The sequence below is a fragment of the Sphaerisporangium corydalis genome, assembly GCF_025506355.1.
In the GTDB taxonomy this organism is placed as follows: Bacteria; Actinomycetota; Actinomycetes; order Streptosporangiales; family Streptosporangiaceae; genus Sphaerisporangium; species Sphaerisporangium corydalis.
Genome location: NZ_JANZYP010000058.1, coordinates 1 through 57,671 on the forward strand (window position 1 = coordinate 1; position 57,671 = coordinate 57,671).

At 71.3% G+C, this 57,671-nt stretch carries 39 protein-coding genes (1 of these 39 running past the window's edge); 27 read left to right on the forward strand and 12 right to left on the reverse strand.

The features are described 5' to 3' along the window. Window positions 1-124: 124 nt before the first annotated feature. The gene (locus tag NYZ98_RS30930) at window positions 125-853 is read right to left on the reverse strand and encodes a 4'-phosphopantetheinyl transferase family protein (RefSeq protein ID WP_262847119.1); all 729 of its coding nucleotides are present in this window, start codon (window positions 851-853) and stop codon (window positions 125-127) included. A 521-nt stretch (window positions 854-1,374) separates the two neighbouring features. Further along, entirely contained in the window at window positions 1,375-4,368 is a 2,994-nt protein-coding gene (locus NYZ98_RS30935) for an AfsR/SARP family transcriptional regulator (RefSeq protein WP_262847120.1), read from the reverse strand. Window positions 4,369-5,451: 1,083 nt separating this feature from the next. On the opposite strand from NYZ98_RS30935, the gene metK reads away from it, so the two are divergent. Both metK and metH read left to right on the forward strand, forming a co-directional pair. Next, window positions 5,452-6,633 (forward strand): methionine adenosyltransferase, encoded by a 1,182-nt coding sequence (gene metK / locus NYZ98_RS30940; RefSeq protein ID WP_262847121.1) that lies wholly within the window; start codon window positions 5,452-5,454, stop codon window positions 6,631-6,633. 50 nt (window positions 6,634-6,683) lie between these two features. Beyond that, complete coding sequence (gene metH, locus NYZ98_RS30945) at window positions 6,684-10,139, forward strand: methionine synthase (protein ID WP_262847122.1); 3,456 nt, start codon at window positions 6,684-6,686, stop codon at window positions 10,137-10,139. Here the strand turns inward: metH and NYZ98_RS30950 are convergent. Continuing rightward, complete coding sequence (locus tag NYZ98_RS30950) at window positions 10,124-10,606, reverse strand: anthrone oxygenase family protein (RefSeq protein WP_262847123.1); 483 nt, start codon at window positions 10,604-10,606, stop codon at window positions 10,124-10,126. The genes metH and NYZ98_RS30950 overlap by 16 nt on opposite strands. Window positions 10,607-10,723: 117 nt before the next feature. Here NYZ98_RS30950 and NYZ98_RS30955 point away from each other — a divergent pair, with 117 nt between their 5' ends. Next, a complete protein-coding gene (locus tag NYZ98_RS30955) occupies window positions 10,724-11,650 on the forward strand; it encodes an AraC family transcriptional regulator (RefSeq protein ID WP_262847124.1) in 927 nt (308 codons plus the stop codon). Between the two features lie 53 nt (window positions 11,651-11,703). Here NYZ98_RS30955 and NYZ98_RS30960 read toward each other — a convergent pair whose 3' ends face one another. The 4 genes from NYZ98_RS30960 to NYZ98_RS30975 all read right to left on the reverse strand — a co-directional run bounded on the left by NYZ98_RS30960 (window position 11,704) and on the right by NYZ98_RS30975 (window position 17,864). Then, window positions 11,704-12,678: a hypothetical protein gene (locus NYZ98_RS30960; RefSeq protein ID WP_262847125.1), complete on the reverse strand. Its 975-nt coding sequence runs from the start codon at window positions 12,676-12,678 to the stop codon at window positions 11,704-11,706. A gap of 278 nt (window positions 12,679-12,956) precedes the next feature. After that, window positions 12,957-14,297: a lipase family protein gene (locus NYZ98_RS30965; RefSeq protein ID WP_262847126.1), complete on the reverse strand. Its 1,341-nt coding sequence runs from the start codon at window positions 14,295-14,297 to the stop codon at window positions 12,957-12,959. A gap of 189 nt (window positions 14,298-14,486) precedes the next feature. Further along, window positions 14,487-15,956, reverse strand: coding sequence for a sensor histidine kinase (locus NYZ98_RS30970; RefSeq protein WP_262847127.1), 1,470 nt, complete (start codon window positions 15,954-15,956; stop codon window positions 14,487-14,489). A 396-nt stretch (window positions 15,957-16,352) separates the two neighbouring features. Next, window positions 16,353-17,864 (reverse strand): galactose-binding domain-containing protein, encoded by a 1,512-nt coding sequence (locus tag NYZ98_RS30975; protein ID WP_262847128.1) that lies wholly within the window; start codon window positions 17,862-17,864, stop codon window positions 16,353-16,355. Between the two features lie 528 nt (window positions 17,865-18,392). Between NYZ98_RS30975 and NYZ98_RS30980 the strand changes: the two genes are divergently transcribed. The 19 genes from NYZ98_RS30980 (at window position 18,393) to NYZ98_RS31070 (ending at window position 48,188) form a co-directional block, all read left to right on the forward strand. After that, complete coding sequence (locus tag NYZ98_RS30980) at window positions 18,393-19,691, forward strand: ROK family transcriptional regulator (protein ID WP_262847129.1); 1,299 nt, start codon at window positions 18,393-18,395, stop codon at window positions 19,689-19,691. 203 nt (window positions 19,692-19,894) lie between these two features. Beyond that, window positions 19,895-22,726 carry a carbohydrate-binding protein gene (locus NYZ98_RS30985; RefSeq protein ID WP_262847130.1) on the forward strand — a complete coding sequence of 944 codons (2,832 nt, stop codon included), beginning with the start codon at window positions 19,895-19,897 and terminating at the stop codon, window positions 22,724-22,726. Between the two features lie 108 nt (window positions 22,727-22,834). Beyond that, a complete protein-coding gene (locus tag NYZ98_RS30990) occupies window positions 22,835-24,397 on the forward strand; it encodes a ThuA domain-containing protein (RefSeq protein WP_262847131.1) in 1,563 nt (520 codons plus the stop codon). Between the two features lie 167 nt (window positions 24,398-24,564). Further along, the gene (locus tag NYZ98_RS30995; RefSeq protein ID WP_316249621.1) at window positions 24,565-25,713 is read left to right on the forward strand and encodes an inositol-3-phosphate synthase; all 1,149 of its coding nucleotides are present in this window, start codon (window positions 24,565-24,567) and stop codon (window positions 25,711-25,713) included. Window positions 25,714-25,715: 2 nt separating this feature from the next. Continuing rightward, entirely contained in the window at window positions 25,716-26,663 is a 948-nt protein-coding gene (locus tag NYZ98_RS31000; RefSeq protein WP_380707179.1) for an SCO3242 family prenyltransferase, read from the forward strand. A gap of 55 nt (window positions 26,664-26,718) precedes the next feature. After that, on the forward strand, window positions 26,719-27,576 hold the full coding sequence (locus NYZ98_RS31005; protein WP_262847132.1) for a sugar phosphate isomerase/epimerase family protein: 858 nt from the start codon (window positions 26,719-26,721) through the stop codon (window positions 27,574-27,576). Between the two features lie 79 nt (window positions 27,577-27,655). Beyond that, the gene (locus tag NYZ98_RS31010) at window positions 27,656-28,345 is read left to right on the forward strand and encodes an EboA domain-containing protein (RefSeq protein WP_262847133.1); all 690 of its coding nucleotides are present in this window, start codon (window positions 27,656-27,658) and stop codon (window positions 28,343-28,345) included. A gap of 17 nt (window positions 28,346-28,362) precedes the next feature. Next, window positions 28,363-29,214: a TatD family hydrolase gene (locus NYZ98_RS31015; protein WP_262847134.1), complete on the forward strand. Its 852-nt coding sequence runs from the start codon at window positions 28,363-28,365 to the stop codon at window positions 29,212-29,214. After that, complete coding sequence (locus NYZ98_RS31020; RefSeq protein ID WP_262847135.1) at window positions 29,211-35,195, forward strand: ThuA domain-containing protein; 5,985 nt, start codon at window positions 29,211-29,213, stop codon at window positions 35,193-35,195. The genes NYZ98_RS31015 and NYZ98_RS31020 overlap by 4 nt, the downstream gene beginning before the upstream one ends. After that, window positions 35,192-36,445, forward strand: a complete 1,254-nt coding sequence (eboE, locus tag NYZ98_RS31025; protein ID WP_262847136.1) for a metabolite traffic protein EboE — start codon at window positions 35,192-35,194, stop codon at window positions 36,443-36,445. Before NYZ98_RS31020 ends, eboE begins: the two co-directional genes overlap by 4 nt. Next, on the forward strand, window positions 36,442-37,815 hold the full coding sequence (locus tag NYZ98_RS31030; RefSeq protein ID WP_262847137.1) for an alkaline phosphatase family protein: 1,374 nt from the start codon (window positions 36,442-36,444) through the stop codon (window positions 37,813-37,815). The genes eboE and NYZ98_RS31030 overlap by 4 nt, the downstream gene beginning before the upstream one ends. Before the next feature lie 566 nt (window positions 37,816-38,381). After that, window positions 38,382-39,134: an ArsR/SmtB family transcription factor gene (locus tag NYZ98_RS31035; RefSeq protein WP_262847138.1), complete on the forward strand. Its 753-nt coding sequence runs from the start codon at window positions 38,382-38,384 to the stop codon at window positions 39,132-39,134. Beyond that, on the forward strand, window positions 39,131-40,021 hold the full coding sequence (locus tag NYZ98_RS31040) for an SRPBCC family protein (RefSeq protein ID WP_262847139.1): 891 nt from the start codon (window positions 39,131-39,133) through the stop codon (window positions 40,019-40,021). Before NYZ98_RS31035 ends, NYZ98_RS31040 begins: the two co-directional genes overlap by 4 nt. Window positions 40,022-40,500: 479 nt before the next feature. Beyond that, on the forward strand, window positions 40,501-41,391 hold the full coding sequence (locus NYZ98_RS31045; protein WP_262847140.1) for an ABC transporter ATP-binding protein: 891 nt from the start codon (window positions 40,501-40,503) through the stop codon (window positions 41,389-41,391). Continuing rightward, window positions 41,388-42,467 (forward strand): ABC transporter permease, encoded by a 1,080-nt coding sequence (locus NYZ98_RS31050; protein WP_262847141.1) that lies wholly within the window; start codon window positions 41,388-41,390, stop codon window positions 42,465-42,467. The genes NYZ98_RS31045 and NYZ98_RS31050 overlap by 4 nt, the downstream gene beginning before the upstream one ends. Then, on the forward strand, window positions 42,464-43,882 hold the full coding sequence (locus NYZ98_RS31055; protein ID WP_262847142.1) for a S41 family peptidase: 1,419 nt from the start codon (window positions 42,464-42,466) through the stop codon (window positions 43,880-43,882). Before NYZ98_RS31050 ends, NYZ98_RS31055 begins: the two co-directional genes overlap by 4 nt. 12 nt (window positions 43,883-43,894) lie before the next feature. Continuing rightward, window positions 43,895-45,052, forward strand: a complete 1,158-nt coding sequence (locus tag NYZ98_RS31060; protein ID WP_262847143.1) for an alpha/beta hydrolase family protein — start codon at window positions 43,895-43,897, stop codon at window positions 45,050-45,052. 271 nt (window positions 45,053-45,323) lie between these two features. Next, window positions 45,324-46,679, forward strand: coding sequence for a helix-turn-helix domain-containing protein (locus tag NYZ98_RS31065; protein ID WP_262847167.1), 1,356 nt, complete (start codon window positions 45,324-45,326; stop codon window positions 46,677-46,679). A 363-nt stretch (window positions 46,680-47,042) separates the two neighbouring features. Next, the gene (locus NYZ98_RS31070) at window positions 47,043-48,188 is read left to right on the forward strand and encodes an RICIN domain-containing protein (RefSeq protein ID WP_262847144.1); all 1,146 of its coding nucleotides are present in this window, start codon (window positions 47,043-47,045) and stop codon (window positions 48,186-48,188) included. A 63-nt stretch (window positions 48,189-48,251) separates the two neighbouring features. On the opposite strand, the gene NYZ98_RS31075 is transcribed toward NYZ98_RS31070, so the two are convergent. Further along, the gene (locus NYZ98_RS31075) at window positions 48,252-48,872 is read right to left on the reverse strand and encodes an MBL fold metallo-hydrolase (RefSeq protein WP_262847145.1); all 621 of its coding nucleotides are present in this window, start codon (window positions 48,870-48,872) and stop codon (window positions 48,252-48,254) included. Window positions 48,873-48,876: 4 nt separating this feature from the next. Beyond that, window positions 48,877-49,440, reverse strand: coding sequence for an ATP-binding protein (locus NYZ98_RS31080; RefSeq protein WP_262847146.1), 564 nt, complete (start codon window positions 49,438-49,440; stop codon window positions 48,877-48,879). 309 nt (window positions 49,441-49,749) lie between these two features. Here NYZ98_RS31080 and NYZ98_RS31085 point away from each other — a divergent pair, with 309 nt between their 5' ends. The 4 genes from NYZ98_RS31085 (at window position 49,750) to NYZ98_RS31100 (ending at window position 52,972) form a co-directional block, all read left to right on the forward strand. Continuing rightward, window positions 49,750-50,487: a VOC family protein gene (locus NYZ98_RS31085; protein WP_262847147.1), complete on the forward strand. Its 738-nt coding sequence runs from the start codon at window positions 49,750-49,752 to the stop codon at window positions 50,485-50,487. Window positions 50,488-50,678: 191 nt separating this feature from the next. Beyond that, window positions 50,679-51,185: a pyridoxamine 5'-phosphate oxidase family protein gene (locus NYZ98_RS31090; RefSeq protein WP_262847148.1), complete on the forward strand. Its 507-nt coding sequence runs from the start codon at window positions 50,679-50,681 to the stop codon at window positions 51,183-51,185. Window positions 51,186-51,297: 112 nt separating this feature from the next. Then, window positions 51,298-51,870: a TetR/AcrR family transcriptional regulator gene (locus NYZ98_RS31095; protein ID WP_262847149.1), complete on the forward strand. Its 573-nt coding sequence runs from the start codon at window positions 51,298-51,300 to the stop codon at window positions 51,868-51,870. Further along, complete coding sequence (locus NYZ98_RS31100) at window positions 51,854-52,972, forward strand: alpha/beta hydrolase family protein (RefSeq protein WP_262847150.1); 1,119 nt, start codon at window positions 51,854-51,856, stop codon at window positions 52,970-52,972. The genes NYZ98_RS31095 and NYZ98_RS31100 overlap by 17 nt, the downstream gene beginning before the upstream one ends. A gap of 160 nt (window positions 52,973-53,132) precedes the next feature. Here the strand turns inward: NYZ98_RS31100 and NYZ98_RS31105 are convergent, their stop codons facing one another. Beyond that, on the reverse strand, window positions 53,133-54,125 hold the full coding sequence (locus NYZ98_RS31105) for an alpha/beta fold hydrolase (protein ID WP_262847151.1): 993 nt from the start codon (window positions 54,123-54,125) through the stop codon (window positions 53,133-53,135). Between the two features lie 491 nt (window positions 54,126-54,616). Between NYZ98_RS31105 and NYZ98_RS31110 the strand changes: the two genes are divergently transcribed. Next, window positions 54,617-55,609 carry a hypothetical protein gene (locus NYZ98_RS31110; RefSeq protein ID WP_262847152.1) on the forward strand — a complete coding sequence of 331 codons (993 nt, stop codon included), beginning with the start codon at window positions 54,617-54,619 and terminating at the stop codon, window positions 55,607-55,609. 131 nt (window positions 55,610-55,740) lie between these two features. On the opposite strand, the gene NYZ98_RS31115 is transcribed toward NYZ98_RS31110, so the two are convergent. Both NYZ98_RS31115 and NYZ98_RS31120 read right to left on the reverse strand, forming a co-directional pair. After that, window positions 55,741-56,112 (reverse strand): STAS domain-containing protein, encoded by a 372-nt coding sequence (locus tag NYZ98_RS31115; RefSeq protein WP_262847153.1) that lies wholly within the window; start codon window positions 56,110-56,112, stop codon window positions 55,741-55,743. A gap of 399 nt (window positions 56,113-56,511) precedes the next feature. After that, on the reverse strand, window positions 56,512-57,671 hold the 3' portion of the coding sequence (locus NYZ98_RS31120) for a sensor histidine kinase (protein WP_262847154.1). It continues 139 nt past the right edge of the window; the window shows 1,160 of its 1,299 coding nt (coding positions 140-1,299); its start codon lies off the right edge, out of view — the gene reads right to left on this strand; it ends in the stop codon at window positions 56,512-56,514.

The following is a 57,671-nucleotide window of genomic DNA, read 5'->3' on the forward strand; positions in this document are numbered from 1 at the left end:
AGTCTGGCTCGGGGCCGTATATGGCGCCGACTTCGCCGTACTGCGTCCCGCCGCCTCGGCGCCCGGTACATGAGCACAGCAGCGGCCGAGGGTACCGTCCGCCCCGCCTGGCAACGTGTGCGGGTCAGCGGGTGGGGGCGGGGCGGCGGGTGTGGGGGGTGGGGTGGGTGGACTGGCGGCTGAGGCCGGAACGGCCGGGGGCCGGGACGATGACGGCGGTGAGGATGAGGCCGGCGTCGACCATCCAGCGCCCGCCGAACGCCGAGATCCGCTGCCCGCGCACGCGCGGCCCGGTCACCCGCAGCCAGGCGGAGAAACTGCCGTTCGCCGGGTCGACGCTGATCATGACGTCCTCGAAGTCGAGCCACCGCTTGGTCAGCGGGAACCACGCCTTGTACACCGACTCCTTGGCGCTGAACAGCATCCGGTCCCAGTGCACGCGGGGGTGGCGCGCCGCGAGCCTGCGCAGGCTCTCGCGCTCCTCGGGCAGGGAGACGGCGTCCAGGACGCCGTGCACCAGCGGCTCGTTGGGCTCGGCGTCGATGCCGATCGTGGTCACCTTGGAGGAGACGCCGACGACCGCGCCACGGTAGCCCGCGCAGTGGGTGATGCTGCCGACGACGCCCGGCGGCCACTGGGGCTCGCCGCGGAGCCCGGGCAGGACCGGGCTCGGGCGCATCCCGAGCTTGCGGAGCGCGTCGTGGGCGCAGACCCGCGCCGTGCTGAACTCCTTGCGCCGCTTGTCGTCGGCGTGGATGATCGCCAGTTCCTCTTCGGGGAACAGGGCGGCGTCCGGCGGGTCGGTGAGCAGGTCGGCCGCCACCACGAAGTCCGGCAGGATCGACTTGATCATGGTGCCTCGCGGCGGGGGAGGGACCGCCTGGGCGCGTCGCCGTCTCGCGCTCGCCCGCCGGCCCCCGGCCGGGGCGGGCCGTGCCCGAGGGCACCGCGGGTCGCGGAAACGGCGAAATGGAGAACGCCGGCCCCCGGGGACCTTTCGTTGCTCACTCGCGTAGCGGTCACCACCCAAGCGTATCGATGCCGAGGTACCACGAGTAATCAACGCAAATCTTTCTCGGGACGGGCCTCCAGCGGGCTAGGGCAGGGGCGTGGGGAAGTAAGGGTTCACGCAGGGGACGCCCGCGCGACCGCCGCCACGGGGCGTGTGCGGCCGTCGCCGCAGGTCAGCACGGTATCGCGGCCTTATCGGATTAACGCCGGGAAGCCCGGAGAAACGCCTCCGGCGCGGGAGGGCTGTTTGCGAGATGCGAACACGGAGATTCGGGTGTTCCATGGCGCGAAAGGACCGTAAGACATTCGGCGCGGTGAATGTTCCTTTGATGCCTGAAAAGCATTCAGTGGTGTCGTAAGGGGTCAGCCGACCAGTTCCCCCGACTCGCCCATCCGCCCCTCCGAGCCGCGCATGGTCCGCGCCTCGGTCAGCATCGCCAGGGCCCGCGCCTCGTAGGCCGGGGTGCGGATCGACTGGAACAGGCTCAGCGCCTGCTCGAAGTGGATGACGGCGTGCTCGGCGTCCTCGCAGGCCAGGGCCAGTTCGCCTAGGCCCAGCAGGGAGCGCGCCTCGGCCAGCCGGTCGCCGGTCGTCCTGGCCAGCCGGACGGCGTGCCGCAGCGCGTCCTCGGCGACGGCGGTCTCGCCCAGCCGCAGGCGCGCGATGCCGAGCCCGTTGAGGATGTACGCCTCGCCGGCCGGGTCGCCGATCTCCCGCACCATCGCGAGCGCCGTGTCGAAGATCTCCGCCGCGAGGGCCGGTTCGTCCCACCCGAGGTAGGTGTCGCCCATCCGGTGGAGCACCTGGGTCTCCACCCGCCTGCTGCCGCCCTGGCGGCTGAGTTCCAGCGCCTCCGACAGCAGGTTGCTGGCCCCCTCGGGGTCGCCGGTCTCCAGCCTGAGCTGCGCCAGGTTGTGCAGCACGTACGCCGAGGCCACCTGGTCGCCGGTGCTGGTGAACATCGACAGGGCCCGCTCGTAGTGCGCCGTGGCCTGTTCGTAGTCGCCGCTCATCCGGTCGAGGAAGGCGATGTTGCGCAGCACCAGGGCGGTGCCCGTGTCGTCGCCGATGTCGTCGAACAGCCGGGTCGCCGCCTCGAAGTCGCGGCGCGCCTCGGGGAACCGCTTCTCGGTGATGTGCAGGGAGCCCCGCGAGTACAGCATCGCGGCCTCGCCCCGGACGTTGGAGGTGTGGCGGACGGCCGCCAGCGCGACCTCGTGGGTCTCCCGCCAGTCGTCGAGGTACACGCGCGACTCGAAGAGCGTCACCGCGCTGATCGCGAGGTCCCAGGACAGGTCGACGAAACCCGCCTGCGCCGCCAGCCGGATGCCGGAGACCAGCAGCGGGCGCTCGCGCTCGTACCAGGGCAGCGGCTCGGCGACGATCTGGGCGGTCAGCCGCTCGGGCAGCGGCCAGCGCGGGGCGTCGCTGTGGATCTGGACGTAGTCCCCGCCGTACGCGCGGCGGTTGGCGGCCTCGGCGAGGAAGAGCAGGGCGCCGAGCATCCTTTCGAGCGCCGCCCTGCGGTCGGCGGGGGTCTCCTCGCCGGCCAGGCACTCGCGGGCGAACACGCGGATGAGGTCGTGGAAGCGGTACAGGCCGTGCACGCCGTAGCCGCCCGCCGACTCGATGAGCTGGGCGTCGGCCAGTTCGTCGAACAGGTCCTCGGCGTCGGTGAACGGCAGGCCGAGCAGCGCCGCGCCGGTCCAGACCGAGAAGTGCCCGGTGTCCAGGATCGCCAGCCGCCGGAACAGCCGCCGCGCGTCCGCGCCGACGCTCTCGTAGGTCAGGGAGATGCTCGCCCGGATGCCCATATCGCCATGATTGAGCTCGTCGAGCCGCCGCGTCTCGTCTTCGAGGCGATTGACGAGTTGTTCGATGCTCCAGTGCGGGCGGGCCGACAGGCGGGCGCCGGCGATGCGCAGCGCCAGGGGGAGCTGCCCGCACAGCTCGGCCAGCGCCTTGGCGGACTCCACCTCCGAGCGGACGCGCGCGGGCCCGGCGATGCGCCCGAGCAGCTCCATCGACTGGTCGGCGTCGAAGATGTCCATGTCGACGTGGATGGCCCCGGCCAGCCCGGCCAGCCGGCTGCGGCTGGTGATGAGGACGGCCGACATGCGGGTGCCGGGCAGCAGCGGCAGGACCTGGCTCTCGGTGGCGGCGTCGTCCAGGACGATCAGGGTCCTGCGGTCGGCGAGCAGGTCGCGGTACATCTCCGCGCGCTCCTCCAGCCCTTCGGGCATCGAGCTGCCGGGCACGCCGAGGGCGCGCAGGAAGCGTTCCAGGACGTGCATCGGGCTGACCTGCCGGGAGGCCCCGCCGTGCAGGTCGGCGAACAGCTGGCCGTCGGGGAACCGCTCGGCCACCATGTGGGCGGTGTGCACGGCGACGGTGGTCTTGCCGATGCCGCCCTTCCCGGCGACGATGATGATCGGCACGGCGAAGCGGGCCGGGTCCTCGCCGGCCAGCGCCAGCTCACGTTCGATGGCGTCGATCTGCTTGGTGCGGCCGGTGAAGTCGGCGATCGCGCTCGGCAGCAGGAACGGCACCGCGACGGTGGGGGCGGGCGGCGGCTCGGCCGGGATGGTGGTGGCCTTGGCCGGGGTGTCCAGGCTCTCGTCGGCGGTGAGGATCGCGTGTTCCAGGCGCTGGAGCTGGTCGTTGGGCTCGATGCCCAGCTCCTCGATCATGGTCTCCCTGGCCAGCCGGTACACCTGCAGCGCCTCGGCCCTGCGGCCCGACCGGTAGAGCGCCAGCATGAGCTGCCCGCGCAGCCGCTCGCGCAGGGGGTACTCGTCGATGAGCCGGGTCAGCTCGCCGACCAGCTCCTGGTGGCGGCCGAGCTCCAGTTCGAGCTGGATGCAGTCCTCGTTGGTCGTCATCCGCTCCTCGGTCAGCCGGCTCGCCGCCGACTGGACCGGCCTGCTCTCGATGCCCTGCAGGGCCTCCTCGCCGCGCCACAGCCCGAGCGCCTCGCGGTAGGTCCTCACGGCCCCGTCGAGGTCGCCGGCGTTGCGCGCGCGGCGCGCCTGGGCGCTGAGCGCCTCGAACCGCTGCGCGTCGAGGTCGCCCTCCTCGACGCGGATGATGTAGCCCCGGGAGTGGGTGGAGATGATGTCGGCGCCGGTGTGCGCGGCGAACAGCCGCCGCAGCGAGGAGATGCAGATCTGGACCTGGGCGCGCGCCGTCGAGGGCAGGTCCTCGCCGTAGATGGCCTCGGCGAGGCGGTCCACGGTGACCAGCCGGTTGGCGTCCAGCAGGAGGTGGGCCAGTGTGATGCGCTGGCGGGTCCCCCCGATGTCCAGTCGTTCAGTGTCTGCGATCACCTCAAGTGGCCCCAGGATCCGGAACTCCACCTGTTGACTCCTTGCCAGAAAACCCGCGGACCCATCCGGAAGTCTTCACGCTCTCAGCCCTGCTGAGACAAGTATCAGGTACGTCGCCTCAGGCGGGACGGGCTTTGCTGCCGGTGGCGGCGGATCGCCTGGCGGGACGTGCGGCCATGCGCGACGATGCTGGTCGTCCCTCCCCAGAGCCTCTTACCACTAATGCCCCGTATAGTACAACCAACCAGCCACGGGAACCAGCCGGATATTTACCTGCCGAAAACTTTTGTACTGAAGACCGTTATCTTCTGGAAAAATACCACCTTATAGAACGAAATGACTCATTTGTGTGCGGTGCGCGTGGGGTGTTTCACCAAGGGTGACCACTAGGTCGATATGACAGTATGTCCGGTCCCATCGGGGGCCGGGACGCGGACCGGGCCACGAGGGCGCCGGGTCCCGCGCGGGACGGGCCCGCGCCCCGGACCCCCGGCCGCCGCGGCGGTCCCGCGCCGGTGGCGGGGCGGTGGGCGGGGCGGAAGAATTCCCAGAATGGCGGGGCCGGCCGGTATTCACGGCGCTATTCCGGCCACTGTTCGCCGATACGCGCGGTGCCGCCGGAAACGGGGCGGAGCACGGTGGGATAAGGCGGTTATCTCCCCCGGGTAACGGTAGGGGGAGTGCAGGGGTGTCAGCGTGCTTCGGTCCCGGCCTAGCATCTAATCAATCGAGTTTGACGGAATTTTATCAGCACGGTGAGGTGGTGTCTCTGGTCGGTGGCTTCCTATGTAGCAAGTCCCCACGCGGGCAAGGGCCGTCGCGCGAGCGTCACTCGCACGATGGCCCTTGCTTTTCACGCGAGCGTGCATCCATAGCATCGTTGAATTGATAATAAAAAAGGATATCCGGACGAATGCGGTCATCGTCGGGGGTCCCGGGGACACGGCCACGCCCCGGCGCCCGCGCGGCGGTGAGGGGGACGCCTCCGTCATCGCCGGGCGGCTCCTGTCGCGCCGTCGAGCGATCCTTGAGCGTGGCCGCCGACAATCGCTTCCGAGATGAAGCTCCCCACGCGCGGAGCAGAGCTCGCGCCCATGAATCCGAGGAGTGAAGATGTCCCGCCGCCTGTTCACCTCCGAGTCGGTCACCGAAGGCCACCCGGACAAGATCGCCGACCAGATCAGTGACGCGATCCTCGACTCGATGCTCAAGGGGGACCCCAAGAGCCGTGTCGCCGTCGAGACGATGATCACGACCGGTCAGGTCCACGTCGCCGGTGAGGTGACCACGGAGACCTACGTCGACATCCCCGGCCTGATCCGGGAGAAGATCCTCGAGATCGGGTACGACGCCTCCCACAAGGGCTTCGACGGCGCCTCGTGCGGCGTGTCGGTGTCCATCGGGGCGCAGTCGCCCGACATCGCCCAGGGCGTCGACGACGCCTACGAGCACCGCGAGGAGGAGGGCGACGACGAGCTCGACCGTCAGGGCGCCGGCGACCAGGGCCTGATGTTCGGCTACGCGACCAGCGAGACCCCCGAGCTGATGCCGCTGCCGATCACCCTGGCCCACCGCCTGGCGTACCGGCTGTCGCAGGTGCGCAAGGACGGCACCATTCCCTACCTGCGCCCCGACGGCAAGACCCAGGTCACCATCGAGTACGACGGCGACCGGCCCGTCCGCCTGGACACCGTCGTCCTGTCCACCCAGCACGCCGCCGGCATCGACCTCGCCGACATGCTGGCCCCCGACATCAAGGAGCAGGTCGTCGACGTGATCCTCGACGGCCTCCAGCTCGACACCGAGGGCTACCGCCTGCTGGTGAACCCGACCGGCCGGTTCGAGATCGGCGGCCCGATGGGCGACGCGGGGCTGACCGGGCGGAAGATCATCGTGGACACCTACGGCGGCATGGCCCGGCACGGTGGCGGCGCGTTCTCCGGCAAGGACCCCTCCAAGGTGGACCGCTCGGCCGCCTACGCCATGCGGTGGGTCGCCAAGAACGTGGTGGCCGCCGGGCTGGCCGACCGCGCCGAGGTGCAGGTGGCGTACGCCATCGGCAAGGCGCAGCCGGTCGGGGTGTTCGTGGAGACCTTCGGCACCGAGAAGGTGGCGGCGGAGAAGATCCAGGACGCGATCCTGCGGGTGTTCGACCTGCGGCCCGCCGCGATCATCCGCGACCTGGACCTGCTCCGCCCGATCTACTCGGCCACCGCCGCCTACGGCCACTTCGGCCGCGAGGAGTTCCCCTGGGAGTCGGTGGACCGGGCCGACGCGCTCCGCCAGGCGATCTAGGAAAATGAGTTCGATCCCGCTCAGCCCGACCCGTCTATAGGAGGCACACCATGACGACCTTCCGCGAGCTCCTGGCCCGGCGAGTCCTGGTCGCGGACGGGGCCATGGGGACGATGTTGCAGGCCCACGACCCGACCCTCGACGACTTCGAGGGGTACGAGGGCTGCAACGAGGTGCTCAACGTCACCCGTCCCGACATCGTCCAGGGCGTCCACGACGCCTACTTCGAGGTCGGTGTCGACTGCGTCGAGACCAACACCTTCGGTGCCAATCTGGCCGCGCTCGGGGAGTACGACATCCCCGAGCGCGTCTTCGAGTACTCCGAGGCGGGCGCGCGGCTGGCGCGGGAGCGGGCCGACCACTGGTCGACCCCTGATCACCCGAGGTTCGTGCTGGGGTCGATGGGCCCGGGCACCAAGCTTCCGACGCTGGGTCACATGCCGTTCGCGACGTTGCGCGACGCCTACCGGGACAACGCGGCCGGGCTGATCGCGGGCGGCGCCGACGCGCTGATCATCGAGACGTGCCAGGACCTGTTGCAGGTGAAGGCGGCGGTGATCGGGGCGCGGCGGGCGATCGAGGCGGCGGGGCGTGACGTGCCGGTGATCGCGCAGGTGACGATCGAGACCAACGGCGCGATGCTGCTGGGCTCGGAGATCGGCGCCGCGCTCACCGCCATCGAGCCGCTGGGCGTCGACGTGATCGGGCTCAACTGCGCCACCGGCCCGGCCGAGATGAGCGAGCACCTCCGCTACCTGGCCCGCCACTGCGACGCCCGGCTGTCGGTCATGCCCAACGCGGGCCTGCCGGTGCTCACCTCGGACGGCGCGTACTACCCGCTGTCGCCCGAGGAGCTGGCCGGCGCGCACGAGGGCTTCATGCGCGAGTACGGGGTGTCGCTCGTGGGCGGGTGCTGCGGCACCACCCCCGAGCACCTGCGCAAGGTGGTGGAGCAGGTGCGCGGCCAGGCGCCCGGCGCACGCGACCCGCGTCCCGAGGCCGGCGCGGCCTCGCTGTACGCGCACGTGCCGTTCCGCCAGGACACCTCCTACCTGGCCATCGGCGAACGGTGCAACACCAACGGCTCCAAGGCGTTCCGCGACGCCATGCTCGCCGGTGAGTGGGACGAGTGCGTCGAGATGGCGCGCGCCCAGTCGCGGGGCGGCGCGCACATGCTGGACCTGTGCGTGGACTACGTGGGCCGCGACGGCGTGGCCGACATGAAGGAGCTGGCGTTCCGCTTCGCCACCGCCTCCACGCTGCCGATCGTGCTGGACTCCACCGAGCCGGCGGTGCTCGCGGCCGGGCTGGAGATGCTGGGCGGGCGCGCGGTGGTCAACTCGGTGAACTACGAGGACGGCGACGGCCCCGACTCCCGGTTCCAGAAGATCATGGGCCTGGTGCGGGAGCACGGCGCGGGCGTGGTGGCGCTGACCATCGACGAGGAGGGCCAGGCGCGCACCGCCGAGTGGAAGGTGCGGGTCGCCAAGCGGCTGATCGAGGACCTGACCGTCAACTGGGGGATGCGCGTCGGGGACATCCTGGTCGACGTGCTGACGTTCCCGATCGCCACCGGCCAGGAGGAGACCCGGCGCGACGCGCTGGAGTCGATCAACGCCATCCGCGAGCTGAAGCGCCTCTACCCCGGCGTGCAGACGACGTCCGGGTTGTCGAACGTGTCGTTCGGCCTGAACCCGGCGGCGCGCATCGTGCTGAACTCGGTGTTCCTGAACGAGTGCGTGGACGCGGGCCTGGACTCGGCCATCGTGCACGCTTCCAAGATCCTCCCCATGGCACGGATCCCTGATGAGCAGCGTCAGGTGGCGCTGGACATGGTCTACGACCGGCGTCGTGAGGGATACGACCCGTTGCAGCGGTTCATGGAGCTGTTCGACGGCGTGGACGCGGCCTCGATGCGCCAGGACCGGGCCGCGGAGCTGCTGGGCCTGCCGTTGTGGGAGCGGCTCCAGCGGCGCATCGTGGACGGGGAGAAGAAGGGCCTGGAGGCCGACCTGGACGAGGGTCTGGGGCAGCGGCCGGCGCTGGAGATCATCAACGAGGTGCTGCTGGAGGGGATGAAGACCGTCGGCGAGCTGTTCGGCTCGGGGCAGATGCAGCTCCCGTTCGTGCTGCAGTCCGCCGAGGTCATGAAGACCGCCGTCGCCTACCTGGAACCCCACATGGAGCGCCTCGAAGGGGTGACCAAGGGGCGCATCGTGCTGGCGACCGTCAAGGGCGACGTGCACGACATCGGCAAGAACCTGGTGGACATCATCCTGTCCAACAACGGCTACGAAGTGATCAACCTGGGCATCAAGCAGCCGGTGTCGACGATCCTCGAGGCGGCCGTCGAGAAGGACGCCGACGTGATCGGCATGTCGGGCCTGCTGGTGAAGTCCACGGTGATCATGAAGGAGAACCTCCAGGAGATGAACGCCCGGGGGATCGCCGACCGCTTCCCCGTGCTGCTCGGCGGAGCGGCGCTGACCCGCGCCTACGTCGAACAGGACCTGGCGGACATCTTCGGCGGCCACGTCCGGTACGCCAGGGACGCCTTCGAGGGACTGCGCCTCATGGACTCCTTCATGGCGGTCAAGCGCGGGGTGGCCGGGGCGAGCCTGCCGCCGCTGCGCGAACGCCGCGTCAAGGCGGGCGCCACCCTGGTGCGCACCGCTGTCGAGGAGCTCCCCGCCCGCTCGGACGTGGCGACCGGCAACGCGGTCCCGGTGGCACCGTTCATCGGTGAACGGATCGTGAAGGGCGTCTCACTGGCGGAGTACGCGGCGTTCCTGGACGAGCGGGCCACGTTCATGGGGCAGTGGGGGCTGAAGGCCGCGCGCGGCGGCGAGGGGCCCTCCTACGAGGAGCTGGTGGAGACCGAGGGCCGGCCCCGGCTGCGCATGTGGCTGGAGCGGATGCAGACCGAGAACCTCCTGGAGGCCGCGGTCGTGTACGGGTATTTCCCGTGCGTCAGCGACGGCGACGATCTCATCATCCTCAATGAGGCGGGAAATGAGCGCACCCGGTTCACCTTCCCCCGGCAGCGCCGCGACCGGCATTTGTGTTTGTCGGACTTTTTCCGCTCGCGCGAGTCGGGAGAGGTCGACGTCGTGGAGTTCCAGGTGGTGACGATGGGCGGCCGGGTGTCGGACGCGACGGCGGAGTTGTTCGCCAAGGACGCCTACCGGGATTATCTGGAGCTGCACGGGTTGTCGGTGCAGCTGACCGAGGCGCTGGCGGAGTATTGGCACGCGCGGGTGCGGTCCGAGCTCGGGATCGGGGGTGACGAGACGCTGGCGGATATGTTGAAGGTGAATGTTCAGGGCTGCCGTTATTCATTCGGGTATCCGGCGTGCCCGAACCTGGAGGACCAGACGCAGTTGTTCGAACTGCTCGACCCCTCCCGCATCGGCGTGAGCCTGTCGGAGGAGTTCCAGCTCCACCCCGAGCAGGCCACCTCCGCCATGATCGTCCACCACCCCGAGGCCAGCTACTTCAACGTCTGAGACCCGACCACCAGCGCCCAGGCCAGGAAGCCGAGGGCGGCGGTGGAGAACACGGTGCGGGCCAGGTTCCACCGCACCCACCTCTCCTCGAAGTTCCCGCGCACGGCGGCGAGGTCCGTGCCGGCCTTCGCCGCCGCCTCCAGCGCGTCGTTCATGGGCACGTTCACCACGAACGTGACGGCCAGCATCACCAGGTAGCAGACGAGCGCCGCCACGATCCACGGCACGGCGGGGCGCCCGGCACCGCGCAGGTGCAGCACCCCGGAGACCGCGATCAGCACCGGCGCGCCGAGGAAGGCGAGCATGAACCAGCCGTTGAGGATCGCCACGTTGATCCCCCGCATCGTCCCGACGAAGGAGTGGTCGTCCGCCCGGCCGAGGCCGGGCATGACCGCGATGGAGAAGGCGTAGAACAGGCCGGCGACCAGGCCTGTGGCGATCGTGGCGGCGACCAGCGTGAGGGACATCTTCCGATCCTTTCCGACGTGGTGGTTGGTATCCATAGGGACCAGTGAAGCGCCGGGCCGTGAGACGGGCCATGGTTGAGAAGCGCGATCCCATGTTCAGGCGTCTAGGGTGGGCGGATGGACACCCTCGCGAGCCTTCTCGACGGCCCGAGAGCGCGGGGCGCCTTCCTGCTGCGCTCCATCCTCACCCCGCCCTGGTCCCTGCGCATCAAGGACCGCGCGCCGCTCACGGTGGTGGCCATGGTGCGCGGCCAGGCGTGGGTGGTGCCGGACGCGGGGGAGAAGGTGCTGCTGCGGCCGGGTGACGTGGCGATCGTCCGGGGGCCGGACGAGTACACCGTGGCCGACGACCCGGCCACCCCGCCCCAGATCCACATCCACCCCGGGCAGCACTGCACGACCCCCGAGGGGGAGTCGCTGACCCAGGCGATGGACCTCGGCGTGCGCACGTGGGGCGACAGCCTGGACGGGCCGACGATGATGCTCACCGGCACCTACCAGATGCGCGGGGAGGTCAACGGGCGGCTGCTCGCCGCGCTGCCACCGCTGCTGGCCCTGCGCGCCGACGCCTGGCGGTGCCCGTTCGTCCCCCTGCTCGGCGACGAGATCGTCAAGGACGAGCCGGGGCAGGAGGCCGTCCTTGACCGGCTGCTCGACCTGCTGCTCATCGCGGCCCTGCGCGCCTGGTTCTCCCGGCCCGAGGCGCGGGCGCCCGCCTGGTACCGCGCGCACGGCGACCCGGTGGTGGGCAAGGCGCTGCGCGTGCTGCACAACCATCCCGACCGGCCGTGGACGGTGGCCTCGCTGGCCGCCGAGACCGGCGTGTCCCGCGCCGCCCTGGCCCGCCGCTTCGCCGAGCGGGTGGGCGAGCCGCCGATGGCCTACCTCACCGGCTGGCGGCTGGCCCTGGCCGCCGACCTGCTGCGCGAGACGGACGTCACCGTGGGCGCGGTGGCCCGGCGGGTCGGCTACGGGAGTTCCTTCGCGCTCAGCACGGCCTTCAAACGCGTGCACGGCCTCAGCCCGCAGGAGTACCGCCGCTGACCCTCCGCTGCCGGGGGAGCGGCGTTGCCGGGTACGGAGTCGGCGGGCCTGGGCTACCAGGGTGGGGTGAGGTCGGCGAACGGGGTGCAGTTGCCCGGCCAGGGGGGCGTGCCGCCCGTGCCCGGCGCCGGGTCGATCGTGCACGACGCCTGGGCGACGTGCCGGCGCGTGTCCAGCACGACGACCCGCAGGAGCGGCCCCACCGGGTTCAGCGCGACGCCGACCACCTCGCCGAAGGACGGCGACAGCCGGGCCGAGATGTCGATCCACGGATTGGCCGCGCGGGGATCGTGGATCGCGACCTGCCGCGCCCCTCCCGGGGCGAACCCGATGAGCTCGACGCCCGCCAGCAGGGCCGCGTCGACGCTCGACGACGGCCCGGGAGGACCGGCCGGGCCCGCGACGCCCGCGGGCCCGGGCGGCCCGGGGTTCCCGATGTCGCCCTTGGGACCCTGGTCGCCCTTGGACCCGGTGTCCCCCTTCGCGCCGGCCTCGCCCCGCTCCCCGGTCTCGCCGCGCTCGCCGGTCTCCCCCTTGTCCCCGGTATCGCCTTTATCGCCCTTGTCCCCACTATCGCCTTTGTCGCCGCTGTCGCCTTTATCCCCGCTGTCGCCTTTATCGCCTTTATCCCCGGTATTCCCGGAGTCGCCCTGATCGCCTTTATCCCCGCTATCGCCCTTGTCGCCTTTATCGCCAGAGTCGCCTTTGCTGCCCTCGTCGCCGCTCTTGCCCTGGGCGCCGTGCGATCGCCGCTTCTTCTTGCGGCATTTCTTCGAGCCCCGCTTGTGGCCGTACTTGCACCGCTTGGGCCGCCCAGGGCCGGCGTTCTCCCGCTCCGGCACCAGGCCGGCGTCCTCGTGCTCCGGCTCGCCGGCGGCGCTCACGGTCACCGCCTCGCCGGTGGCCCCGGCCTGGTCGGGGACCGGGGAGGACAGGAATCCGGCCGCGATCGCCACCGCCACGAACAGCGCCGGCAGCCGCCTTCCGGCGGGCCGCTTCGGGGCCTTCCCGTCGGTACGAGGATTCACCTGTCCCGCTCCTGAGTAGGTCGACGCCGGGAATCCGGGCCTTTCACCCGACCATCCGCGATGTCAATCAAGATACTCAGAAGTTCGGCCGTACCCCCCTGTTGGCGGCCGTGCCGACGGTAAACAGAGAATCGGGGGGGGCCCCCGAAAGAGCCGGGGGGCGGGGCGGGGCACAACCCGAACACCGCCGGGCGGCCGTGCCCACGTTAAACAGAGAAGCGCCGATCCGCCAGGACGGCGGATCGGCGACAGGTGTCACAGCGGAGAATCCGGCCGGCTCAGTCGCCGAACTCGTTCTGTACTCCTGGCGGGGTCAGCGCCGAGACGTAGTGCTGCGGGAGATGGTCGTCGGCCGAATAGACGACCGGCAGCGAGCGGGTCGCCTCGAACTTCCTGGCGACGAACCCCATCACCGACATCGGGATCTCCAGCAGGCCCATCATCTGCTGCGCCGGGTGCCTCCTGGCCTCCCACCGGCCCTTGCGCATCTGCGAGGAACATCGCGGATAGCTCATCATGTTGACCATGCTGTTGCGCAGGTGCGGCACCCGGTAGTGCATCTCGCGGCCGAAGTGCCGGAAGGCGCCCGACAGGGTGGACGGCAGGTGCGGCACCACGTCACCGTCGTAGACGTAGCGGATGACGTTCTGCCGCAGGAACTCGTCGCTCTCGCAGGCCTCCGCGAACGCGCGGTCGCCGATCATCGGCTGGCCGAAGGTGTAGACGGCCCGCAGCCGGTCGGCGAACGCCTCCCGGTACTTGCGCTCGTGCCTGATCATGACGCCCATCAGCGCGGCCATGGCCCCGCCGAGGCTGTGCCCGGTGATGTACAGCGCCTCCAGGTTCCCCTCCATCCGCAGGTCGCCGTGGGACTGCGTGACCCCCATGGCCTGCGGGTTGCCGTTGTGCTGGGAGACGCCGCCCATGTCCATGGCGCGGACCGACTGGCGGTCGCAGGCGAGCCGCAGCGCGTTCATCACCTCGAAGCGCGTCGCCCGCACGTTGCGGTAGACGCCGGCGTGCACGGTCGCGCACGGGTCGCTGATCTGGTAGCCCATCCGCTCCGGCTCGACGTCGATGCCGCTCATCCAGTCGATGAGGTTCATCGGCGCGGTGCCCCGGTAACACAGGATGCCGACCTTGCCGCTCTTGCTCTGGATCAGGAAGGCGGTCGAGTCGATGAGCATCGCGTCGACCGACGTCCGGATCATCCGGCACTGGTTGTCCTCGAGCCCCATCCTGGCCATGATCATGGAGAGGGTCGCGGGGTCGGAGTAGGAGTACGCGGCGCACGTCGCCATGAGGTGCGCGATCTCCGGGTCCGGGTGGCCGGTCGCTTCGAGCAGCCGCGCCTCCAGGTCCTTGTAGACGGGGAACCCCGACGTCTCGCGGTGCCCGTACGGGCGGAGCTCGTCATAGCTCGGCGCCTTCGCGTCCCGCGTCCACATCCCGCCGGCCTCGAGGACGTTGCGCATCCCCTGCTCGGCCGCGGGCATCCCGCCGGTCATGTCCGGTTTCCTGGTGCCGCTCACCATCTTGCCCGCGGCGGTCTGGCCGACAGTGGCCGTGACCGTCTTGTCGGACTGGCGATTGTTCCTGGTGGTATCCACGCTTGCCACGCCATACACCTTCCGTCAGCGACGGTTTCGACTGGTACGCGGTCTCCATGATGAGCAGGATGGCAATCGCCCCCCGCGCTTGATGCGCCCGAGATCCGCCTGCTCTCTCACAATTTCCGCCACATGCCAGGGCGAATCTCATGCGCTCGCAAACTCATGCCCGCCGTCCGCCCAGGCGGACGGCCCGGGTCAGCGGCGGGAGGTGGCCACGGTGGTGGCCAGGGGGAGCGGGGCGTCGGGGAAGTGCGGCGCCGGTTCACCGGCCAGGGGGAACCGCACGACGAAGCGGGCGCCGCCCGCCTGCGACGTCCCCACTTTGATGCTCCCGCCGTGGGCGCGGGCGATGTCGCGGACGATCGCGAGCCCGAGGCCGGTCCCCCCGCTGTCGCGGCACCGGGAGGCGTCCAGCCGGGTGAAGCGCTCGAAGACGCGCTCGCGGTCGGCCTCGGCGATGCCGTCGCCGTCGTCGGCGACGATGAGCTCCGCCCAGTGCCCCTCGCGGCGCACCTCGACCAGCACCGCCCGCTTGGCGTGCCGCTGGGCGTTGTCCAGCAGGTTGGTGAGGACCCGGGTGACCTGGGTGTCGACCGCCTTGACGACGACCCCGGGGGTCAGCCGGAGCCGCACGGGCAGCCGGTCGGCGCGGCGGGAGACCGCCAGGTTGACCGTGTCGGCCAGGTCGACGTCCTCGAGCTGGGTGAGCGGTCCCGCGCCGACCTTCGCCAGCAGGAGCAGGTCGGTGAGAATGGCCTGCAGCCGGTCGACGTCGCCGAGCGTGCGGTCGAGCAGGTCGGGAAGATCGGTGTCCTCGGGGTGCAGCCGCGCCTCCTCAAGCTGGGCGCGCAGGCCGGCGACCGGGGTGCGCAGCTCGTGCGAGGCGTCGGAGGTGAACTGGCGCTGGGCGGCGAGCACCCGGTCCATGCGTTCCTTGGCGTGCTCCAGGCGCTCCAGCGTGCTGTTGACCGTGCGGGCGAGGCGGCTGATCTCGTCGTCGCCGTCGGGCTGGGGGACCCGGCTGCTCAGGTCGTTCACGTTGGTCGCGGCCAGCTCGCCGCGGATGGCCTCCACCGGCCGCAGCGTCCGGCCGGTGATCTTCCAGGTGGCCCAGATCGCCAGCGAGATCAGCGCCGCGACCTGCACCGCGAACAGCGCGTCGAACACACCGGTCGAGATCACCCCGCGGACCGGCCCGCCCGCGTAGATCACGTTGGAGTTCTGCCCGGGGATCACCCGGACGGCCGCGACGCGGATGCAGCCGAGGCGGGGGCTGGCGCAGGTCTGCACGTCCCGCTGCGGATCCTCCGGCGAGGGACTGACGGTGCTGAGCCGGCCGTGGCCGCGCGCGCCCGGCGAGGAGGCGAGGATCCGGCCGTCGGGGCCGACGAGCTGGACCAGGTCGACGCCGGGGACGCTGCTGGTGATGACGGGGCCGGTCAGCTTCCCGGCCCGGTCGGCCGCCGCCATCAGGTCGGCCGCGCGGCGCGCGTCCAGCCATCCGGCGTTGTTCAGCTCCTGGCGCGCGACCATGCCGGCCAGGATGCCGCAGGGGACCAGGAGCAGCATCGCGAGGACGGCGACCAGGGCGGTGACCCGGCCGCGGATGGACCGGGGCCGCCACAGGGGGAGGCGGCGTCTCGCCGGGGTGGTGCGGGTGCGCACGGGGTCCTCCTCTCGGCCGGGGTCAGGGAGCCGTCGCGGCCTGGCCTGGTCCACGGGGGCCCGCCGGGTCGCGGGGCGCCCGATGGGGCGCCGGAGGAGGGTGGGCGCGGGCGTCGCCGGGCGTTTCCCGTCACCGTGGGTGGGCGCCGGGTCCGATCGGGTGACCGGTAACGACTCGCTAGGGCAAAATCCAACCTACCAGACACCCCAAAATGGTGCAAATGCGACAAAAGCCTCACATGATCGCGTCAGCGCCGGGTCAAGCGCGCGTGACCGGGCCCAGAACTCCGGCGGGGGGGGGGGGGGGGGGGGGGGCCCCGCGCCCCCCCCCCCCCCCCCCCCCCCGGATGCCGCGTGCCCGCCCGTCCCCTCGCCCCGCTCCCGGCGGCGGACGCTTTACGTCCGGTAGACCTGGAAATCGGAGACCTGCCCGGCTGGCCACCCGGTGTTCCCGGTGATCAGCAGCCGGATGTAGCGCTGCGACGAGGCCGTGAAGGTGGCCGTCGCGGTGTTGCCGCTCCCGGGGTTGAAGGTGTAACCGCGCGACCCCGACAGCGTCGAGTACGCCGAGTTGTTCTGGCTGCCGAGCACCGACAGCGTCTGGGTCCGCGTGCCCCACGACGGCGGCAGCTTCAGCACGATCTTGCCGACGCTGGTCACCGCGCCCAGGTCGACCGTGATCGACTGCGGGAAGGCGTTGTTGGCGCTCTCCCAGTAGGTGCCGGCGTTGCCGTCGTTGGCGTTGCCCGCGACGTAGTTCTGGTTGTGGCTGCTGGAGGTGATCGCCTTGCCGGCCGCGAGGTCGGGGTTGGCGGGCGGGGTGCTGGTCCCGGTGTACTGGTCCACCCAGTACTTGGTCCGGTCCAGGTAGGCCGTCTCGGCGGCGGTGCCGGTCCTGCCGTACGCGCCGTTGAAGGTCTCGTAGCCGTTTCCGGCCGGCGGCGTGGAGCTCGCCGGCTCCAGCACCGACCCCTCGTGCCACTCGTTGAACGAGGTGACCGAGACCCAGCTCGGCGCGCCGCCGTTCGCGGCCGACAGGGCGTTCTGCCACTCGGTGTCGTAGGTGGCGCCGTTGTTGCGGCCGAGCGTCGGTGAGGTGTTGCCCGGCACGGCGCGGTCGTCGATGTACCCGGGGCCGACCGAGGGCGCCCAGACCAGGCCGTTGGCCTTGCAGTAGTCGCTGGCGCCCCGCCAGCCGGGGGCGGTGGCGCCGGCGATGGCGTCGTAGGTGTACATGCCGCCGAAGTGCGCGACCTTGGAGGTGTCGGTGGTCTGGGCCAGGACGATGCTGGTGGAGCTCACCTGGTCCAGGGCGGTCCAGTCGGTGATGTCCAGGCTGTTGAAGACGTAGAAGGCGCCCCGGTTACCGTGCGCGGCGTCACGGTAGAACGCCGGGCTGCTCCCGTAGCGCGAGTTGATGTAGGTGACGTCGGCGACCGTCGAGGCGGCGGTGCGCCCGGTGTACGGTTCCAGGTGCCAGGCGACCTTGATGCCGAACCGGGCGGCCGTGGCCAGGACCCCCGCGGCGAGGCCGTCCTCGTAGGAGCCCTGCCCCCACCAGCTGAAGACGATGACCCCGGCGCCGGACTGCTGGATCCACCGCATGTGCTGGGTCACCGCGCCGGGCAGGTCGCCGGAGTCGTAGGGGCCGAGCTTCGGGTACAGGTTCGCGCCGATGTCGGCCGGCGGGGTGTGGCCGCCCTGCTGCCAGTGCCGGTAGCTCCCGTACGTGGTGGGCGAGCCGTACCACGGATAGTAGAACAGGTGCACGTCGGAGCTCGTGTGCGCCGCCGCGGCGGCGGGCGCCGCCTTCGGCGCCGAGGCGAGGGCGGGCTGGGCCGGGATCGACGTCAGGCCCGACGCCAGGAGCAGGACGGTGGCGGCTGTCACGCTGCGCCAGTTAGGCATGGATGGTTGACTCCTCGCATCGATGTTCCGCCGTCGCCGCGTTGACGGTCTCGCGAGGGTCGCGCTCACTCCCGGTGGAGCCGGCCGGCCGTGGCCTGGTCCCGCCACGGCCGGCCGGAGCAAGGGGTCCCGTCCATCCGGACGGCCGAGCGGCACCACCATGGCGGAGCCGAAGTCGGCGGGAACGACTCCGCCGTGGGTCTGGCCGGCCGGACGGACGGGAGTTCAGGGAGTGACTACCGCAACCCTCCTCGTGAAATTTCAAACATCAACGAGCAACTTGCGGGTTTGCGGAACTTATTTGCAGGGCTTGTCGCATTAAAGAGCGCCCCTCCGACAGGGTGCAAGTGTCGAAGCGCTTCGGCTTTCGTAACGCTTCTGTAACGCGAACCGTCGCGTCGCGCTGACCTCGGGCGCGTCGCAGGATGCCAAGTCGTTACCAGGCTCGGGGATTTACGGGGATGTTCGGTCCGTGTTAGAACTCGGTTAATTGGTCTCCGATACATACAAACTTGGACGGGTGACGGCGTGGCCCAGAGGCAGCCTCCGACGCGCGTGGCCGGCATCGGCGCGCAGGCCGTCGGTCACGCCTCGCTCCGCCGGGCCAACCTCGCCCTCGTCCTGCGCCACCTGCGCGACGAGGGATCCTGTTCCCGCTCCGACATCGCCGACGCGACGGGCCTGCACCGGGCCACCGTCTCCAGCCTGATGGCCGAGCTGCTCGACCGGGGCCTGGCCCGCGAGGTGGGCATCGAGCACGTCGGCGCGGTCGGCCGGCCCCGGCGGGCCGTCGCTCTCGACGGCTCCCACGTGGGCATACTCGGCACGGAGATCAACGTCGACTACGTCGCGGTCTACGGCACCGACCTCGGCGGACGGGTCCTGGTCGAGCGGCGCGTCGGCTTCGACGCCATGGGCATGGGCCCCGACCGCTCGCTCAAGGAGCTGGGCCGGGTGGCCAAGGACGCCATCGACGACCTCTCCCGCGCCGGGGCCTCCCCGGCCGGCATCGGGGTCGCCGTCCCCGGCCTGGTCGACGTCGCCCGGGGCGCGGTCGCCTTCGCGCCCAACCTCGGCTGGCGCGACCTGCCGCTGGCCGACCTGCTCAGGGCCGAGATCGGCGACGTGCGCGCACCGGTGATGGTGGACAACGACGCCAACCTCGCGGCCCTGGCCGAGTACACCGGCGGCGTCGCCGCGGGCACCGCCGACATGGTCTACCTCACAGGTGAGGTGGGCGTCGGCGGCGGCATCATCGTCGGCGGCCGGCTGCTCCGCGGCGCGGACGGGTTCTCCGGTGAGGTCGGGCACCTTCCCGTCGACCCCACCGGGATCCGGTGCGGCTGCGGGCGCACCGGCTGCTGGGAGACCAAGGTCGGGCTGGCCGCGCTGGTCAGGGCGGCGACGCCCGAGCTGGCCTACGAGCTCGACACCGCCCCGACCCCCGACCCGGAGGAGAGGGTGGCCGAGATCTCCCTCGGCCTGGCCGCGGGAGATCCGCGCATGCTGGCCGCGGTGGCGGAGGTGGGACGGTGGCTGGGGCTCGGCGGCTCCATCCTGGTCAACCTCTTCAACCCGCGGGTCATCGTGCTCGGCGGCTACTTCGCCAAGCTGGCGGAACGGCTCATCCCGCCCGCCCAGGCGGAGCTGGAACGGCTGGTCATCGCCGGTCCCGCCGCCCGCTGCCGGTTCCTGGCCTCCGGCCTCGGCTTCGGCGCCGCCTCGCGCGGCGCCGCGAGCATGGTGGTCGACCAGGTGATCAACGATCCCACCGCGATCGGCTCCGCGCCGCTCGCGGTAACCCCAACCGATCTGGCAGGTAGCTGACGATTAATTTCATCATTTGATACGCTTTTTGCAGAGCTGATCATTCGCAGCGCTGCACAGCCGAACGGCACCAACCAGCCAGGGGGCGGCACCCTCCGGCGGCACCTCGGCACAGCACGAATGCACCATCGGCATCACCCGGCAACAAGCGCGGCGGCGCGCGCCTTGCCTGACTGACCCCCCAAGTCAGGAAAGGACCCCCCATGTCACCACGTCCTCGGCCGTGGACCCGATTGCTCGCCACGATCACGCTGGTCATCTCCGGCAGCGTGGCGACCGTGACGGCCGCCGGTTCCGCGGCCCAAGCGTCCGTCATCCCGGCCTCCGACTACCAGCAGGTCTCCCTCGCCACCGGCTCGGCCGAACTCGGCGAGGCCATGTCCCTGGCGGTGCTCCCCAACCGCTCGGTCATCCACACCGCCCGTGACGGCACGGTCCGGGTCACCGACGCGGCCGGCAACACCAAGGTGTCGGGCAAGCTCAACGTCTACACCCACGACGAAGAGGGCCTGCAGGGCGTCGCGGTCGACCCCGGCTTCGCGACCAACCGCTACGTCTGGCTGTACTTCTCGCCCCGGCTGAGCACGCCGGACGGCGACGCGCCCACCAGCGGCACCCAGTCGCAGTTCGACGCGTGGAAGGGCGAGCTCCACCTGTCGCGCTTCACGCTGAACTCCGACGACACCCTCAACCTCGGCAGCGAGAAGGTCGTGCTCACGGTCGCCAACGACCGCGGCCAGTGCTGCCACGTCGGCGGCGACATCGACTTCGACGCGGCCGGCAACCTGTACCTGACCACGGGTGACGACACCAACCCGTTCGAGTCGAACTCGTACTCGCCCCTGGACGAGCGCACCGACCGCAACCCGCAGTTCGACGCCCAGCGCTCCGCGGGCAACACCAACGACCTGCGCGGCAAGCTGCTGCGGATCCACCCGCAGGCCGACGGCACGTACACCATCCCCTCGGGCAACCTGTTCGCGCCCGGGACGGCCAAGACGCGCCCCGAGATCTACGGTATGGGCTTCCGCAACCCGTTCCGCATGTCGGTCGACAAGGCCACCGGCATCGTCTACCTGGGCGACTACGGCCCGGACGCCGGCGGTGCCGACGCCAACCGCGGCCCCGGCGGCCAGGTGGAGTTCGATCGCGTCACCTCGGCCGGCAACTTCGGCTGGCCGTACTGCACCGGCACCAACACCACCGCCGAGACCTACAACGAGTACACCTTCCCGAGCGGCCCCTCCCAGGCCAAGTACAACTGCTCGGGCGGCCCGACCAACAACTCGTTCCGCAACACCGGCTTGACCACGCTCCCCGCGGCCAAGCCGAGCTGGATCAGGTACGGCGGCGAGGCCGGCTCCCCGGCGGACTTCGGCAGCGGCTCCGAGTCGCCCATGGGCGGCCCGGTCTACCGGTTCAACTCGGGACTCAACTCCGCCGTCAAGTTCCCGCAGTCGCTCGACGGCAGGTTCTTCGCCGGCGAGTACGGCCGCAGGTGGATCAAGGCCATCCAGGTCAACTCCGACGGCTCACCCGGTGACATCGGCGCCTTCCCCTGGACCGGCACCCAGGTCATGGACATGGCCTTCGGACCGGACGGCGCGCTGTACGTGCTGGACTACGGCACCGGATCCAACAACCAGGCCCTGTTCAGGATCGAGTACATCGGCGGGACCAACCGCAACCCGATCGCCAAGGTGGCCGCGAACAAGACCTCCGGCCCCGCACCGCTGGCGGTGACCTTCTCCTCGTCCGGCAGCTCCGACCCCGAGGGCGGCGCGCTGACGTACTCGTGGGCCTTCGGCGACGGCGGCACCTCCACCGCGGCCAACCCCTCCCACACCTACACCACCAACGGGACCTTCACCCCGACGCTGACCGTCCGTGACCCGCAGGGGCTCACCGGCACCGCCAGCATGGTGGTGACCGTCGGCAACACCGCGCCGAGCGTGACCCTCACGACACCGGTGCAGGGCCAGCTGTTCTCCTTCGGCGACACCGTGCCCTACACGGTCACCGTCACCGACCCCGAGGACGGCACGATCAACTGCAGCCGTGTCACCGTGACCTACTCGCTGGGCCACGACAGCCACGCCCACCAGATCACCTCCAAGACCGGGTGCAGCGGCTCCATCGCGGTGCCGGTCGACGGTGAGCACGACGCGGCGGCGAACATCTTCGGCGTCTTCGACGCGGCCTACACCGACAACGGCGGCCTGGTGTCGCACGACATCCACACCCTGCAGCCCAGGCACCGGCAGGCCGAGCACTTCGGCGCCCAGCAGGGCATCCAGACCGCCGACCACGCCGCCGCCGAAGGCGCCAAGACGGTGGGCTTCGTCGACAACGGCGACTGGATCTCCTTCACGCCCTACAACGTCTCCAACGCCCAGAGCATCACCGCGAGGGTCTCCTCCGGCGGCGTCGGCGGCACCCTGGAGGTGCGCACCGGTTCGGCCACCGGCACCCTGCTGGCCACGGCGACCGTCGCGCCCACCGGTAGCTGGGACACCTTCGTCAACGTCACGGCGCCGATCAACACCAGGCCCACGGGCACCCAGACGCTGTTCCTGGTGTTCAAGGGCGTGACCGGCCAGGGCAACCTGTTCGACCTGGACGCCTACACGCTCAACACCTCGTCCTCGGGCACCCCCACCACCACCGAGGGCGAGGCGTTCAGCTCGCAGTCCGGCGTGCAGACGGCCGGGCACACCGGGGCCAGCGGAGGCACGACGCTCGGGTACATCGACAACGGTGACTGGGCGGCGTACTCGCAGGTCAACACCTCGGGCGCGAAGAACTTCTCCGCGCGCGTGTCCTCGGGCGGACCCGGTGGCACCATCACCATCCGCTCGGGCTCGCAGACCGGCACCGTCCTCGGCACGGTCAACGTCGCCAACACCGGCAGCTTCGACACCTTCGCGACCGTCTCGACCGCGCTCACCGGGTCGGTCTCGGGAACGCTGTTCCTGACCTTCACCGGAGGCTCGGGCTCCCTGTTCGACGTCGACACCTTCACCATCACCCGCTAGCGGCACGGCCGGCCGGCGCGGGTGCCACAGAGCCCGCGCCGCACCGGACCGGCGAGCCCGGGCGCGCGGCGACGCGCGCCCGGGCGAGCCGTAGACGAAAGGACAGCCATGCTCAAGGTCATGCGCCGAGGCCTGGCGCTGGTCGCCGCCACGCTGGTCGCCTTCCAGTTCGCCCCGGCGGCCGCCCAGGCCGCCGCCGATCCGGCCTACAAGGTCCTGGTCTTCTCCAAGACCGCCGGATTCCGGCACGACTCCATCCCGACCGGCATCCAGACCATCCGCGACCTCGGCACCGCCAACAACTTCACCGTCACCGCCACCGAGGACGCCACCGCCTTCACCACGGCGAACCTCGCCCAGTTCAAGGCGGTGGTCTTCCTCAGCACCACCGGCGACGTACTGAACGACGCCCAGCAGACCGCGTTCACCTCCTACGTGAACGGGGGCGGCGGCTACCTCGGCATTCACGCCGCCGCCGACACCGAGTACGACTGGCCCTACTACGGCCAGCTCGTGGGCGCCTGGTTCAAGAGCCACCCGGCGATCCAGGTGGCGACGGTCAAGAACGAGGACCGCACGCACCCCGCCACCTCGGGCTTGGCGGCCACGTGGTCGCGCACCGACGAGTGGTACAACTACCGCACCAACCCCCGCTCCACCGTCCACGTGCTGCAGAGCCTGGACGAGAGCAGCTACACCGGCGGCGAGATGAGCGGGGACCACCCGATCACCTGGTGCCACCCGCAGGCCTCCGGCCGGTCGTTCTACACCGGCCTCGGGCACACGATCGAGTCCTACGCCGACCCGAGCTACCGGGCGCTGCTGCTCGGCGGCATCAGGTACGTCGCGGGCATGGTCACGGCCAACTGCGCGCCGCCGACCACCCAGCCGCCCGGCGGCACGGTCGAGGCCGAGTCGTTCTCCTCGCAGTCGGGCGTCCAGGCGGCCGGCCACGCGGGCGCCAGCGGCGGCACCACGCTCGGGTACATCGACAACGGCGACTGGGCCGGGTACGCGTCGGTGTCCACGGCCGGGGCGACGGGCTTCACGGCCCGCGTCTCCTCGGGCGGCGCCGGCGGCACCATAACCATCCGCTCGGGCTCCCAGACCGGGACCGTCCTCGGCACGGTCGCGGTCCCGAACACCGGGAGCTTCGACAACTTCCAGAACGTGACCACGACGCTGAACGGCTCGGCGTCGGGGGCGCTGTTCCTGTCGTTCACCGGAGGCTCGGGGTCGCTGTTCGACGTCGACACCTTCACGCTGACCAAGACGAGCACCCCGCCCACCACCACCACGACCGAGGGCGAGGCGTTCACCTCGCAGTCGGGCGTGCAGACGGCCGGGCACGCGGGCGCCAGCGGCGGCACCACGCTCGGGTTCGTCGACAACGGCGACTGGGCCGGGTACTCGCAGGTCAACACCTCGGGCGCCAAGACGTTCGCGGCGCGGGTGTCCTCGGGCGGTCCCGGCGGAACCATCACGGTCCGCTCGGGCTCGCAGACCGGCACGGTCCTCGGCTCGGTCGCGGTCCCCTCGACCGGTAGCTGGGACACCTTCCAGAACGTGACCACGACGCTGAGCGGTTCGGCGTCCGGCACGTTGTTCCTGTCGTTCACCGGAGGGTCGGGGTCGCTGTTCGACGTCGACACCTTCACCATCACGAAGTAAGCCCGGAGGGCCGTTCTCGCCCGGAATATCCGTGTATCGGGTGTTCCGGGCGTACGGATGTCCGGCGTACGGTCCGCGTGGGGCCGCACGCCGTGGACGGGCCCCTCTCGCACGGCCGCAAGAGGCCGGCCTGTCGGCGGCCGGCTCGTGAGAAGAAGGAGAAGCTGATGGATGTCGGGGTCTGGCTCGTCGGAGCTCGCGGATCGGTCGCCACCACGGTCGTCACAGGCGCCGCGGCGTTACGGGCCGGGCTCGCGACGCCCATCGGCTGCGTGACACAAGGACCTGATTTCGCCGGCGCCGGGCTGCCGCCGCTGGACCGGCTCGTCTTCGGCGGGCACGACATCGCCAGCACCCCGCTGCCCAAGAAGGCCGAGGAGTTGAGCCGCGCGGGCGTCATCCCGCACCCGCTCGCCGAGCTGGTGCGCCACGACCTGGAGGCCGCCGAGGCCGAGATCAGGCCCGGCATCCCCGCCGCCGCCGACACCGCCCACGGCCAGGCCGCCCTGGCGCGCGGGCTCGCCCGCGACATCACCGACTTCCGCGAACGCCTCGGGCTCGCCCGGGTCGTCGTGGTGCACGTCGCCTCGACCGAGCCGCCCGCCACGCCGCACCCCGCCCACCAGAGCCTGGCGGCCCTGACCGCCGCGCTGGAGGAGCCGGGGGAGGTGCTGCCGCCCAGCTCGCTGTACGCTTACGCCGCGCTCGGCGCCGGCTGCGCTTACGTCGACTTCACCCCCTCCACCGGCGTCTCGCTGCCCGCGCTCGACGAGCTGGCCCGCGAGCGCGGCCTGCCGTACGCGGGCCGGGACGCCAAGACGGGGGAGACCCTGGTCAAGACGGCGCTCGCCCCGATGTTCGCCGACCGCGCCCTGGCGGTGCGGTCCTGGTCGGGGACCAACCTGCTCGGCGGGGGAGACGGCGCCACCCTGGCCGACCCGGCGGCCGGGGAGAGCAAGCGGATCTCCAAGGAGCGGTCGCTGCCCGGCATACTCGGCCACCCCGTCGAGGGCCGCACCCACATCGACCACGTGCCGCACCTCGGCGACTGGAAGACCGCCTGGGACCACATCACCTTCGAGGGCTTCCTCGGGGTGCGGATGTCGCTGCAGTTCACCTGGCAGGGCTGCGACTCCGCGCTCGCCGCGCCCCTGGTGCTGGACCTGGCCCGGCTGATGGCCCGCGCCCACGAACGCGGCCACGCCGGCCCGGTCAAGGAGCTCGGCTTCTTCTTCAAGGACCCCATCGCGCTGGACGAGCACCGCCTGCAGTCCCAGTACGACCTGCTGCGCGCGTGGGCCGGGACGCTCGCGTGAGCCTGCCCGCCCACCCGCGCGAGGACGCCCGCCCGTACGCGGCCCCCGCGCACCGGCCGGACCTCGCCACGCTCGCCGAACTGGTCCGGGCGCCCGCCGCGCTCACCGTGCCCGGTGACACCGCCGCCGGAGGCGCGGCGTCACCGGGCCTGGCGCTGTCGTCGGTCTGCCTGTACTGGGCCGGGATGGCGCTCAACGACTACGCCGACCGCGACCTGGACGCCGTGGAACGCCCCGAGCGGCCCATCCCCTCCGGGCGGGTGCGGCCGGGCCAGGCGCTCGGCCTGGCCGCCGGGCTGACGCTCGCCGGGCTGGCCGTCGCCGCCAAGGCCGGCGGGCGTCCCGCCCTTGGGATGGCGACCGCGCTGGCCGCGGTCGTCTGGTCCTACGACCTGGCGCTCAAGGCCACCCCCGCGGGCCCTTTGGCGATGGCCGCCGCCCGTGGCCTGGACGTGCTGCTCGGCGGCGCCTCCGGGGGCGGTCCCCGGCGGGACCGGCTGCTGGCGGCGGGCGCCGTGGCCGCGCACACCTACGGCGTCACCGCGCTCAGCCGGGGCGAGGTCACCGGAGGCTCGGCTGCCCGCTCCGCCACGGCGCTCACCGCGACGGCCGTGGCCTCCGCGCTGGCCTGCGCCCACGTGTCGTCGGTGACCTCCCGCGCGGCCGGCCCCGGCGCGCCCGCGGCCGGGGGCGTTTCGCTCGCCGTGCGCAGGGCGGCCGGGTTCGGGCTGACGGCGGTGTACGCGGCGCTGGTCGGCCGGGCGCAGCTCGCGGCGGCCCGCCACCCCGACGCGGGCCGCACCCGGGCCGCCGTCGGCCAGAGCATCCTCGGCGTGCTCCCGCTGCAGGCCGCGCTCACCGCCGGGCGCGGCGGACTGGCCTCCGCCGCCGCCCTGGCCGCCGCGCACCCGCTGGCCAGGCGCCTGTCCAGGAAGGTCTCCCCGACATGAGGCCGCCCGCCGCCCGCCGCCCCGCCGGGACACCGCAGAGAGAGGCCCGCCCGACATGAGGTTCGGCTACGGCACCAACGGGTTCGCCAACCACCGGCTGGACGAGGCGCTCGCGGTCCTGGCCGACCTCGGGTACGACGGCGTGGCGCTGACCCTGGACGCCGGCCATCTCGACCCCTACGCGCCGGACGTCGCCCGCGAGGCCGGCCGCGTCGCCAAACGGCTGGGCGAACTCGGCCTGGCCGTGGTGGTCGAGACCGGCGGCCGCTACGTCCTCGACCCCTTCCGCAAGCACCACCCGACGCTGCTCCACCCGGCGCCGGAGGCGGCGGCCCGCGTCGACCTGCTGCTGCGCGCGGTGCGCATCGCCGCCGACCTCGGGGCGGAGGCCGTCTCCTTCTGGAGCGGGATCCGCCCGCCCGAGGTCACCGGGCCGCAGGCGTGGCGCAACCTGGTCGCTGGGGTCGAGGCCGTGCTCGACGAGGCCACCGCGCGCGAGGTGACCCTCGGCTTCGAGCCCGAGCCGGGAATGCTGGTCGAGGACATCTCCGGCTTCGAGCGGCTGTACGAACTGTCCGGCCGGCCCGCGCGGCTCGGCATGACCCTGGACATCGGCCACTGCCGCTGCCTGGAGGCCGACCCGGTGCCCGAGTGCGTACGCCGCGCCGGGCCGCACCTGGTCAACGTGCAGATCGAGGACATGCGGCGAGGTGTGCACGAGCACCTCCCGTTCGGCGAGGGCGAGATCGACTTCCCGCCCGTCCTCGCCGCGCTGGACGCCACCGGGTACCGGGGGCTGGTGGGCGTGGAACTGCCCCGCCACAGCCACGCGGCCCCCCTGGTCGCCGCCCGGTCCCTGAGCTTCCTGCGCGAGCACGAACCCCCCGCCACCGCCCTGCCCGGTCCCGCGTGACCGGCGCCGCAGGAGAACCCATGACCCCCCGAAGCATCACCTGGCCTTCCCGAAGGGCGGCACCGGCCGTGAGACGACGATGACCTCGCCCAACCTGTCCGGAGTGGAACTGAGCGAGGACGGCGCGCGCTGGCTGGAGACCGCGACCCGGCGGATCCGCGAGGACGAGCGCGCCCTCGCGGCGCTGTTCCCCGCCGCCGGCCGGGCCTGCGGCCGGGGCCCCATCCCGTCCCGCCCCGGCTGGACCGTCGACCAGGCCGTCCGGGCCGAGCTGCTCGCCGCCCTGCCCGGCAAGGGCGCCGCGCTCGGCGAGACCCTGTTCGAGCTGTACGCGCACGGGGACGCCGCAGAACGGCTCGCGGTCCTGAAGGCGCTGCCGCTGCTCGCCGGGGACGGCCGGCTCGGCGACGAGGGCCTGCCCATCGTCCGCGACGCGCTGCGCACCAACGACGCGCGCCTGGTCCAGGCCGCGCTCGGCGGCTACGGGGCCGACCACCTGTCCGATCACGCCTTCCGGCAGGCGGTGCTGAAGTGCGTGTTCATCGGCGTGCCGCTGGCCTCGGTGTCCGGCCTGGACCGGCGGGCCGACGAGGAGCTCGCCCGGATGATGGCCGACTTCGCCGAGGAACGCCTGCGCGCGGGCCGCGAGGTGCCGCCCGACACCTGGCCGCTGATGGAACGCCACCCCCACGTGCTCACCAAGGTTCACGCCCTGCGGTCCGCGAAGGCCTCCCCGCCCCCTGGGGACGGCCTGGACGGCCGGGCTTGACGGAAAAAGGAACCATCATGCGTATCTTCGACCCCCACATCCATATGACCTCCCGCACCACCGACGACTACGAGCGCATGTACGAGGCCGGGGTGCGCGCCGTCGTCGAGCCGGCCTTCTGGCTGGGCCAGCCCCGCACCTCCCCTGACACCTTCGCCGACTACTTCGACGGCCTCCTCGGCTGGGAGCCCTACCGCGCCGCGCAGTTCGGCATCACCCACCACTGCACGATCGCGCTGAACCCCAAAGAGGCCAACGACCCGCGCCTGCGGCCCGTGCTCGACCTGCTCCCGCGCTACCTGGCCAAGGACGGGGTCGTCGCGGTCGGCGAGGTCGGCTACGACGACATGACCCCCGCCGAGGACGAGGTGCTGTCCCTGCAGCTCGGGCTGGCGGCCGAGCACGACCTGCCCGTACTGGTCCACACCCCGCACCGCGACAAGGCCGCCGGCACCCGGCGCACGCTCGACGTCGTGCGCGAGTCGGGCCTGCCGCCGGAGCGGGTGCTGGTCGACCACCTCAACGAGGTGACGGTCGCGATGGTCGCCGAGAGCGGCTGCTGGATGGGCTTTTCCGTATACCCCGACACCAAAATGGACGAGGAACGCATGATCACGATATTGAAGGAGCACGGCCTCGAGCGCGTGCTGGTCAACTCGGCGGCCGACTGGGGGCGCAGCGACCCACTGAAGACCAGGAAGGTCGGTGACGCCATGCTGGCGTCCGGCTTCTCCGACGCCGACGTGGAGACCGTCCTTTGGGACAACCCGGTCGCGTTCTACGCCCAGAGCGGGCGCCTGGAACTGGCCGAGCCCACCGCCGGTGAGTCCTTCGCCGGCAACAGCGTCCGCCGGGGGGTGCCCGCGTGACCCGGCTCCGCACGGGCGGTCCGGCCAGGACCACCCGCCGTACGGGCGTGCTCGGGCGCTTCGGCGTCGCCGCGCTCGCCGGCGTCCTCGCCCTGTCGGCCGCCCTCACCGCGGCGGCCCCGGCGCAGGCCACCACGTCCCGCGCCGCCACGGCGTCCAGCACGACGGCGTCGAGCAAGACGACTTCGAGCACGGCGTCCAGCACCGTCAAGGCGTCGTCGAGCGCGGTGGCCTCCTCCGCGGCGACCGCGTCCAGCGACGCCGCCGACCCGCCGTTCTCCGCCCTGGTCTTCTCCAAGACCGCGGGCTTCCAGCACTCCTCGATCCCCAACGGCATCGCGGCGATCAAGCAGCTCGGGCAGGCGCACGGCTTCACCGTCGACGCGACCGACGACGCGGGCGCCTTCACCGACGCCAACCTGGCCAAATACCAGGTGGTGATCTTCCTTTCCACCACCGGTGACGTGCTCACGGCCGACCAGCAGGGCGCCTTCGAGCGCTACATCAAGGCCGGCGGCGGGTACGCGGGCGTGCACTCGGCCGCCGACACCGAGTACGACTGGCCCTGGTACGGCAAGCTCGTCGGCGCCTACTTCAAGGAGCACCCGGCGCCGCAGCAGGCCGTCGTCAAGGTCGAGGACCCGGCCCACCCCTCCACCAAGGGCCTGCCGACCCGGTGGACCCGCACCGACGAGTGGTACGACTACCGGACGAACCCGCGCGGCACCGTCCACGTGCTGACCTCGCTGGACGCCTCCTCCTACACCGGCTCCACCATGGGCGCCGACCACCCGAACACCTGGTGCCAGAACTACGACGGCGGACGCTCGTGGTACACCGGCCTCGGGCACACCGAGGAGAGCTACACCGACCCGCAGTTCCTCGGCCTGCTGCTCGGCGGCATCCAGACCGCCGCGGGCGTGGTCGACGCCGACTGCTCGGCCAGCCTGGACGGCAGCTTCGAGAAGGTCACCCTGGACGACAACACGTCCAACCCGATGATGCTGGACGTCGCCGCCGACGGCAGCGTCTTCTACATCGACCGGCTCGGCGACGTCAAGGTGATCAAGCCGGACGGCGGCGGCCTGGTGACCGCGGCGCGCCTGCCCGTGTTCACCGCCAACGAGAGCGGCCTGCTCGGTCTCGCGCTCGACCCGGCGTACGCCACCAACCACTGGGTCTACCTGTACTACTCGCCCACCTCCAAGGTCGTCGACCGGCTCTCGCGGTTCACGGTGACCGACGGCACGACCATCGACCTGGCCAGCGAGAAGGTCCTGCTGGAGGTCCCGGTGCAGCGGGCCGAGTGCTGCCACCACGGCGGCGGCATGGTGTTCGACAAGGCCACCGGCGACCTGTGGCTCGCCAACGGCGACAACACCAACCCGTTCGACTCCGACGGGTACGCCCCCATCGACGAGCGGTCCGGCCGCTCCTCCTGGGACGCGCAGGGCACCGCGGCCAACACCAACGACCTGCGCGGCAAGGTCCTGCGGATCCACCCCGAGGCCGACGGCACCTACACCGTCCCGAGCGGCAACCTGTTCCCGCCCGGCACCGACAAGACCAAGCCCGAGATCTACGCCATGGGCATGCGGAACCCGTTCCGCATCGGCATCGACCCCAAGACGCACAAACTGCTGGTGGCCAACTACGGGCCCGACGCGTCGACGGCGAACGCGGCCCGGGGGCCGGAGAACACCGTCGAGTGGGACATCCTCAACCAGCCCGGCTTCTACGGCTGGCCGTACTGCATCGGCGCCAACAAGCCCTATATCGACTTCGACTTCGCCACCCGCACCTCGGGGGCGGCCTTCGACTGCGCGGCGCCGAAGAACGAATCGCCCAACAACACCGGCCTGACCGACCTGCCCGCGGCCAAGCCCGCGATGGTCTACTACCACTACTCCGCCGACCCGGCGTTCCCCGAGATCGGCGGCGGCGGCGCGCCGATGGCCGGCCCGGCCTACCGCTACGACCCGGCCCTGGTCTCCGATCGCAAGTGGCCGGCGTACTGGGACGGCAAGGCGATCTTCGGTGAGTGGAACCAGGACAACCTGTACTCCTTCCAGCTCAGCGAGGACGGCAGCCGGCTGACCGACATCAACCGGATGCTGCCCACCTTCGCCTTCAAAAAGCCGATGGACATGAAGTTCGGCCCCGACGGCGCCCTGTACCTCATCGAATGGGGCTCGGGGTTCGGCGGGGACAACACCGACTCGGGCATCTACCGCATCGACTACGTGTCAGGCAACCGGGCGCCGATCGCCAAGGCGGCGGCCGACAAGACCTCGGGACCCGCGCCGCTGACCGTCGCGTTCGACAGCGCCGGCTCGCGCGACCCCGACGGCACCGCGATCACCCTGGCCTGGGACTTCGACGGCAACGGCACCACCGACTCCACCGACGCCGCCCCGAGCCACACCTACCAGGAGAACGGCGACTTCAGCGCCACCCTCACCGTCACCGACGAGGGCGGCAAGACCGCGAGCGCGAGCATCCCGATCGTGGTCGGCAACAGCCTGCCGAAGGTGACGCTGCTGCCCCCGCCGGACGGCGGCTTCTTCGACTTCGGCGACCAGGTGAAGTTCACCGTCGAGGTCACCGACGCCGAGGACGGCACCGTCGACTGTGACGACGTGAAGGTGCAGGCGATCCTCGGCCACGACACCCACGGCCACCCGCTCGACCAGTACACCGGCTGCTCGGGCACCGTACAGACCACGCTGTCCTCCGGGCACAGCGACGGCGACAACGTCTTCTACGTCCTTGAGGCGACCTACACCGACAAGGGCGGCGCCGGCGGATCGAAGGCGCTGACCGGCCGCGACCAGGTCATCCTGCAGCCCAAGCACAAGCAGGCCGAGTTCTTCTCCACGACCGGCCGCGTCGCGGGCGCCACCGGCACCGGCGACCCCGGTGTCCGGGCCGAGACCGCGTCCGACCCCCAGGGCGGCTTCCAGGACATCGGCTTCATCGAGGACGGCGACTACTGGACCTTCGACCCCGCCAACCTGTCGGGCCTCACGGGCATCCGGTTCCGCGCCGCGTCCGCGTCCTCCGGCGGGACCATCGAGGTCCGCAGCGGCGCCGGGGACGGCCCGCTGGTCGGCAAGGCCGACGTGCCCGGCACCGGCGGCTGGCAGTCCTACCGCGACATCACGATGACGCTGACCGACCCGCCCACCACCAGCGGGCCGCTGTTCTTCGTGGTGCGCAAGCCCGCGGGCAGCACCGACAACGGCTCCCTGGTCAACGTCAACTGGGTCGACTTCCTCGGCCAGGGCGTCACCGACAACCAGCGGCCCGACGTCACCCTCACCGCCGACCCGGCATCGGGCATCGCGCCGCTGTCGGTGAACTTCCACACCGAGGCGACCGACCCCGACGGCGACACCCCGCTGAAGTACGCCTGGGACTTCGGCGTGACCGGGGCCCCCAAGCCCACCACGGCCGACGCGACCTACGTCTACCAGTCGCCCGGCACCTTCCAGGCGGCGGTGACCGTCACCGACGCCAAGGGCGCCGCGCGCACCGAGCACGTGGCGATCACCGTGGACAGCCCGAGCGCGGCGTGCCTCACCGGCAAGTCGGACGGGTTCGACGGCGCGCAACTGGACCACACCAAGTGGACGGTCATCCGGGAGAACCAGGACCTGCGGACCGCCGGCGGCAGCCTGCACATCCCGACCGCCGTCGCCGAGATCTACAGCGGCGACAACAGCACCCCGGTGCCGAACATCGTCGTCCAGCCCGCCCCCGCCGGGGCATGGCAGGCCACCGCCAAGGTGACGGTCGCGGCCCGCGACGCCTACCAGCAGGCCGGCCTGATCCTCTACGGCGACGACGACAACTACGCCAAGATGGTGATCCAGGGGCGCGGCACCAACGACGCGGCCCAGCGCATCTTCCAGTTCGTCCGTGAAGAGGCGGGCACCCCCAACGAGGTGGCCGCGTCCAACACCGCCAACCTCGGGGCCGCCTTCCCCGACACCGCCTACGTGCGGCTGGCCAGCGACGGCACCCACGTCACCGCGGCGTACTCCGCCGACGGCGAGACGTGGACCGCCATGCCGCAGACCGACAAGCTGATCGCCGGGATCACCAACCCGAGGATCGGCCTGGTGTCGTTCGCCAGCACCGGTGACCGCAAGGTCATCGACGCGGCGTTCGACTGGTTCCAGCTCGTGCCCGACGACACCGCCGGCCCCTCGACCCCCGACGACGAGTTCGACGGCACCGCGCTCGACGCCTGCCGGTGGAACGCCGTGGTGCGCCCCGACCCCGCCGCCCTTCGGGTGACCGGGGGCAACCTGGAGATCGACACCAGCACGGGCGACATCTACGGGACCGGCGACTCCGGCCCGAAGAACTTCGTCCTGCAGACCCCGCCCACCGGTGACTGGAGCATCGAGACCAAGGTCGACGGCAGCGCCTTCAACGAGGCCTACCAGCAGGGCGGCCTGATCGCCTACCTCGACGACGCCAACTACGTCAAGGTCGACTACGTCACCGACAACCAGGCCGGCGCGACGGTCACGCGCAGGCTCGAGTTCCGCAGCGAGATCGCCAACGCCGTGCAGGACCCGCAGCCGCAGGTCGGCAACCTCACCCAGGGTGTGTGGTGGCTGCGCCTGACCAAGCAGGGCAACGCCTACCACGGCTTCTACTCCGCCGACGGCACCACCTGGACCGAGATCGGCGCGACGACCGGGCTCGTCAACGCGGCCGTCAGTACCGCCAAGGCCGGCGTGTTCGCGTTCGGGGTCAACCAGGCGGCCGCCAAGACCGCCAAGTTCGACTACTTCCACGCCTCGTGGGGGCAGCCGGCCGACACCACGCCCCCGGTCGTGACCGCCACGACGGCGCCCGCCGCCGCCGACGGCGCCAACGGCTGGTTCGTGTCCAGCGTCTCGGTCACCGTGGCCGCGACCGACGCCGGGTCCGGCGTCGCCAAGACCGAGACCGGCCTCGACGGCGGCCCGCTCACCGCCTACACCGACCCGGTGAGCGTCACCGCCGACGGGAACCACACCGTGGCCTACCGGGTGACCGACGTCGCCGGGAACGTCACCGAGGGCACGGTGCCGGTGAAGAAGGACGCCACCGCGCCGCTGACCACCGCCCAGTTCGCCCCGGCGAACGACGACGGCTGGCACGGCGGCACCGTGCCGGTGACGCTGGCCGCCACCGACGCCACCTCCGGGGTGGCCGGCATCGAGTACGCCCTGGACGGCGCCGCGTGGAAGGCGTACACCGAACCGGTGAACATCACCGGGGACGGCACGCACGAGCTGGCCTACCGCGCCAAGGACAAGGCCGGCAACACCGAGACCGAGAAGGCCGGCACCGTCAAGATCGACGGGACGAAGCCGACCGTGCTGATCTCCGGCATCTCCGACGGGCTGATCTACGGTGACAGCCAGGACCTGCGCATCGGCTGGCAGGCCGTCGACAGCACCTCCGGAGTCAAGACGCTGTCGGGCAACCTGGACGGCGACCCGTACGCGACGGGCACCCTGCAGGCCCTGTACACGCTCGACCTCGGCATCCACCTGCTCACCGTCACCGCCGTGGACAAGGCGGGGAACCCGACCACCCAGCAGGTGACCTTCGGTGTCACCACCTCCACCCGCGACCTGGCCAACCTCGTCGACCGCTTCGCCGCGACCGGCAGGCTCAGCCAGGCGGGGGCCAACAAGCTGCAGGCCCAGCTCACCAAGGCGCGCAAGGCCGAGGCCAACGGCAACGACGCCAAGACCGTGAAGGAGCTGCAGAAGTTCCGCACCCTGGCCACCGACGTGAAGATCGTGACGGTGGCCGAGGTCCGGGACGCCCTCGCCCGCGACACCGACGCGGTGATCGCGCGGCTGTCCGGTCCCGCGGCCGCCAGGGCGGTGCCGAAGCGCCTCGGCGCGGCGGAGATCGCGGCGGCCAGGAACCGGGCGGCCCACCCCCTCAACCGAGGAGTGGCACGGTGAGATTCCGCCATCCGGACGGAACCGCCGTCCACGTGGCCTACTGCACCAACGTCCACCCGGCCGAGGACCTGGCCGGGGTGCTCGGCCAGCTCCGCCGCTACGCGGGCCCCGTCCGTGAGCGGCTGGGCGTCCCGAGGCTCGGGCTCGGGCTGTGGCTGTCGCGGCCGGTCTGCGACACGCTGACCGCCGACCCCGGTGAGGTCGCTCGGCTCCGTGACGAGCTCGCCGCGCACGGGCTGGAGGTCGTGACCCTCAACGGGTTCCCCTACCAGGGGTTCCACGACTACGAAGGGGAGAGCGAGGCCGGGGCGGCCGTTCCCGGGTCGCCCAAGCTGCGGGTCTACCACCCCGACTGGACCACGCGTGAGCGGCTTTCCTACACGCTGGACCTGGCACGGGTCCTCGCCGGGCTGCTCCCCGACGACGTCACGTCGGGGAGCGTCTCGACCCTCCCGCTGGCCTGGCGCACCCCGTGGACGCCCGAGCGGTCCGCCGCGGCGGCGGCGACCCTCGGCCTGCTCGCCGAAGGGCTCGCCGAGGTGGCCGCCACCACCGGCCGTACCATCAGGGTCGGCTTCGAACCCGAACCCGGCTGCGTGGTGGAGAACACCACGCAGGCGGCGCACCACCTGGGCGGCGTCGACCACGACTACCTCGGAGTGTGCCTGGACGCCTGCCACCTGGCCGTCCAGTTCGAGGAACCCGGCGAGGCGGTGGCCCGGCTCGCCGCGGCGGGACTGCCGGTGGTCAAACTCCAGGCGTCGTGCGCCCTCCAGGCCGACCGTCCCGCCGAGGCGGCCACCAGGGAGGCGCTCGCGGCGTTCGCCGAGCCGCGCTTCATCCACCAGACCCGCGAACGCGGCACCGCCGGGGGCGACCCCCGCGGTGCCGCCGGGGGGGGTTGCGGGGATAAGGGTGCACCGCTGGCGGTGGACGCCCACGGAGAGGCGCTGGGGGGGTCCCTGCCCGGGGACGCCCCCTGGCGGGTCCACTTCCATGTGCCGCTGCACGCGCCCCCGGCCCCGCCGCTCACCTCCACCCAGGGCGTGCTCGGCGAGACCCTGCGCGTCCTGCTCGCCGGGCCCGCGGCGCTGACCCGCCACGTCGAGGTGGAGACCTACACCTGGGAGGCGCTGCCACCCGACCGCCGCCCGCGGACCGAGGAGGCGCTGGTCGAGGGCATCGCGCTCGAACTCGCGTGGATCCGCGACCGCCTCGTCGACCTCGGGCTGAAAGAGGAGACCCCATGACGAACGACGTGCGGCCGATGGTCCTCATCGACGTCGTCGGCCTGACGCCCCGCCTGCTGGAATCGATGCCGAACCTGTCCCGGCTGGGCCGCCCGGCCTCACTCGGGACGGTCCTGCCCGCCGTGACCTGCTCGGTGCAGTCGACCTTCCTGACCGGCGCCCTCCCGCGCGACCACGGGATCGTCGGCAACGGCTGGTACTTCCGCGACCTCGGCGAGGTCATGCTGTGGCGCCAGCACAACGGCCTGGTCGAGGGGCCGAAGATCTGGGACGACGCCCGCCGGGTCCACCCCGGCTACCGCGTCGCCAACATCTGCTGGTGGTACGCCATGGGCGCCGCCACCGACTTCACGGTGACGCCCCGGCCGATCTACCACGCCGACGGCCGCAAGTCGCCCGACTGCTACACGACCCCGCCGGCCCTGCGCAACGACCTGACTCGCGAGCTGGGCCGGTTCCCGCTGTTCTCCTACTGGGGACCCAACGCGGGGATCGCGTCCAGCCAGTGGATCGTCGACGCGTCCCGGCTGATGCTCGCCCGGGAGAAGCCCGACCTGACCCTCGTCTACATCCCGCACCTGGACTACGACCTCCAGCGGTTCGGCCCCTCGGGGCCGGAGGCCGTGGCCGCGGCCCGGCAGGTGGACACCGCGCTGAAGCCGCTGCTCGACGACGCGGAGGCCATGGGCGCGGTGACCGTCGTGCTGTCGGAGTACGGCATCACCGACGTCTCCCGGCCCGTCGACATCAACCGGGCGCTGCGTCAGGAAGGCCTGCTGTCGGTCTACCGGCAGGCCGGGATGGAGTACCTGGACACCTGGACCTCGCGGGCGTTCGCCGTCGCCGACCACCAGCTCGCCCACGTGTACGTGAAGGACCCGGCCGACGTGGCCAAGGTCCGGTCCATCCTGTCCGCGCTCCCCGGCGTGGACGAGGTGCTGGACGAGGCGGGCAAGGCGGCGCACGGCCTCGACCACGCAAGGGCGGGGGAGCTGGTCGCGGTGGCCACGCCCGAGTCGTGGTTCACGTACTACTACTGGCTGGACGACGACCTGGCGCCGGACTTCGCCCGGTCGGTCGAGATCCACCGCAAGCCCGGGTACGACCCGGCCGAGCTGTTCCTCAACCCCGAGGACCGGCTGGTGAAGGCGAAGGCCGGTCTGGCGCTGGCCCGCAAGACCCTGGGCTTCCGCTACACCATGCCCGTCGTCCCGCTGAACCCCGCCCCCGTTCGAGGCAGCCACGGCCGCCTCCCCACCGACCTCCGCGACGCCCCCGTCCTGCTCTGCAGCGACCCTCTCGACAAGGATTCCTACGCCGCCACCGAAATCAAATCTCTCTGCCTCCGCCTCTCCGGCCTAACCACCTAACCCCCTCTGACCGGCGGCGCCCCCCGCGCCGCCGGTCAAAGGTCCTCGCCTTCGGCTCGGGCAGTTTTTCCAAGGCCTCCCGGCCCCTCCGCCTCCCCGCCGACATCGCCCTGCCACCATCGCTCCAGCTCCTGACCTCCGTCGCCCTCGGCCCTGTTGGGCCCCAGGTCGGATCCCCTTCGTCGTCGTAGTGTCCTTTCACCACGGCGCCGACGCGGTGGGGAGTGGTACGGCGAATCCGGCGCCGTTGTGCGGCGACCGGCCGGTCAAAGGTCCTCGCCTTCGGCTCGGGCAGTTTTTCCAAGGCCTCCCGGCCCTTCCGCCCCCCTGCCCCCATCGCCTGGCCGCAGGCGGGATCCCCTTCGTCGTCGTAGTGTCCTTTCACCACGGCGCCGACGCGGTGGGGAGTGGTACGGCGAATCCGGCGCCGTCGTGCGGCGACCGGCCGGTCCGTTCTCCCGGCTAGGCACCGGTCCTTACCAACCACGCCGCCCAGCGCGGCCCGCTTACCCCTAAGCACCTTCCGATTGACAAAATAATTTTTTACGTACAGGATGATTTTTGTGATGAGAGACCTCCTGTACCTGGAGCGCGTCGAGCAGGCCGAGACGCTGCTCAAACCGCAGCGCATCGAGGTGCTGCGGCAGTTGGCCGAGCCGCGCTCGTGCACCGAGGTCGCCGCCCGGCTGGACCAGACCCAGCAGCGCGTCTACTACCACGTCAAGCGGCTCGTAGAACACGGCCTCGTCACCCAGGTCGCCGAGCGCCGGGTGCGCGGCATCAACGAGGGCGTCTACCAGGCCACCGCGCGCGCCTACTGGCTCTCCCCCCGACTCGTCGGCCGGATCGGCCGGCCCCAGGAACGCGACGAGGCCAGCCTCGGCTACCTCCTCGACCTCATGGAAGAGGTCCAATCCGATGTCGCCGCCCTCCATACCCAAGCGGCCCGCCGAGCCGCCCGGCGCCGCGAAGCGGACCACCAGGCGGCCCGGCACGCCGAAGGGCCGCACGCGGACGAGTTGGACGCGGGGGAGTCGGGCGCGCTCGAGCCGCATACGGACGGGCCGCATACGGACGGGCCGCATACGGATGAGCCGAACCCGGACGAGCCGGAGCTGCCGTCACTCGGTGTCTCCGGTGAGATCCGGGTGCGGCCGGACCGGCGCCCCGAGTTCATGGCCGACCTGAAGGCCGCCCTGCAGGACCTCTTCGCCAGATACGGCGGCGCAGAAGGTGACGCGTTCAAACTCGCCGTCGCCTGCTACCCCGACCGCCAACGCGACGAAGACGACAGAAGCCGACAAGGAGAAGCCCGATGACCACCATGAAGAAGAGCCTCCGGATCGCCGCCCCGCCGCGCGCGGTACATCGTGCTCTCACCGACCCGGCGGCGTTGCGGGTCTGGCTCGCCGAGCACGCCGAGGTGGACCTGCCCGGCAGCTACCGGTTCTGGGGTCGCTTCACCCCGGACGGCGAAGCGCCGCACCAGCGCCTGCTGCACGCCGACGACGGCTCGCTGCGCTTCTCCTGGGAGCTCGACGGCGTTCCCACCATCGTCGACATCGCACTGACCGCCGAGCCGGGACCGGGTGGGGAAAGCGGGTCGACCCTGCTGACGCTCACCCAGACCGAGGTGCCCGGCTGGCCCGAGCTGCTGACGGACGGCGGCGACCGCGGCCTGATGCACACCTACTGGGCGCTGGCCCTGGCCAACCTGGCCGACTACGCCGAGGGGCGGGAACCCATCGCGCGGTGCGACTTCACCAGCGCGGTGCTGCGCGGCGAGGTGCTGATCGACGCCGATCGGCTCGCGGTCTACGAGTCGCTGACCGAGCCGGAGCGGTTCTCCCGGTGGTTCGGCGTGAAGCTCGACGCCGAGCTGCGCCCGGGGGGTCGCTGGGCGATGGGCGGGTTCGAGGCGAACAGCGAACCCGCGCACATCATCGACATCCAGCCGGGGCGTTCGATGTCGGTCGACTGGGGCGAGATGGTGGAGTCCTGGGAGCTGGCCGACTCGGCGGGGCACACCCGGCTGACGTTCGTCCACAGTGGATTCGACGAAACCCGGCCGCCGTACGACGGCTGGATGGGCTGGCTCGCGGGCCTGGCGGAACTGCGCCGCTACCACGAGGTCAAGAACTGGCGCACGATGTGGGTCGAGGTACACCTCGAAGGCATCCCGCAGGGACTCCTGACGATCAACTAGCCGACACTCCTCCACCGGCGACCACGCGTCCGACGACCACACTCACCAAGGCCTGTGTCAAAGCCTCCGCCAGACCTCCGGCGGCGCCTTCGACACAGGCCTTTTGTCCGCTCCCCAGCGAGTCCGCCCCCGGCGCCGATGTGTGGCGGCCGACCGGTGAACCGGCCAAGGACCGCGAGTGCGTGGCTTTCTCACCGGTTTCTTATATGCGAGACCCTATAGTACTAGTACGGTAGATAAATGGAGGAACGGTGATCGAGTTCTACCGGGATGCCAAGTCCGGACGTTCGCCGTACCAGCAGCTCGTCCAGCAGGTGCGGCACGCGCTGCGGCTCGGGCTGTTGCGGGAGGGCGACCGGCCCCCTCCGGCTGGAACTGCGGCGCCGGCTGGCCAAGGCCCGCCGCGCCGGTCTTGACGACGAGAGCATCGAGGCCCTTTTCATGACAACCTTTCGGACCGCCTCTCAGGAGGACATAGCGTGACCGCTGTCTTGGAGGCCCAGGCACTGGGCAAGAAGTACGGCCGGCACTGGGCGCTGCGCGAGTGCACCATCGACATCCCGGCGGGACACGTCGTGGGGCTGGTGGGCCCCAACGGAGCCGGCAAGACCACGCTGCTGAAGCTGGCCGGCGGCCAGCTCGAACCGACGGCGGGCGAGATCACCGTGCTGGGCGGGCGGCCCGGGGGCACGCCCGCCCAGCTCGCCAGGGTCGGGTTCGTCGCCCAGGAGACCCCCGTCTACGCGGCACTGACCATCGCCGACCACCTCCGGCTGGGCGCACGGCTCAACCCCCGCTGGGACGCCACCATGGCGGAGGACCGCATCGCGCGGCTCGGCCTCGCCCCCAAGCACCGGGTGGGCAAGCTGTCGGGCGGCCAGCGCGCCCAGCTCGCCCTGACCCTGGGCCTGGCCAAACGGCCCGAGCTGCTGATCCTGGACGAGCCCGTGGCCTCCCTCGACCCGCTGGCCCGCCGGGAGTTCCTGCAAGGGCTGATGGAGGCCACCGCCGAGCACGAGTTCAGCGTCGTCCTCTCCTCCCACCTGGTCTCCGACCTGGAACGGGTCTGCGACTACCTGATCGTCCTCATCGACTCCCGGGTCCAGGTGGCCGGGGAGGTCGACCGGCTGCTGGCCACCCACCACCGCCTCACCGGCCCGCGCCTCGACCCCGACCGGCTCCCCGCCGACCAGCACGTCATCTCCGCCGGCCACACCGACCGGCAGAGCACGTTGGTGGTCCATACCGACTCCCCGATCCACGACCCCGCCTGGACGGTCACCCAGCTCAGCCTGGAGGACCTCGTCCTGGCCTACATGGAGCAGCGCGCCGCCGAGAACCGGCGAGTGGCTCTGGAGGTGCAGAGATGACCTGGCTGACCTGGCGTCAGTTCCGCGGTTCGGCCGTGATGACGGCCGCCCTGCTCGTCGTCCTCACCACCACCCTGGCCCTGACCGGCCCGAACATGGCCTCCGGCTACACCACCGGCATCGCCGCCTGCACCCAGGACGACACCTGCGGCCGCTTCTACGACCGGTTCTTCGGCCAGTACGACATGCCCTTCATGGCCGTCAGCCTCATCGTGCTGCTCCTGCCCGCCCTCGTCGGGCTCTTCTGGGGGGCACCGCTGATCACACGCGAGCTGGAGGCGGGCACCCACCTGCTGGTGTGGAACCAGAGCGTCACCCGCGTCCGCTGGCTGGCGGTCAAACTCGGGGTCGTCGGCCTGGCGGCCATGGCCGCCGCCTGCGTGTGCGGCCTCGCGGTGACCTGGTGGTCGGACCCCCTGGACAAGTCGGCCCCGGGGAACCTGGCCCTGATGACCCCCCTGGTGTTCGGCGCGCGCGGCATCGCCCCGGTGGGGTACGCGGCCTTCGCCTTCGTCCTGGGCGTGACCGTGGGCATGCTGGTCCGCCGCACGCTGCCCGCGATGGCCCTCACCCTGGCGGTCTTCGTCGCGATCCAGCTCGCCATGCCGCTGCTGGTCCGGCCCCACCTGATGCCCCCGGTCACCTCGACCTTCGAGCTCAGCGAGGCGAACGTGGACGGGCTGGGCGTGTCACGGGACGAAGGCGGAAAGGTGCGCGTCTCCCTGGAGACCGCCGTTCCCGGTGACACGGGCGCCTGGGTCCTGGCCAACACGATGGTCGATCCGTCCGGACGTACGCTCGGCGGTGCCGGTGGAGGTGGCGGCGGCCGTGACGGTGGCGGGGGTGAAGGCTCCGTCCCGATCTCCACGACCTCGGGACCCTGCGCACCGACGCAGGCGCAGGGCCTGGGCACGTGCCTTGTCGAGATCAACCGGCTCGGCTACCGGCAGCAGGCGACGTACCAGCCCCTCGCCCGCTTCTGGCCCTTCCAGTGGATCGAGACCGGCATCTACGCCGTCCTCACCCTCGGCCTCACGTGGTTCGCCTTCTGGTGGATCCGCAGGCGCCTGTCATGACCGCCCTCAGGACCACCGCCGCCGGGCTCGCCATCCTCCTGGCGGCGGCCTGCACCGCGCCGGCACCGCCGCGCGGCCAGGCGGGCACGGCGGCCGGCGCGGTCTGCACACAGCCCCAGGGCCCCCCGGCCGCGGAGACGGCCACCACGATCGACGTCATCGAGCAGGCGTACTTCTGCATCCTCGGCAAGTACTACAGCGGCGCCACACTGGACGCCCGCGCCCTGCTGACCGCCGGATTCGTCGCCCTGACCCAGGAGCTCAACCGCGACGGGCGCGACCTGCCCGAGGCGACCATGCCCGCGCTGACCGGCGACCGCAAGGCCGACTGGACCGCCTTCGAGACCGCCTACCGGAAGGTCACCGACCAGGTCCCCACCCTCCGCGACAAGCTGGCCGTCGTCACCCTGGAGGCCATGGTGGCCGCCCTCGGCGACGACCACGCCCGCTGGGCGCACGACCTCAAGCGCCCGCCCGACTACTACGACGGCGACGATTACGGCCTCGGTCTCCGGGCGAACGTCAACGGCTCGCAGGCGGAGGGCAACCCCGGCACCGCCCTCCCCCCGTTGTTCGTCACCGTCGTCCAGGGCGGCGCCGCGAAGGCCGCCGGGCTGCGCCCCGGCGACATCATCGAATCGGTCGACGGATCGGCGCCCTTCGCCGGCGGCAGGGCCACCCCCGCGATCGCCGCCCTCTACCCGCGGTACCCGCAGGCCCGCCCGGTCCGGGTTCGGCTCCTGCGGCAGACCACCGGCCGCCGCTGGACGGTCACGCTCAAACCCGGCCTCTACCAGCGGGACCTGGCCACCCTTCAGGTGGTGCGGTCGAAGCTGCTGGACGACGACATCGCCTACGTACGGCTGACCGGATTCGCCCCCGACGTCGCGAACAGGGTCTTCACGGCGATATCCCGGCTGCGCACCGGCAGGACGCTGTCCGGCGTCGTGCTGGACCTGCGCGGCAACGGCGGCGGCAGTCCCGTGGAGGCGACCCGGCTGCTGAGCGCGTTCGTCCACGGCAAGGTGACCGCCTACCAGTGCACCGTGGACGCCAGATGCGAGATCGGGCGGACCGATGACACCGTCGAGCTGCTCGGCCTGCCGCTGGTGACGCTCACCGACCGCGGCTGCGCCTCGGCGTGCGAGCACTTCAGCTCCGCGGTCAAGGATCTGCGCATCGGCCTGCTGGTGGGCACCAGGACCGCGGGGCTCATCTCCGGCCCGGCGCAGTCGTACCTGCTCGCCAACAACACCGCCCTGGGCTTCCCCGCCAGGCACCACCTGGGGCCCGATCACGAGGTGATCGACCGGATCGGCGTGCCGCCCGACCACTACGTGCCCCTGACCCCGAAGGACGCGGCCGCCGGGCGCGACCCGGCGCTGGCCAAGGCCCTGGCCTTGCTGCACAAGTGAATGGACCTCCCGATGAGACAGATCCTGGCCGTTGCCGCGGGACTGGCCGTCCTCGCCGCGACCGCCTGCTCCGCGCCGGTTCCACCCCGGTCCGGCGGCGGCCCGTCGGCCACGCCCACCGGGCCCGCCGTCCTGCCCGCCCCCACCGGCACCCATCCGGTCGGCACCACCGCCCTGTACCTGAAGGACACCTCACGTCCCGACCCCTGGAACCTCGACGTCCAGGTCAGGGAGCTCAAGGTCACCCTGTGGTACCCGGCCGGACGGAGCGACGGGCGTCGCGCGCCGTACATGACGCCGAAGGAGTCCGAACTCCTCATGAAAGGCTCCGGGATCGCGACGGTGCCGTACGACACGCTGAGCAAGACGCGCACCAACGCCGTCCAGGACGCCGCCCCTGTGGGGCGGAGGCTTCCCCTGGTGGTGCTCTCACCCGGCTTCACCAAGCCGATGAGCACGCTCACGGCCCTGGCCGAGGACCTGGCCGGCCGGGGGTACGTCGTGGCCGGGATCGACCACACCTACGAGAGCTACGCCACCACCTTCCCCGGCGGGCGGGTCGCCGAATGCCTGGCCTGTGACAGTGACACCGACCCTGGCTTCGGCACGGGGGTGGTCCAGGGGCGGGCGGCCGACGCCTCGTACGTCCTCGACGAGCTGACCACGAAGTGGGATCGTTCCGGACTGATCGATCCCGCCAGGATCGCGATGGTGGGCCAGTCGATCGGCGGGGCCGCCGCCATGGCGACCATGGTGAAGGACTCCCGTGTACGCGCCGGAATCGACATGGACGGCACCACCTACGCCCGGATCCCCAAGGGCGGGTTCACCCGGCCGTTCATGTTCATGGGTGCGCCGCCGCACGTCCCCGGGGGGCGCGACGCCACGTGGGACCGCGACTGGAAGCTGCTGACCGGGTGGAAACGCTGGGTCGTGCTGACGGGCGCGGACCACGCGTCCTTCACCGACCTCCCGCTGCTGTCGGGCGCCCTCGGCCTCAAGCCCCTCCCCGGCGCCCTGCCCTGGGCGCGCTCCGCCGAGCTGACCCGCACGTACGTGGCGGCCTTCCTCGACCAGCACCTCAAATCACAACGTCAACCCCTGCTGGACAAACCCTCGACCCGCTACCCGGAGGTCAAATTCTGCCCCGCCACCTGCGCCCAACCCTGAAAGGTCCTCGCCTTCGGCTCGGGCGGTTTTCCAAGGACTCCCGGCCCTTCCGCCCCCCGCCTTCCCCGGTCGCGAGCCCGCTACATAGCCCGCCGTCCACGATGCGACCCAGGCCGCCTGACCACGACGCCACCGGTTTCTTCGCGTTGGGCGGTCGTTTTCCGGTCGTTTGGATTGGGGGGTGGGGGAGGGGGACCATGCTTGGTGACAATGGGTCGCTGATCGGTGACCCATTGTTTCGGAGGTGGTCGTGGGCGGGTCGGGGCGGGGTGTGGGGCGTCCGGAGTTGGCGCGGGCGCGCAGGCGGCTGGGCATGAGCCAGGACGCGATGGCGGAGGCGCTGTGGGTGTCGCCGACGACGTGGGGCCGGTGGGAGCGGGGCAGGCAGGAGATCCGGCCGGTGTACCGGGCGCGGATGGCCGAGGTGTTCGGCGTGGATCCGGTCGAGGTGGAGCGGTGGGTGGAGGGCGGGGAGCCGGTCGATACGGAAGCCTGGCTGTGTCCGGACTTCAGCGACTTGTCGCTCGCGGCTACCGTCGAGGCGGCCAGACGACTGTGGAGGTACGACGTGGATCCGGAACGGCGTCATCTGCTCGCCGCCATGCCGTTCGTCCCCGCCGCCCTCGGGAGCTGGCTGTCGGCTTGGAGTTATGGCGCTCCCGTCGCCTCTGCCGCGAGTCAAGGTTCCGGGCCTGTCGTCGGCCTCTCGGACGTCAAGCGGATCGTTGAGGCGCGGCAGGCGTTCGGGCAGATGGATCACCAGTTCGGTGCCGGACTCGTGCGCCCGGCTGTGGTCGACTACCTGAACACGACCGTCGCGCCGCTGCTCCGAGGCCGTTACAACGACAGGGTCGGTGCCGAGCTGATGACTGCCGCCGCCGCGATGACTGAGATGGCAGGTTGGACGGCTTTCGACCTGGACCATCACGGGCAGGCCCAGTACTACTTCGGCCAGGCGCTCAAGCTGGCGAAGTCGGGGGACGATGCTCTGACGGGTGCGTTGGTCCTGGAGAGCATGACGCATCAAGCACTGCACCTGAATCAGTCTGCCCAGGCGGTATGGCTGACCAGGGCCGCTGTGGAAACGGCCCGCCGCGTTCAGGCGCCCCCGCGCGTAATCGCCATGTCGCTGGTGGACGGAGCATGGGCCGCGGCGCTGCACACCCGACCGGCCGAGACCGGTGACACGCACAGCGCAAAAAGGATCGAACTTCAACTCGTCCAAGCGGAGCGGGTGTTCGCCCAGGGAACCACGGATCGGGATCCAGACTGGGCCGCTTGGAACGACGAACCAGAGCTCATCGCCCGGATGGGTATGTGCTGGAACCTGCTCGGCCAGCACAAGCGCGCGACCGACTGCGCGGAGCTGGCGGTACGGGAATTCACACAGGACCGTCCCCGATCGGCCCAGCTCAACCTGGTGAACGCGGCAGAGGCATATCTGGACATGGGGGAGGTGGAACAGGCCATCGACTCGGCCCGAAAAGCCATCCCGGGGGCGAGGTCGCTGACGTCCGTCCGGGCCGTCGAGCGTGTCCGGAAGTTCTCCGACCGCCTTGAGCCCTACGCCACCACCGTCCAGGTCAAGGAGTTCCGCGCCCACCTGGCAGACCAGCTCGCCTCCTGAACCTCGTTCTCACGCGCACGGCCGCAAAGGAGTTCCGCGCCCGCTTGGCAGATCGGTTCGCCTGCTGAGGCTGGGTCTCACGTGCGCGGCGTCATAGGAGTTTCACGCCACCTGGTCGGCCGACTTGCCTCACGGGCTTCGGGCTTCACGTGCGTGGCCGCTGCCGAAAAGCTTTTCAGTGGGTTCGTTTTTTTTCTGTCCTTCGCGGTAGCCGCTGAGAGCAGCTTGCCGAAAAGCTTTTCGTGAGTCAGGGTGGCCACACGCCGGGATCGAGGATCTCGCCTGGGCCGATGAAGGCGCCACTCGGGACCCCTGGAGATCGTCATCCTGCACTCGTTCCCGTGACACGGAGGATGTGCATCAATGAAACGGTTATCCGCCGCCATCTCGACGCTCACGGCCCTCGTGGCCTGCCTGATCACGATGGTGGCCGTCCCCCCGGCCGGCGCGGCGACCACGTTCACCTCGGTGGCCGTGAACCAGAACGGCGGCAACTGCCTGGACCTGCCCAACGGTTCCACCGCCAACGGCGTCCAGCTCACTCAGCGGGCCTGCGGCGGCGGCGCCAACCAGAACTTCACCTTCACCCCGGTGAGCGGAACCACCGACCAGTACACCATCGGCGCGCCGGCCGCCGGCAAGTGCGTGGACGTCTACGGCGCCTCCACCGCCGACAACGCCACGGTCATCTCGTGGAGCTGCTCCACGGGTGACAACCAGAAGTTCCGCCTGGTCGCGGTGACGGTCACCGGAACCGACAGGACCTTCCGCCTGCAGGCGGTGCACTCCGGCAAGTGCGTCGTCCCGGCGGGCGGCTCGTCGGCCGCGGGCACCGGCCTCGTCCAGTCGCCCTGCGACGCGGTGTCCTCACGGGTCTGGCGGCTGCCGAACCACACCAGCGGCGGTGGCGGTCCGGCCACGCCCCCGGAAAAGACGGTCCGGGTGTACTGGCTGAAGCCGTCCGACGTGGCGTTCGACCAGCGGTGGCCGGACGGCATCGCCGGCGTCATGCGGGAGGCGCAGCGGTACTACAAGCAGGAACTGGGCAAGACGTTCACGCTCAACAGCACCGTGGTCGAGGTCGTCAACGGCGACCACGTGAAGAGCTGGTACGAGACCACGCCCAACGGGAGCGACCCGTACTGGTGGACCGTGTTCAACATGCAGCAGGAGCTGCTCAGGAAGCTGAGCCTGCGCGCGCCGGACCCGCGCTGGATCAACGTGGGTGAGATCAGCGCGGAGGGCTCCGGCGCGGGTGGCGGCGGCGGGGGCGGCTGGGTGGTGCTCAACCAGCACGACGCCGACGGCGCCGCGGGCGTGAACGGCCCGATGAACCGCTGGTACGGCGGCATGGTCCACGAACTGGGCCACGCCTTCGGCCTGCCCGACTCGTCGTCCACCGACGGCACACCGATGTCCGCGTCGTTCTACGCCTACCCGAACACCCACTTCAGCCAGAGCCAGAAGAACCAGATCCTGAACGGCCCGTACGGCGCCTTCCTGACCTGACCTGATCTGACCTGGGCAGATCGGACGCCCGCGCCCGGGGTCGGACGAGCTCCAGAGATTGGACTACTGGAGCTCGGCCGACCCGCCCAGCGGGACGCGGGCGTAGTCGGTCCCGCCCTTCGCCCCCAGCCACCAGTCGAAGGTCTCGATGCCGACCTCGTTGAGGTGCGCGTCGTGGATGGGGATCGCGCGGGCCGGGCCGACCGCCCGGACGAACTCGATGACCTCGCCGAGTTTCACCCACGGGCCGGAGACCGGGACCAGCAGCGTGCCGACCGTCTCCTCGGGGACGAACAGCGAGTCACCGGGATGGTAGACGCCCTCGACGATGAAGCCGATGTTCGGGCAGCCGGGCAGGCCGTCCACGATCTCGGCGTGCTCGCCGCCGACGGCCCGTACGCTGAACCCGGCCGCGGTGAAGGTGTCACCCGCCGCGACGGCGGTCACGCCCTCACCGAGATCCGCCGCCAGGGCGGCATGGGTGTGGACGGTCAGCGCGGGGTTGCCCTCACGGGCCGCCTTCAGTTTGTCGGCGTCGATGTGGTCGTCGTGCTCGTGGGTGATGAGCACGGCGGTGGCGCCGGACAGCGCCTCCATCTCCGACAGGGTGCCCGGGTCGATCACGAGCACCCGGTCGCCGTCCTCGATCCGCACACACGCGTGGCCGTACTTTGTCAGACGCATTCGATCAACCTACCGTCCCCCTCTCGGACGGGGCGGGCGCCCCGGGGCCATCGGCGCATCCCGGACGCCGCCGCCGGTCACCGGTGGGGAGGGCGAAGGCGACGGCCTTGGCCGGGGTACCCGTGGCGTGGGTCGTCGTGAGGTAGGCGTCGCATCGCCCCTGGGAGAGCTCGCGGACCAGGAGCAGGCCGCGCCCGTCCTCCGCGAGCGCGTCGGGCGAGTCCTGGACGCGGGGCCGGCTCAGGACGGCGGGGATCCAGCGCAGGTCGGGGTCCCCGTCCACGACCTCACACCACGTGGGGACGCCGCCCACCACCAGGACCCGGATCTCGTACGGTGGCCGGCCGTGCTTCTCGCAGTTGGCGGCCAGCTCGCTGACGACGATCTCGGCGTCGGCGACCTCGCCGGCGGTCACCCCCGCCGCCCGGAGCACCTCCCGTACGACCTCGCGTGCCCGGCGGCAGGCCGAACCGGGCAGCAGGGGCGTGACCAGCACGCCGACCTCGGCGTGGACCTCGGCGTGGACCTCGTGTGCCGGGCCGGGCGGGTGGTGGGGGGTCGGTCGCATGGGCGTGCTCCTGGGTCGACGGTGAACGTGATGAGCAGGAGACGCCATCCGGCGGCGCGGCGGCAGGTCACCACGAGGGCATCGCCCTTCGCCGCGCCGCCCGGCGCGCGCGTACGACCTCCGCCGCCCGCCGTCCGGATCACCGCGCCGGGCACGTCGTTTTCCGGTCGTTCGGCCCAGGGACGGACGGGGTCGACCAATGCCTGATGACAATGGGGTTCGGACTGTGACGGCGGGCCTTTGGTGAGGGGCCGATCGGCGACGGAACCTGCGGATGCCGGTGCGGAGCGGGCCCATAGGATCGCCGGCATGACGCTGCGACCTGTTCAGGTGAACGTGAAGGCTCTTGATCATTCGGCGGTCGGCCGGTTCTGGGCGGAGGCGCTCGGCTGGAGTGTTTTCGGCGGTATGACCACTTACGCCGGACCCGCCGGCGACTTCGTCTGGCCGGACCCGGTCTTCGTCGGCGTCGACGTCGTTCCCGTCCCGGAGCCCAAGACGGCGACGAAGAACCGTGTGCACCTCGATCTCGCGACCACCTCGGCGGACCATCAGGCGGAGCTGGTCGCGCGCCTCCAGGCTCTCGGTGCGACGCCCGCCGATGTGGGCCAGGGCGACGTGCCGTGGGTGGTGCTGGCCGACCCGGAGGGCAACGAGTTCTGCGTGCTGGAGCCCCGGGAGCTCTACCGGGACACCGGGCCGATCGCCGCGGTGGTCGTCGACTGCGCCGACCCGCAGGCCATGGCCCGGTTCTGGGGCGAGGCGATCGACTGGACCCTGCACGAGGTGACCGAAGATCACGCGCGGCTGCGCTCCGCCAAGGGCGGCGGCCCGTACCTGGAGTTCCTCCGCACGCCCGGCGTGAAGACCGTGCCGGACCGCGTCCACCTCGACCTGCTGCCGTACCCCGGCGACGACAAGGCGGCGGAGGCGGACCGGCTGCGGGCCCTCGGCGCCACCGACCTCGACCTCGGCCAGGGCGACGTGCCGTGGACGTGCCTGGCCGACCCGGAGGGCCACGAGTTCTGCGTCCTGGCCCTGCCCTGACGCCTCCGGGGCCGACGCCGGTCAGGCGCCCTGTGCCCGCGCCTCCTGGGCCCGGATCGTCCCGGTCAGGGAGGTGCCGAGGGACCCGTTGAGTTCGTTCCACGCAAGGACTTTGGGGAGGGCCGGTGAGTTCCGGGAGGCCCGGCGGTCCTAAGCGGTGAACCGTCCGAGAAGCGATGAAGGAGACCGATATGGAAGCCAGAGAGCCGGTCGCCGAGCTGGACGCCCGGTACAGCGACCCGAAGGCGACCGCGACCCCGTGGGCGGAGGCGCGCGGGCTGCTCCAGGGCGCCGGGACCTTCTGGCTGTCGACCGTGCGCCCCGACGGACGTCCGCACGTCACCCCGCTGCTGGGCATCTGGGCCGAGGGCGCGATGTACTTCTGCACCGGCCCGGCCGAGCGCAAGGCCGCCAACCTCGCCGCGAACCCGCACTGCGTCCTCACCACCGGGTGCAACTCCCTCACCGAGGGTTTGGACGTCGTGGTCGAGGGCGACGCGACGGTGGTCGGCGACGACGCCCTGCTGCGGCGCCTCGCCGGGGCCTACGAGGAGAAGTACGGCCAGAACTGGCACTTCGACGTGCGCGACGGCGCGTTCCACGGCGAGGGCGGCCGGGCCCTGGTGTACGAGGTCGCCCCCTCCAAGGTCCTCGGCTTCGCCAAGGACCCTTACGGCCAGACCCGCTGGCGCTTCTGATACCTCGTTCGGCCCAGGCGATCCCTTCTGGGGCGGGTGCCCAGCGCGCGGGCGAACAGGATGGCTCATCGCAAGGTGTACAACGTATACCTCATGGTATACGTTGTACACCATGCAGACGGGGGAGAAGATCGTCGAGGCGGCGCGGGGCATCCTGGTCAGCGAGGGGGCCCAGGCCGTGACCATGCGGCGGGTGGCCGAGGCGGTCGGCGTCACGGCCATGGCGATCTACAAGCACCACCGCAACCGGGAGGCGCTCCTCGGCGCGGTGGCCGACCGGACGTTCCGTGACCTGGCCGAGGGGTGGGGGACACGGGTCCCCGAGGGCGGCTGGGAGGCGCGCGTCGATGGCCTCATGCACGACTTCCTCGACTTCGCGCTGGGCAGCCCGCACCTGTACGCGTTCCTGATGACCGACCGCCGGGAACAGGCCAGGCGCTTCCCCGACGACTTCAAGGGCGGCGGGTCGCCGGCGTTCGACCGCCTGGTCGAGCTGGTCGAGGAGGGCATGCGCGCCGGTGTGCTGCGCGAGGACGACCCACTGGAGGTCTCCCTGGCGATGACATCGTCCACTCAGGGCCTCGTGCACCTCTACCTCGGCGGCCGCATCGGCCTGCCGGAGACCGAGTTCCGCGCCCTGTGCGCCCGCATGGTCGGGAGGATCCTCGATGGCGTCCGGGCGTAGGCGATCATGGCTCGTGCTGGCCGCGACCCTGCTGGTCCTCACCGGCGCGGCGGGATGGGGCGGCTGGTACGGCAGCGACCAGGCGATCAAGGTCGTGCGCTGGGGCGGCGGCGCCGACAGCGTGCTCGCCTCGGGGAACGGCACCGTGACCCTCACGGACTCGCCGAGGACCCGCAAGCCCGGGACGTACTGGTTCGAATGGACCGGCGCCTTCACGATGTTCGGCGACATCGTGTCGCGGGCCCCCGGCCGGGTGACGCGCAAGGTGATCGGCGGCGGCACCCCGTCCGTCGGAACCTCGGGCGCCTTCAACGCGGTCGCGCCCGGCGACCCCAAGGTCACCTGGGGCATCGACTACTCCGAGATCATGGTTCCGACCGAGCTCGGGCCCGCCCCCGCGTGGTACGTCCCAGGGAAGGGATCCACCTGGGTCGTCGCCGTTCACGGGCAGAACGGGCGGCGCAAGGCGGAACTGGCGGTGCTCCCGGTCGTTCATCGGCTCGGCCTGCCGTTCCTCGACATCACCTACCGCAACGACGAGGGCGCCCCCGCGTCGCCCGACGGGCTCCTGCACCTCGGCGACGCCGAATGGCGAGACCTCGAAGCCGCCGTCCGCACGGCGCGGAGCATGGGTGCGCGGCGCGTCCTGCTGTACGGCACCTCGATGGGCGGCGTCATCGTCGGTGCGTTCCTGTCCAGGTCGGCGCTGGCGATCACCGTCTCCGCGGTGATCATGGATGCTCCGCCGTACGACTGGGAGCGGGTGGGCCGGTGGTTCGCCGGCAACCAGTTGCACCTGCCGGCCGCCGCCGCGTGGCTGTCCGATCGGGTCGTGGAGTGGCGGACGGGCGTCGACCTGGCCAGGCTCGACCTGCTCACCCACCCGCCCGCCGTCCGGCCGCCCCTGCTCCTGATCCACACCGATGCCGACCTCCAGGTTCCCGTGCAGGCCTCACGCGATCTCGCCGCCGCGGGCGCCCGGCTGAACTGGAAGATCCGGTACGAGGAGTTCCACGGCGGCGACCACACCGAGGCATGGAACGTCGACCGCACGCGCTACGACCGCCTGGTGGGCGACTTCCTGACCCCGTTCAAACCCTGACCGCCCAAGCCCTTGCCCAAGGTCGGCATTCCCTCCCGAAGCCGGGACGTCTTACCTGAGGTCTGGGCGGGTCATGGTCACTTGAGGCCAAGGCAGGTCGCGATCACCCCGGACCAGGGCGGGTGGTGGTCGCCGGGGCGGGGGGGTGCGGTCGCTCGGGTCAGGGCAGGTCGCGGAGGAACTTTCCGAGAGTGGGGGCTATTGCGGAGGGTACGAGGTCGTGGGTCTGGCCGTCGAGCACCTGGAGCTCGGCGTGCGGGACGGCGCCGGCGAGGTCCTGGGCCGCCTGGCGGAGCGCCTCGGGGCTGTCCCCGCCGCAGAGGACCAGGGTGGGGACCGTCAGCGAACCGGTCAGCTCGGCCGGTATCCCGCCTTCGAGGATGAGCGCCTCGTACACCAGGGTGTGGGCCATCTTCTCCAGCGCCGGGCGGAAGGGCGCGTTGCGCATGCGGGTCACGACCTCGGCGGGGATGCCGACCATGTCCGTCTGGAAGTACTCGACCGCCTCACCCCGCCGGCCGGCCGACACCATCTCGCCGAGCCGCGCCACGTGGTCCTGCGGGGGCGCCGAAGGATCGTGCCCGCTGGACGGCGGCGGCTCGTACAACGCCAGCCCGGTCACGCCCCGCCCGCCTGCGGTGCCCTGCTCGCTTGCGGTGCCCTGCTCGCTTGCGGTGCCCTGCTCACCTGCGGTGCTCTGCTCACCTGCGGCGCCCTGCCCGCTTACGGTGCCCTGCTCGTTCGGAGTGTGCTCCCCGCCTACGGTGGCGGTGACCCGTCCGCTCGGGGCGGACTGACCGCTCGCGGTGGCCGTCAGGCTCGCGGTGGCCTTCAGGGCCAGGACCGCGCCGGAGGAGTAGCCGAAGACCGCCGCGGACCCGCCGGCCTCGGTGATGAGGGCCGCGATGTCCTCGATCTCACGCTCGACCGCGTACGGAGCGGTGTCGCCGCTGTCGCCCCGGCCCCGGCGATCGTAGGCGAAGACGGTGAAGTCGCCGGCCAGCGCCTCGGCCAGCGGCATGCCCGTGGACCGCTCGTTGAACGCGCCGACCACCAGGATGACCGGCGGGCCCTCGCCCAGCTTTTCGAACGCGATCGTGGTGCCGTCGGCGGAACGCGTTTCCCGCAGGCCGCTCGGCCCTCTGTCTGCCATCGGAGTCTCCTCCATTCGTGAACGGGGGGGTATCCGCTCCACCGACGCACGGGCCCCGGAGCACCTGTAAAGGGCCCGGCGCGCGGACGGACAGGGGCCACCGCGCGATTCCCGTCAACGGACCCGGCCGGTCCGTTGACCTCGAGCTTAGCCGCAGAGCCGGCCGTCCTCGCGACTTTTCTAGAAACTGTGTTCGAGAGCCTTTCTGACGGGCTAGGCTCCTGAAGGTCTTCGGATATTGCTGGTGGGACGGGGTATGTTACCTTCTACCTATACCCCCTATATGTATTTGAAGGCCATTATCTGGACAACGGGGAAGGGGTCGCCGGTATGGATACCGCCGGGCGAAGGACGTACGGATTCACCCGCGAGGCGCGCGGGCTCACCCGCGAGGCGTTCGGTGTTACACGCGAGCCGTTCGGGGTCGGTCGCGGGCTGTATGTGGTCACACGAGGGGCGTTCGGGGTCATGCGCGACGCGGGAGGTCTCCTATGAGCACGTCACTCAAAGTCGGGGCCTACGCCCTCGGGCTTGTGGTGATCTTCGGCGGGGCGTTCGGTGCAGGCAAGGCGGCCGGCGCCGTGGGCCTGGCGCCGCCACGCTCCACCGAGGCCACGCACACCGCGATGAACCGCCCCGACCTCCCTCCGAGCCGGCACGACACGGCCACCACCACGTCCGACGGCCCAGACGAACACTCCGCGACCGGTGGGCATGGGGAGCATTCCGCGTCGCCGGGCGACGGTGGTCAGGGGCGGGCGGTCGCGGCGCCGATTCCCGGTGGTCTTCAGGTGTCCCAGAACGGCTACACGCTCAGCCCGGTGACGACCACGGTGCGGGCGGGCGAGGCGACGGACTTCCGCTTCACCGTCACGGGTCCCGACGGCAGGCCGGTCACGGCCTACCAGGTGCGTCACGGTAAGAGGCTGCACTTCATCGTGGTCGACCGCGGCCTCGGCACCTTCCGCCACCTTCATCCCTCGCAGGACGCGGGCGGCGTCTGGTCGGTGCGGCTGACGCTGCCCGAGCCGGGGGCGTACCGCGCGTTCGCCGACTTCGCTCCCGAGGGTGGCGAGGCCCTGACGCTGGGAGTCGACCTCGACGCGCCCGGCGACCATACGACCCGGGCGCTGCCCGGCACCGGCCGCACGGTCGTGACCGGCGGCTACACGGTCTCGCTTCGAGGCGACCTGGTCCCCGGACGGTCCAGCGAGCTGACCCTGAACGTCGTCAGGGACGGACGGCCGGTGACCGACCTCCAGCCCTATCTCGGCGCCTACGGGCACCTGGTCGCGCTGCGGGCGGGTGATCTCGCCTACCTCCACGTCCATCCGGACGGCCAGCCGGGCGACGGCAGGACCTCACCGGGCCCGGACGTCACCTTCCACGCCGAGGTCCCCAGCCGAGGCGAATACCGCCTGTTCCTGGACTTCCAGCACAACGGCACCGTCCACACCGCCGCCTTCACCACACGCGCCGGGTGACCCCATGCCGACATCTCCTCCCCCCGCTCCGGCTTCCAGGCATCTGCACGTACCAAGCGACCCGTGACGTACCAGGTGCCGCCGGGCACCGGCTTCGGTGGGGATCGTCGCTTCGAGGGAAGGGTCCGGGGTCAGGGCCGGCGGCTCAGGGGTCTGAGGGTGAGGGCGGAAGGGTCCGGGAGTCCGGGGTGGGCCGTGATGGTGAAGGTGTGCTCCAGCATGGTGAGGCGCAGCAGTCGTCTGACCTTGGGCGGGACCCTGGTCAGCGACAGTAAGCGGCCGGAGTCGGTGGCGTGCCGGCGGCACATCACCAGCGCGGACAACCCCTGGGCGTCGATGAACGACACCCGGGACATCTCGATGACCAAGGGGCCGTCCCCCGCGTGGATGGCATGGTCGACCCCGGCACGCAGTACCGGTTTGCCGGCCATGTCGAGCTCGCCCTGGACAGTGATGATCATTAGCCCGTTGACCTGGGCAACGAGGACCACCAGTGCGTACATCACCGCTCCCGTCACTCGAAGCGCCGGGCAGGGCCAGGTCGGGGCCGCCTCTGACGGCGCCCTGGGCGTTCACCGGGGTCCTGCGCGCCTCACTGACACATCGCACGTGCGCGTGTGTCGCGGGTAGGAGCGGCACGGTTCATCAACCTCGTGATGTCCCACATGATCGATTTGCTACTTTAGGTAATCAATCATATACACAGCGCAGCGTACAGCCTGACGTGCACTTCCGGCCATCCCTTCGAGCTTTCTCCGGATTTGCCACCTTGCCGCAGCTCACCTGCAACACGCCATACGCCCACAGAAGCACCAGGTGCGCGGGAAATCCCGACACTCAGGGGTCGCGGCGCGGGGATTAGGGGGCACGGGGGCGGTGGGGGAGTTGGTGGGGGTGCGGGGTCAGGCAGGGGTGTGGGTGGAGTGGGAGGTGTTCGGGGTGGAGCGTGAGGGTTCGGTGAGGGGGATGGTGATGGTGAAGCGCGCGCCGCCGGTGGGGGAGGCGCCGACCTCGATCGTGCCGCCGTGCGCCTGGACGATGTCGCGGGTGATGGCGAGGCCGAGACCCGTGCCGCCACGGTCGCGGCTGCGGGCCGCGTCCAGGCGGGTGAAGCGCTGGAAGATCCTTTCCCGGTCGGCCAGCGCGATGCCGTCCCCGTCGTCGTCGACGAGGAGCTCCGCGCCGTCCTGGTGCTTGCGCACCTCGACCGACACCGTGTGCCGGGCGTGCCGCTCGGCGTTGTCGAGCAGGTTGGTGATCACTCGCCCGATCTGGGTGTGGATGGCGTCGATGGTCACGTCGGGGGACAGGCGCAGGCGGATCCTGCCCGGGTCCGCCCGCCGGGACACCTCGGCACGGACCGCCGATGACAGGTCGACCGGCTCCTTCGGCCGGAGCACCTCGGCGTCCACCCGCTCCAGCAGCAGCAGGTCGGCGATGATCGACTGCAGCCGGTCGACGTCCCTGAGCGAGTGCCCGAGCAGTTCGGCCAGGTCGGTCTCGCTGGGATGGAGCTGGGCCTCCTCCAGCTGGGCGCGAAGACCCGCCACGGGCGTGCGCAGTTCGTGCGAGGCGTCGGCGGCGAACTGCCGTTGCTGGTTGAGCGCGAGCTCCATCCGGCCCCTGGCGTGCTCCAGCCGTTCCAGGGTGCTGTTGACGGTGCGGGCGAGCCGGGCGATCTCGTCGTCCCCGGAGGTTTCGGGCACGCGGCTGCTGAGGTCGTTGACGTTGATCGCGGCCAGTTCGGCGCGGATGGCCTCCACCGGCCGCAGGGTGCGCTCGGTGACCTTCCAGGTCGTGACCACGGCCAGGATGATCAGGGCGATGCCCTGGGTCAGGAAGATGGCGTTGATCAGCCCTGTCGCGCCTTCGGCGGGGGCCCGCTTGCCGGCGTAGACAACGGGGGAGTCCGGCGCGGAGGTGACACGCAGCGCGGAGAGGCGGACACAGCCCACCGAGCCCTCCGCGCAGTTCTGCACGTCCTCCTGCGGATCCTCCGCGGCGGGCCAGGCCGAGCTGAGCGGCGGCAGGCCACGCGCGGCGGGGGACGAGGCGATCACAT

Excerpts from the sequence above, each read along its gene's own strand:
- NYZ98_RS30930 (WP_262847119.1), bottom strand. The coding sequence starts at position 853 with ATGATCAAGTCGATCCTGCCGGACTTCGTGGTGGCGGCCGACCTGCTC.
- metK (WP_262847121.1), top strand. The coding sequence starts at position 5,452 with ATGTCCCGCCGCCTGTTCACCTCCGAGTCGGTCACCGAAGGCCACCCG.
- metH (WP_262847122.1), top strand. The coding sequence starts at position 6,684 with ATGACGACCTTCCGCGAGCTCCTGGCCCGGCGAGTCCTGGTCGCGGAC.
- NYZ98_RS30950 (WP_262847123.1), bottom strand. The coding sequence starts at position 10,606 with ATGTCCCTCACGCTGGTCGCCGCCACGATCGCCACAGGCCTGGTCGCC.
- NYZ98_RS30955 (WP_262847124.1), top strand. The coding sequence starts at position 10,724 with ATGGACACCCTCGCGAGCCTTCTCGACGGCCCGAGAGCGCGGGGCGCC.
- NYZ98_RS30975 (WP_262847128.1), bottom strand. The coding sequence starts at position 17,864 with ATGCCTAACTGGCGCAGCGTGACAGCCGCCACCGTCCTGCTCCTGGCG.
- NYZ98_RS30985 (WP_262847130.1), top strand. The coding sequence starts at position 19,895 with ATGTCACCACGTCCTCGGCCGTGGACCCGATTGCTCGCCACGATCACG.
- NYZ98_RS30990 (WP_262847131.1), top strand. The coding sequence starts at position 22,835 with ATGCTCAAGGTCATGCGCCGAGGCCTGGCGCTGGTCGCCGCCACGCTG.
- NYZ98_RS30995 (WP_316249621.1), top strand. The coding sequence starts at position 24,565 with ATGGATGTCGGGGTCTGGCTCGTCGGAGCTCGCGGATCGGTCGCCACC.
- NYZ98_RS31005 (WP_262847132.1), top strand. The coding sequence starts at position 26,719 with ATGAGGTTCGGCTACGGCACCAACGGGTTCGCCAACCACCGGCTGGAC.
- NYZ98_RS31010 (WP_262847133.1), top strand. The coding sequence starts at position 27,656 with ATGACCTCGCCCAACCTGTCCGGAGTGGAACTGAGCGAGGACGGCGCG.
- NYZ98_RS31015 (WP_262847134.1), top strand. The coding sequence starts at position 28,363 with ATGCGTATCTTCGACCCCCACATCCATATGACCTCCCGCACCACCGAC.
- NYZ98_RS31030 (WP_262847137.1), top strand. The coding sequence starts at position 36,442 with ATGACGAACGACGTGCGGCCGATGGTCCTCATCGACGTCGTCGGCCTG.
- NYZ98_RS31035 (WP_262847138.1), top strand. The coding sequence starts at position 38,382 with ATGAGAGACCTCCTGTACCTGGAGCGCGTCGAGCAGGCCGAGACGCTG.
- NYZ98_RS31040 (WP_262847139.1), top strand. The coding sequence starts at position 39,131 with ATGACCACCATGAAGAAGAGCCTCCGGATCGCCGCCCCGCCGCGCGCG.
- NYZ98_RS31050 (WP_262847141.1), top strand. The coding sequence starts at position 41,388 with ATGACCTGGCTGACCTGGCGTCAGTTCCGCGGTTCGGCCGTGATGACG.
- NYZ98_RS31055 (WP_262847142.1), top strand. The coding sequence starts at position 42,464 with ATGACCGCCCTCAGGACCACCGCCGCCGGGCTCGCCATCCTCCTGGCG.
- NYZ98_RS31060 (WP_262847143.1), top strand. The coding sequence starts at position 43,895 with ATGAGACAGATCCTGGCCGTTGCCGCGGGACTGGCCGTCCTCGCCGCG.
- NYZ98_RS31070 (WP_262847144.1), top strand. The coding sequence starts at position 47,043 with ATGAAACGGTTATCCGCCGCCATCTCGACGCTCACGGCCCTCGTGGCC.
- NYZ98_RS31075 (WP_262847145.1), bottom strand. The coding sequence starts at position 48,872 with ATGCGTCTGACAAAGTACGGCCACGCGTGTGTGCGGATCGAGGACGGC.
- NYZ98_RS31080 (WP_262847146.1), bottom strand. The coding sequence starts at position 49,440 with ATGCGACCGACCCCCCACCACCCGCCCGGCCCGGCACACGAGGTCCAC.
- NYZ98_RS31085 (WP_262847147.1), top strand. The coding sequence starts at position 49,750 with ATGACGCTGCGACCTGTTCAGGTGAACGTGAAGGCTCTTGATCATTCG.
- NYZ98_RS31090 (WP_262847148.1), top strand. The coding sequence starts at position 50,679 with ATGGAAGCCAGAGAGCCGGTCGCCGAGCTGGACGCCCGGTACAGCGAC.
- NYZ98_RS31095 (WP_262847149.1), top strand. The coding sequence starts at position 51,298 with ATGCAGACGGGGGAGAAGATCGTCGAGGCGGCGCGGGGCATCCTGGTC.
- NYZ98_RS31100 (WP_262847150.1), top strand. The coding sequence starts at position 51,854 with ATGGCGTCCGGGCGTAGGCGATCATGGCTCGTGCTGGCCGCGACCCTG.
- NYZ98_RS31105 (WP_262847151.1), bottom strand. The coding sequence starts at position 54,125 with ATGGCAGACAGAGGGCCGAGCGGCCTGCGGGAAACGCGTTCCGCCGAC.
- NYZ98_RS31110 (WP_262847152.1), top strand. The coding sequence starts at position 54,617 with ATGAGCACGTCACTCAAAGTCGGGGCCTACGCCCTCGGGCTTGTGGTG.
- NYZ98_RS31115 (WP_262847153.1), bottom strand. The coding sequence starts at position 56,112 with ATGTACGCACTGGTGGTCCTCGTTGCCCAGGTCAACGGGCTAATGATC.